47 protein-coding genes, 1 tRNA gene and 1 pseudogene are annotated in these 57,206 nt (G+C 72.0%); 28 read left to right on the top strand and 21 right to left on the bottom strand.

Going from position 1 to position 57,206, the window contains the following annotated elements:
- Positions 1-8: 8 nt before the first annotated feature.
- The 7 genes from AC5K6T_RS31085 to AC5K6T_RS31055 form a co-directional block, all read right to left on the bottom strand.
- Positions 9-752, bottom strand: coding sequence for a thioesterase II family protein (locus AC5K6T_RS31085; RefSeq protein WP_493214357.1), 744 nt, complete (start codon positions 750-752; stop codon positions 9-11).
- 129 nt (positions 753-881) lie between these two features.
- Positions 882-1,703, bottom strand: a complete 822-nt coding sequence (locus AC5K6T_RS31080) for an AfsR/SARP family transcriptional regulator (protein ID WP_493214356.1) — start codon at positions 1,701-1,703, stop codon at positions 882-884.
- Positions 1,704-2,291: 588 nt separating this feature from the next.
- On the bottom strand, positions 2,292-2,996 hold the full coding sequence (locus tag AC5K6T_RS31075) for a ScbR family autoregulator-binding transcription factor (RefSeq protein WP_493214355.1): 705 nt from the start codon (positions 2,994-2,996) through the stop codon (positions 2,292-2,294).
- A gap of 358 nt (positions 2,997-3,354) precedes the next feature.
- The gene (locus tag AC5K6T_RS31070; RefSeq protein WP_493214354.1) at positions 3,355-5,652 is read right to left on the bottom strand and encodes a (Fe-S)-binding protein; all 2,298 of its coding nucleotides are present in this window, start codon (positions 5,650-5,652) and stop codon (positions 3,355-3,357) included.
- Positions 5,653-5,799: 147 nt separating this feature from the next.
- Entirely contained in the window at positions 5,800-6,675 is an 876-nt protein-coding gene (locus AC5K6T_RS31065; protein WP_493214353.1) for an AfsR/SARP family transcriptional regulator, read from the bottom strand.
- 442 nt (positions 6,676-7,117) lie between these two features.
- A complete protein-coding gene (locus AC5K6T_RS31060) occupies positions 7,118-8,704 on the bottom strand; it encodes an acyl-CoA carboxylase subunit beta (RefSeq protein ID WP_493214396.1) in 1,587 nt (528 codons plus the stop codon).
- Between the two features lie 130 nt (positions 8,705-8,834).
- A complete protein-coding gene (locus tag AC5K6T_RS31055) occupies positions 8,835-9,032 on the bottom strand; it encodes an acyl-CoA carboxylase epsilon subunit (RefSeq protein ID WP_493214352.1) in 198 nt (65 codons plus the stop codon).
- 358 nt (positions 9,033-9,390) lie between these two features.
- Here AC5K6T_RS31055 and AC5K6T_RS31050 point away from each other — a divergent pair, with 358 nt between their 5' ends.
- Positions 9,391-10,380, top strand: a complete 990-nt coding sequence (locus AC5K6T_RS31050; RefSeq protein WP_493214351.1) for a ScbA/BarX family gamma-butyrolactone biosynthesis protein — start codon at positions 9,391-9,393, stop codon at positions 10,378-10,380.
- Between the two features lie 362 nt (positions 10,381-10,742).
- On the opposite strand, the gene AC5K6T_RS31045 is transcribed toward AC5K6T_RS31050, so the two are convergent.
- Both AC5K6T_RS31045 and AC5K6T_RS31040 read right to left on the bottom strand, forming a co-directional pair.
- The gene (locus AC5K6T_RS31045; RefSeq protein ID WP_493214350.1) at positions 10,743-11,411 is read right to left on the bottom strand and encodes a ScbR family autoregulator-binding transcription factor; all 669 of its coding nucleotides are present in this window, start codon (positions 11,409-11,411) and stop codon (positions 10,743-10,745) included.
- 312 nt (positions 11,412-11,723) lie between these two features.
- Positions 11,724-12,443 (bottom strand): HAD family hydrolase, encoded by a 720-nt coding sequence (locus AC5K6T_RS31040; protein ID WP_493214349.1) that lies wholly within the window; start codon positions 12,441-12,443, stop codon positions 11,724-11,726.
- A 184-nt stretch (positions 12,444-12,627) separates the two neighbouring features.
- Here AC5K6T_RS31040 and AC5K6T_RS31035 point away from each other — a divergent pair, with 184 nt between their 5' ends.
- A complete protein-coding gene (locus AC5K6T_RS31035; RefSeq protein ID WP_493214348.1) occupies positions 12,628-13,395 on the top strand; it encodes an SDR family oxidoreductase in 768 nt (255 codons plus the stop codon).
- Between the two features lie 43 nt (positions 13,396-13,438).
- Here the strand turns inward: AC5K6T_RS31035 and AC5K6T_RS31030 are convergent, their stop codons facing one another.
- Positions 13,439-13,840, bottom strand: a complete 402-nt coding sequence (locus AC5K6T_RS31030; RefSeq protein WP_493214347.1) for a DUF6009 family protein — start codon at positions 13,838-13,840, stop codon at positions 13,439-13,441.
- Positions 13,837-15,207, bottom strand: a complete 1,371-nt coding sequence (locus tag AC5K6T_RS31025) for a DNA primase family protein (RefSeq protein WP_493214395.1) — start codon at positions 15,205-15,207, stop codon at positions 13,837-13,839. Before AC5K6T_RS31025 ends, AC5K6T_RS31030 begins: the two co-directional genes overlap by 4 nt.
- Before the next feature lie 1,013 nt (positions 15,208-16,220).
- Between AC5K6T_RS31025 and AC5K6T_RS31020 the strand changes: the two genes are divergently transcribed.
- The 3 genes from AC5K6T_RS31020 (at position 16,221) to AC5K6T_RS31010 (ending at position 18,399) form a co-directional block, all read left to right on the top strand.
- Complete coding sequence (locus tag AC5K6T_RS31020) at positions 16,221-16,793, top strand: transcriptional regulator (protein WP_493214346.1); 573 nt, start codon at positions 16,221-16,223, stop codon at positions 16,791-16,793.
- An 845-nt stretch (positions 16,794-17,638) separates the two neighbouring features.
- Positions 17,639-18,091 (top strand): MarR family transcriptional regulator, encoded by a 453-nt coding sequence (locus AC5K6T_RS31015; protein ID WP_493214345.1) that lies wholly within the window; start codon positions 17,639-17,641, stop codon positions 18,089-18,091.
- Complete coding sequence (locus AC5K6T_RS31010) at positions 18,088-18,399, top strand: replication initiation protein, RepL2 (protein WP_493214344.1); 312 nt, start codon at positions 18,088-18,090, stop codon at positions 18,397-18,399. The genes AC5K6T_RS31015 and AC5K6T_RS31010 overlap by 4 nt, the downstream gene beginning before the upstream one ends.
- A gap of 273 nt (positions 18,400-18,672) precedes the next feature.
- Here AC5K6T_RS31010 and AC5K6T_RS31005 read toward each other — a convergent pair whose 3' ends face one another.
- Complete coding sequence (locus tag AC5K6T_RS31005) at positions 18,673-19,410, bottom strand: 2OG-Fe dioxygenase family protein (RefSeq protein WP_493214343.1); 738 nt, start codon at positions 19,408-19,410, stop codon at positions 18,673-18,675.
- 188 nt (positions 19,411-19,598) lie between these two features.
- On the opposite strand from AC5K6T_RS31005, the gene AC5K6T_RS31000 reads away from it, so the two are divergent.
- The 5 genes from AC5K6T_RS31000 to AC5K6T_RS30980 all read left to right on the top strand — a co-directional run bounded on the left by AC5K6T_RS31000 (position 19,599) and on the right by AC5K6T_RS30980 (position 27,446).
- Entirely contained in the window at positions 19,599-19,916 is a 318-nt protein-coding gene (locus tag AC5K6T_RS31000; protein ID WP_493214342.1) for an acyl carrier protein, read from the top strand.
- 368 nt (positions 19,917-20,284) lie between these two features.
- Positions 20,285-24,361: a type I polyketide synthase gene (locus AC5K6T_RS30995; protein ID WP_493214394.1), complete on the top strand. Its 4,077-nt coding sequence runs from the start codon at positions 20,285-20,287 to the stop codon at positions 24,359-24,361.
- A 181-nt stretch (positions 24,362-24,542) separates the two neighbouring features.
- On the top strand, positions 24,543-26,123 hold the full coding sequence (locus AC5K6T_RS30990) for a long-chain-fatty-acid--CoA ligase (protein WP_493214341.1): 1,581 nt from the start codon (positions 24,543-24,545) through the stop codon (positions 26,121-26,123).
- A 5-nt stretch (positions 26,124-26,128) separates the two neighbouring features.
- A complete protein-coding gene (locus AC5K6T_RS30985) occupies positions 26,129-26,959 on the top strand; it encodes a thioesterase II family protein (protein ID WP_493214340.1) in 831 nt (276 codons plus the stop codon).
- Between the two features lie 34 nt (positions 26,960-26,993).
- The gene (locus AC5K6T_RS30980; protein ID WP_493214339.1) at positions 26,994-27,446 is read left to right on the top strand and encodes a nuclear transport factor 2 family protein; all 453 of its coding nucleotides are present in this window, start codon (positions 26,994-26,996) and stop codon (positions 27,444-27,446) included.
- Between the two features lie 262 nt (positions 27,447-27,708).
- On the opposite strand, the gene AC5K6T_RS30975 is transcribed toward AC5K6T_RS30980, so the two are convergent.
- The gene (locus AC5K6T_RS30975; protein ID WP_493214338.1) at positions 27,709-28,314 is read right to left on the bottom strand and encodes a TetR/AcrR family transcriptional regulator; all 606 of its coding nucleotides are present in this window, start codon (positions 28,312-28,314) and stop codon (positions 27,709-27,711) included.
- A gap of 178 nt (positions 28,315-28,492) precedes the next feature.
- Between AC5K6T_RS30975 and AC5K6T_RS30970 the strand changes: the two genes are divergently transcribed.
- The 3 genes from AC5K6T_RS30970 (at position 28,493) to AC5K6T_RS30960 (ending at position 32,146) form a co-directional block, all read left to right on the top strand.
- Positions 28,493-29,920 (top strand): MFS transporter, encoded by a 1,428-nt coding sequence (locus tag AC5K6T_RS30970; RefSeq protein WP_493214337.1) that lies wholly within the window; start codon positions 28,493-28,495, stop codon positions 29,918-29,920.
- A gap of 351 nt (positions 29,921-30,271) precedes the next feature.
- Complete coding sequence (locus AC5K6T_RS30965; protein ID WP_493214336.1) at positions 30,272-31,087, top strand: AfsR/SARP family transcriptional regulator; 816 nt, start codon at positions 30,272-30,274, stop codon at positions 31,085-31,087.
- Positions 31,088-31,327: 240 nt separating this feature from the next.
- Entirely contained in the window at positions 31,328-32,146 is an 819-nt protein-coding gene (locus AC5K6T_RS30960; RefSeq protein ID WP_493214335.1) for a sirohydrochlorin chelatase, read from the top strand.
- Between the two features lie 159 nt (positions 32,147-32,305).
- Here AC5K6T_RS30960 and AC5K6T_RS30955 read toward each other — a convergent pair whose 3' ends face one another.
- The 3 genes from AC5K6T_RS30955 to AC5K6T_RS30945 all read right to left on the bottom strand — a co-directional run bounded on the left by AC5K6T_RS30955 (position 32,306) and on the right by AC5K6T_RS30945 (position 37,225).
- On the bottom strand, positions 32,306-34,000 hold the full coding sequence (locus tag AC5K6T_RS30955; protein ID WP_493214393.1) for a nitrite/sulfite reductase: 1,695 nt from the start codon (positions 33,998-34,000) through the stop codon (positions 32,306-32,308).
- Between the two features lie 211 nt (positions 34,001-34,211).
- Positions 34,212-35,480, bottom strand: coding sequence for a hypothetical protein (locus tag AC5K6T_RS30950; RefSeq protein ID WP_493214334.1), 1,269 nt, complete (start codon positions 35,478-35,480; stop codon positions 34,212-34,214).
- Positions 35,477-37,225 carry a hypothetical protein gene (locus AC5K6T_RS30945; RefSeq protein ID WP_493214333.1) on the bottom strand — a complete coding sequence of 583 codons (1,749 nt, stop codon included), beginning with the start codon at positions 37,223-37,225 and terminating at the stop codon, positions 35,477-35,479. Before AC5K6T_RS30945 ends, AC5K6T_RS30950 begins: the two co-directional genes overlap by 4 nt.
- A gap of 547 nt (positions 37,226-37,772) precedes the next feature.
- Between AC5K6T_RS30945 and AC5K6T_RS30940 the strand changes: the two genes are divergently transcribed.
- From AC5K6T_RS30940 to AC5K6T_RS30915, 6 genes are all read left to right on the top strand, one after another.
- On the top strand, positions 37,773-38,471 hold the full coding sequence (locus AC5K6T_RS30940; RefSeq protein ID WP_386980316.1) for a phosphoadenylyl-sulfate reductase: 699 nt from the start codon (positions 37,773-37,775) through the stop codon (positions 38,469-38,471).
- A gap of 100 nt (positions 38,472-38,571) precedes the next feature.
- Entirely contained in the window at positions 38,572-39,504 is a 933-nt protein-coding gene (cysD, locus tag AC5K6T_RS30935; protein ID WP_493214332.1) for a sulfate adenylyltransferase subunit CysD, read from the top strand.
- Positions 39,505-39,506: 2 nt separating this feature from the next.
- Positions 39,507-40,787, top strand: a complete 1,281-nt coding sequence (locus AC5K6T_RS30930; protein WP_493214331.1) for a sulfate adenylyltransferase subunit 1 — start codon at positions 39,507-39,509, stop codon at positions 40,785-40,787.
- 1 nt (position 40,788) lies between these two features.
- The gene (locus tag AC5K6T_RS30925; RefSeq protein WP_493214330.1) at positions 40,789-41,919 is read left to right on the top strand and encodes an ABC transporter substrate-binding protein; all 1,131 of its coding nucleotides are present in this window, start codon (positions 40,789-40,791) and stop codon (positions 41,917-41,919) included.
- A 7-nt stretch (positions 41,920-41,926) separates the two neighbouring features.
- Positions 41,927-42,712 carry an ABC transporter ATP-binding protein gene (locus tag AC5K6T_RS30920; protein WP_493214329.1) on the top strand — a complete coding sequence of 262 codons (786 nt, stop codon included), beginning with the start codon at positions 41,927-41,929 and terminating at the stop codon, positions 42,710-42,712.
- Complete coding sequence (locus AC5K6T_RS30915) at positions 42,699-43,595, top strand: ABC transporter permease (protein WP_493214328.1); 897 nt, start codon at positions 42,699-42,701, stop codon at positions 43,593-43,595. Before AC5K6T_RS30920 ends, AC5K6T_RS30915 begins: the two co-directional genes overlap by 14 nt.
- A gap of 163 nt (positions 43,596-43,758) precedes the next feature.
- On the opposite strand, the gene AC5K6T_RS30910 is transcribed toward AC5K6T_RS30915, so the two are convergent.
- A complete protein-coding gene (locus AC5K6T_RS30910; RefSeq protein ID WP_493214327.1) occupies positions 43,759-45,159 on the bottom strand; it encodes a pyridoxal phosphate-dependent decarboxylase family protein in 1,401 nt (466 codons plus the stop codon).
- Between the two features lie 141 nt (positions 45,160-45,300).
- Here AC5K6T_RS30910 and AC5K6T_RS30905 point away from each other — a divergent pair, with 141 nt between their 5' ends.
- On the top strand, positions 45,301-45,657 hold the full coding sequence (locus AC5K6T_RS30905) for a nuclear transport factor 2 family protein (protein ID WP_493214326.1): 357 nt from the start codon (positions 45,301-45,303) through the stop codon (positions 45,655-45,657).
- 118 nt (positions 45,658-45,775) lie between these two features.
- Here the strand turns inward: AC5K6T_RS30905 and AC5K6T_RS30900 are convergent, their stop codons facing one another.
- Positions 45,776-46,156, bottom strand: coding sequence for a cupin domain-containing protein (locus AC5K6T_RS30900; protein WP_493214325.1), 381 nt, complete (start codon positions 46,154-46,156; stop codon positions 45,776-45,778).
- Positions 46,157-46,891: 735 nt separating this feature from the next.
- Here AC5K6T_RS30900 and AC5K6T_RS30895 point away from each other — a divergent pair.
- Both AC5K6T_RS30895 and AC5K6T_RS30890 read left to right on the top strand, forming a co-directional pair.
- On the top strand, positions 46,892-47,974 hold the full coding sequence (locus AC5K6T_RS30895) for an iron-containing redox enzyme family protein (RefSeq protein ID WP_493214324.1): 1,083 nt from the start codon (positions 46,892-46,894) through the stop codon (positions 47,972-47,974).
- Between the two features lie 8 nt (positions 47,975-47,982).
- A complete protein-coding gene (locus tag AC5K6T_RS30890; RefSeq protein WP_493214323.1) occupies positions 47,983-48,603 on the top strand; it encodes a hypothetical protein in 621 nt (206 codons plus the stop codon).
- Between the two features lie 502 nt (positions 48,604-49,105).
- Here AC5K6T_RS30890 and AC5K6T_RS30885 read toward each other — a convergent pair.
- Positions 49,106-50,119, bottom strand: a complete 1,014-nt coding sequence (locus AC5K6T_RS30885) for a bifunctional lysylphosphatidylglycerol flippase/synthetase MprF (RefSeq protein WP_493214322.1) — start codon at positions 50,117-50,119, stop codon at positions 49,106-49,108.
- 274 nt (positions 50,120-50,393) lie between these two features.
- Here AC5K6T_RS30885 and AC5K6T_RS30880 point away from each other — a divergent pair, with 274 nt between their 5' ends.
- The 6 genes and pseudogenes from AC5K6T_RS30880 to AC5K6T_RS30855 all read left to right on the top strand — a co-directional run bounded on the left by AC5K6T_RS30880 (position 50,394) and on the right by AC5K6T_RS30855 (position 54,248).
- On the top strand, positions 50,394-51,539 hold the full coding sequence (locus AC5K6T_RS30880) for an acyl-CoA dehydrogenase family protein (protein WP_493214321.1): 1,146 nt from the start codon (positions 50,394-50,396) through the stop codon (positions 51,537-51,539).
- Positions 51,540-51,569: 30 nt separating this feature from the next.
- On the top strand, positions 51,570-52,088 hold the full coding sequence (locus tag AC5K6T_RS30875) for a hypothetical protein (RefSeq protein WP_493214320.1): 519 nt from the start codon (positions 51,570-51,572) through the stop codon (positions 52,086-52,088).
- Complete coding sequence (locus AC5K6T_RS30870) at positions 52,085-52,702, top strand: flavin reductase family protein (RefSeq protein WP_493214319.1); 618 nt, start codon at positions 52,085-52,087, stop codon at positions 52,700-52,702. Before AC5K6T_RS30875 ends, AC5K6T_RS30870 begins: the two co-directional genes overlap by 4 nt.
- Positions 52,699-53,709 carry a ferritin family protein gene (locus AC5K6T_RS30865; protein WP_493214318.1) on the top strand — a complete coding sequence of 337 codons (1,011 nt, stop codon included), beginning with the start codon at positions 52,699-52,701 and terminating at the stop codon, positions 53,707-53,709. Before AC5K6T_RS30870 ends, AC5K6T_RS30865 begins: the two co-directional genes overlap by 4 nt.
- Before the next feature lie 95 nt (positions 53,710-53,804).
- Positions 53,805-54,095: pseudogene (locus AC5K6T_RS30860) on the top strand (aminoacyl--tRNA ligase-related protein); the annotation flags it as partial.
- A 61-nt stretch (positions 54,096-54,156) separates the two neighbouring features.
- Positions 54,157-54,248: transfer RNA gene (locus AC5K6T_RS30855), tRNA-Cys, on the top strand.
- A gap of 75 nt (positions 54,249-54,323) precedes the next feature.
- On the opposite strand, the gene AC5K6T_RS30850 is transcribed toward AC5K6T_RS30855, so the two are convergent.
- Positions 54,324-55,694, bottom strand: coding sequence for a ParB/RepB/Spo0J family partition protein (locus AC5K6T_RS30850; RefSeq protein ID WP_493214317.1), 1,371 nt, complete (start codon positions 55,692-55,694; stop codon positions 54,324-54,326).
- Positions 55,691-56,956, bottom strand: a complete 1,266-nt coding sequence (locus tag AC5K6T_RS30845) for an AAA family ATPase (protein WP_493214316.1) — start codon at positions 56,954-56,956, stop codon at positions 55,691-55,693. The genes AC5K6T_RS30850 and AC5K6T_RS30845 overlap by 4 nt, the downstream gene beginning before the upstream one ends.
- Positions 56,957-57,206: the final 250 nt, after the last annotated feature.

The following is a 57,206-nucleotide window of genomic DNA, read 5'->3' as shown; positions in this document are numbered from 1 at the left end:
CGGGGCGGTCAGCCGACGGGGGCCAGGCGGCGGGCGAGCCGGCCGGTGACGCGGCAGGCCCGCCCCAGCAGCCGCGGCAGTTGCCGCTCCTGGGGCGGGAGGCCGCCGCCCGCGACGGTGCGCAGCCAGGTCGGTCCCGTGGTCCACCGGCTCCAGCCGCCCGCCGTCGCGGCCGACGGGTCGTCCTCGACGGCGACGGCGAGCAGCGGGGTGGTCAGCGGCCCGGCGGGCGAGGGCCGCACGGCCGCCTCGCGCAGCGCCTGTGCCAGTTCCAGATCGGCGCGGAGGCGGGGCAGCACGGCCCGCAGGAAGACCGCCTCGTCGGTGCCGCCCGGCACGGCGCCCTCGCCGCCGAGGACGTGCAGCAGTTCGGCGTCCGGCACCCCGCGGGCGTCCGGAGTTGCGGAGGGGGCCTGCGGGGGCGGGCCGCCGGCCACGGCGAGAAGTGCCGGGCCGGGCAGGCCCGCCTCGTGCAGGGCCCGTGTCACGGTGAACGCGATGAGCGCACCGAGGCCGTACCCGTACAGGACGTAGGGGCCGGGCTGCGGATCGGTGAAGCGGGGCAGGACGTCGGCGAGCAGCGCCTTACGGGTGGTGGGCCGGGGTACGGTCCGCCGTCGCGCGGAGCCCGGCAGCGGGACCGGGACCGGCTCGACGCCGGCGCCGACGCCCGCCGTCCAGCCGTCGAAGGCGGACACCCCCTCGGCGGAGTTCGCGAAGCAGTGCAGTCGCACTGGCTGTTCGTCCGGCATGGCATCCTCCTCGACCGCCGCCCCTGGCCCCACAGGGCGGAGTCCGAGGGTCTCCGGACCCTCTCGAATGTCACTCGAAACCGGGCCGAGCCTCCGGCACCGGGCCGCGTACCGCCGAGAGGAGGGCGGTCAGGCGGCGTAGCGGTCGAAGGTGGAGCCGCGGCGCGGGCCGGCCACCACGTCCAGTTCCGGGTCGACGGCGAGCATGGCCTGGTGCAGACGCTGGAGCTGGGGCGAGGGTTCCACGCCGAGCTCCGATATCAGTCCCTCCCTCAGTTTGCGGTACACGTCCAGCGCGGAGGCCTGCCGCCCGGACCGGTACAGCGCCACCATGGCCTGCGCGTGGAGGCCCTCGTGCTGCGGATGACGGGCGATCAGGTCGGTCAGCTCGGCTATCAGCTCCGCGTGCCGGCCGAGCCGCAGATCGGCGTCGATCCGCCGCTCCACGGTCACCAGCCGCGACTCCTCCAGCCGCATGACCTCGATCTCCAGCACCGGCCCGAGCCGCACGTCGACCAGTGCGGGCCCCTGCCACAGGGCCAGCGCCTCCCGGAAGGAGCGGGCCGCCTTCTCGTCGTCACCTCCCTCGAAGGCCTCCTGGCCCTCGGCGACCAGTCGTTCGTAGGTGTGCACGTCCACCGATTCCGGTGGTATCTGGAGCAGATAGCCACCGTGCCGGGTGGCCAGCACGTTCTTCGCCGCACCTGGGGCGTCGGGCCCCATCGCAGTGCCCAGGCATCGGCGGAGCTGCATGATGTAGGTCTGCAGCGTGGTCATGGCGCTCTGCGGGAGATCCGTTCCCCAGATCTCCTCCATCAGCGTCGAAACGGGCATGACACGGCTCGGGTACAACGCGAGCAGCGCAAGAATCTGCCTGGGCTTCCCAGCAGTCGGAACGATCGATCCCCCGTTCACGGCGGCGCACAGCGGACCCAATACCTGAATCTCCATGGTTCCCTCCGTTCGTCGTCGAGCATCCCCGATGGCGGAAAGTCGTCGGGCGAACCTGCACGCTAGCCGTAGCAGCGGCGGAGGAATCGGTTCCTTCAGCAGTGCTTGAGTAATTCTCAAAGAAAGGCCGGAACGAGCAAAGCGGGACCATAGAAGGAAGAAAGCAATATCAAAGATCTGTTGAAGGTGAAACTGCCCCGGGAAAACCGGTTGTGAACCCGGATGTGAGCCGGGGCCGGTCCGGACCCGGAGAAGCCTCCACGGCCGCCCGCCCGTCCCCGGGCCCTCATCCCGGGACCCGGGCGGGGGCGGGTGGGAGCGGCAGCAGGGCGGCCGGAGGCGCAGCGGGCCCCCGCCCAGGCCGGCGCGCGCCGCGGATCCCGCGCGTCCCGCCCGCGCACGCCGCGGGGCGGCGCGGGCGGGACGTCGACGCCCGCGGCTCGCCCCCGGCCCTCCCGCACGGCACCTCCCACGGCTGCCCTTCCTCTCCTTGAGCCTTTCCCGCCGGATCCCCGAGCGGGATGGTGCAGCGGTTGAAGTAAAAGAAACCGCACGGTTCGTATTTTTTAGCTTTTTTAGCCAGCCACCCTATTGCTCCGTCACCGGACGCGGGAAGACCTTGGGCGGCCTCCCCTGCGCGAGGGCGCGCGCCGGCACCGGCACCGGCGCCTCGGCCCGCCACGGGGAGCCCCCCGGCTCCAGGGAGTCCAGGTCCCGGCGGTCGGCGAGCCGCGGCAGCAGCAGGCCCCACAGGCCGGTCAGGCGCTGGCGGGAGAGCCAGGAGGCGTCGTCCCCGCCCAGCACCTCCAGGCCCGCCGTGACGGCGACGACGACATGGGACGCGTCCGTCCAGGACACGCCCTCGGCCAGCGAGCCGCCGCGCTCGGCGCGGCGGAGGCTGTCCTCGACCCAGCGCTGCCACTCCGCTCGCAGCGGGGACTTCGTGCGCCGCGCGACACCGCAGGCGAGCTCGAAGCCGCCCCGGACCACCACGTCCTGGCCCAGACTCCGGATCAGCTCGTGCGTCGCGTCCACGAGGGCCTGGAGGGAGTCGCCGTGCCGGGCCCGCGCGGCGCCGGTGAGCCGGCGGACGGTGGCCGCGGCCTCCTCCTCGACCGCGTCGGCGAGCGCGTTCTTGTTGGCGAAGTGGAAGTGCAGCGCCCCGTTGCTGACACCGGCCCGTTTGCTGATGGCCCCCAGCGAGGCGGGCACGAAGCCCTCCTCGGCGAACACCTCAGCCGCAGCCTGGATCAGCGAACGCCGCGTACGAGCGGCCCGCTCCTGTTTGACCATGTGCTGTCTCCTGGGGCGAACGGGACGTCAGAGGGGACTTGCCGCAGTCCCGAGACGGCATGGTGAGTTCCGTACCGCATGCCCAGAGTAACAAACCGCTTGCGCGGTTTCCATACCGGCCTCCTTGCGAGACCAGTGATCAGCACCCTCCCACCGCGTCGCTCAAGACCCGCTCGAGCCGCTGCCTCCCGGAACTGTCCCCTGACCGGAGAACGACCGAGGGGCCGCAACGTGGCGGCCCCTCGGTCGTCGTTCGGTCGTCGTCGGATCGATCCCCGTTCCGCGGGGCCCCGGTGGCTCCCGGGGGCCTCGGGGAGAGGCCTCGGGCGGCTTCCGGGGGCTCAGCGGCTCTGTCCGGTCACTGCACGGGTTGGGGGGTGGGGTGGTCGGGGTGGGGGGTGTCGGTGGGGTTGGTGGGGTCGGTGGGGTTGGTGGGGGTTGTGACGGAGGTGAGGAGGAGTTGGGCGACGTCGAGGACTTGGAGGGTGTCCTTGGCGGTGCCGTCGTTCTTCTTGCCGTTGACGGAGTCGGTGAGCATGACGAGGCAGAAGGGGCAGGCGGTGGAGACGATGTCGGGGTTGAGGGAGAGGGCTTCGTCGACGCGTTCGTTGTTGATGCGTTTGCCGATGCGTTCTTCCATCCACATGCGGGCGCCGCCGGCGCCGCAGCAGAAGCCGCGTTCCTTGTGGCGGTGCATCTCTTCGTTGCGCAGGCCGGGGACGTTGGCGATGATCTCGCGTGGGGGTGTGTAGATCTTGTTGTGGCGGCCGAGGTAGCAGGGGTCGTGGTAGGTGATGATGCCTTCGACCGGGGTGAGGGGGACCAGGCGGCCTTCGTCGACGAGGTGTTGCAGCAGCTGGGTGTGGTGGATGACGTCGTAGTCGCCGCCGAGCTGGGGGTATTCGTTGGCGAGGGTGTTGAGGCAGTGGGGGCAGGTGGCGACGATCTTCTTGGCCGACTTCGGTTTCCTCGACTCGGGTGTGATGTTGCCGTCGTCGTCGGTCTCCTCGCCGAAGGCGGTGTTGAGGGCGGTGACGTTCTGCGTGCCGAGTTCCTGGAAGAGGGGTTCGTTGCCCAGGCGGCGGGCGGAGTCGCCGGTGCATTTCTCGTCGCCGCCCATGATGGCGAACGTCACGCCGGCGATGTGGAGGAGTTCGGCGAACGCCTTGGTGGTCTTCTTGGCGCGGTCTTCGAGGGCGCCGGCGCAGCCGACCCAGTAGAGGTACTCGACGTCGGTGAGGTCCTCGATGTCCTTGCCCACGACGGGGACGTCGAAGTCGAGTTCCTTGAGCCATTCCAGGCGTTGTTTCTTTGCCAGGCCCCAGGGGTTGCCCTTCTTCTCCAGGTTCTTGAGCATGGTGCCGGCTTCGGAGGGGAACGCTGATTCGATCATGACCTGGTAGCGGCGCATGTCGACGATGTGGTCGATGTGCTCGATGTCGACGGGGCACTGTTCGACGCAGGCGCCGCAGGTGGTGCAGGACCACAGGACGTCGGGGTCGATGACGCCGTTGTCCTGGGCGGTGCCGACCAGGGGGCGTTCGGCTTCGGTGAGGGCTGCGGCGGGGACGTTCTGCAGCTGCTGTGGGGTGGCTTTCTCCTCGCCTTCGGTGGTTCTGCCGCCGCCGGCGAGGAGGTAGGGGGCCTTGGCGTGGGCGTTGTCCCGCAGGGACATGATCAGCAGTTTGGGGGAGAGCGGCTTGCCGGTGTTCCAGGCGGGGCACTGCGACTGGCAGCGGCCGCACTCGGTGCAGGTGGAGAAGTCCAGCAGGCCCTTCCAGGAGAACTGCTCGACCTGGGAGACGCCGAACACGTCGTCCTCACCGGGATCGGCGAAGTCGATCGCCCTGCCGCCACTGGTCATCGGCAGCAGCGCACCCAACGCCGTACCACCCGCCGCATCCCGCTTGAACCAGATGTTCGGGAACGCCAGGAAACGGTGCCACGCCACACTCATGTCGGCCTTCAGCGAGACCACGATCATCCAGATGAACGAGACGCTGACCTTGATGCCGGCGAAGAGGTGGACCAGCGTCTCCAGGGTGGGAGTGCTCAGCCCCCCGAAGGCCTTGACCAGCGGGTAGGAGAGGAAGAACGCGGCCTCGTAGCCCTCCACGTGGTGCATCGCGCCCTCCAGGCCGCGCAGCACGTAGATCACGGTACCGATGGTCAGGATGACGTACTCGACGAAGTACGCGTGCCAGGCCGTGGAGCCGGCGAAGCGGGACTTGCGGCCGGCCCGCGACGGCAGGCTCAGCAGCCGGACCGGGATCAGCACGGCGATGCCCACGGTCGTCATCACGGTGATGAACTCGACGTACATCTCCCATGGCAGCCAACCGCCGATCACCGGCAGCCGGAAGTCCGCCGCGAACAGCTGGCCGATCGCCTGCACCAGGATCGGGATCAGGGTCAGGAAGCCGATCGCCACGAACCAGTGGGCGAAGCCGATGACGCCCCAGCGGTTCATCCGCGTGTGGCCGAGGAACTCCCTCACCAGCGTCACACTGCGCTGGTAGGGGTTGTCGGTCCGGGCGCCGGCCGGCAGCGGCTGACCGAGCCGGAAGAACCGGAAGAACTGGGCGATGACACGTGCGAACAGCGCCATGCCCACCACGGTCAGGACCAGCGACACGACGATCGCGGCGAGTTGCATGAGTGGGGCTCCTCAGGACTGCCGGGCTCGGGTGAACCGCCCAGTCAACTTACCGAGCGGTAACTTATGCGGTTCGTCTGAGGGTACCCACTTGTGGCGCCGTGACGCAGTCGGTTGACGGGTGATCTGCGCCGCTCACCCGCCGCTTCAGGTGAGCAACGAGCGCCCCCGCCCGGCGCGTTCGGCGGGCAGCGGCGCCGTCGGCAGCTGCTGCTCGGGCACGAGCGGCGTCTCGGGCGCGGCCACCAGGATGGACTGCTGGAGCCGGCGCAGCCGCGCCGAGGGCTCCAGGCCCAGGTCCCGTACGAGGGTGTTGCGCAGCCGGTGGTAGACGTCGAGGGCCTCGCCGCGCCGGCCCGAGCGGTGCAGCGCCAGCATGAACTGGGCGTGCAGGTTCTCATGGGTGCGATAGCGCCGGGTCAGCACGATCAGCTCCGCGAGCAGTTCGCGGTGCCGGCCGAGCCGGAGGTCGGCCTCGATCCGCTGGTCGAGGGCGCACAGCCGGCTCTCCTCGAGCCGCTGCGCCTCCATCTCCAGCTGCGCGCCGGTGTGCACGTCGGCGAAGGCCGAGCCGGTCCACAGCCCGAGCGCGTCACGCAGCAGGCGGGCGGCCTCCTTGAAGTCGCCCGCGTCGATGGCCCGGTAGCCCATGCCGGCGAGCCGGTCGAACTCCCGGACGTCACTGGCCTCGCCGCCGGAGACGAGCATGTAGCCGCCGGGCGAGGTGACCAGGACGTCCTTGGCGGTGATCCGCGGGGCGTCCTCGCCCTCCCCGGCGGGCTCCTGCTTCACGAGCGCGGCCGTGATGAGGTCGCGCAGTTGCAGCACGTAGGTCTGCAGTGTGGTGCGGGCGCTGCGCGGGGGCTGCCCCGCCCAGAGCTCGTCGATGAGCGCGGAGACCGGCACCACCTGATCGGCGTGCAGCGCCAGCAGGGCGAGCACCTGCCGGGGCTTCGGCGCGGTAGGTGTGATGGACACCCCGTTCTCCCTGACGTCCAATACGCCCAGTACCTCGATGCGCACGCCATGCCCCCTAGTTGAGTGTGCTGGTGTCCTGCACCGCTCCAGTACAAAACAGGCCGCACGGTTTGTCAATACCAAACCAGTTACGCGGTTTTATTAGGAGGAGCGTCAGATTCGCTCAACCGTTCGCCCACACCGTCACTCAACGCCACTGATCTGCATAAATGCAACCGGCATCGGAGATCGAGCACGGCCTGGCGTACCCCCTCCTCGCCTCCTCGCCCCTTGTGACACCTTGGACAAACAGGCGGTTTGTCATGTGAACTCACGCCCTCAGGCAACATAACAGACTCTTTGCGCTGTTTGACGTCGGCGCGCCGACGGACGACGGAACGTGTGATGACGGGCCGTACGGACCTCGCGGGCGGCGCCGGGGGGGGCCGGACGGCGCGGTGATGCGCTCGTCCGGCCCGGAGCCCCCGGGGCGGGTCGGTCCGCCGGGTTACTGCGGGGGGTTGCCGTGTTTGCGGGAGGGCAGGTCGGCGTGTTTGGTGCGGAGCATGGCCAGGGAGCGGATGAGGGTCTCGCGGGTTTCGGCGGGGTCGATGACGTCGTCGACGAGGCCGCGTTCGGCCGCGTAGTAGGGGTGCATGAGTTCGGCCTTGTACTCCTTGACCATGCGGGCGCGCATGGCGTCGGGGTCCTCGGCGTCGGCGATCTGGCGGCGGAAGATGACGTTGGCGGCGCCTTCGGCGCCCATCACGGCGATCTCGTTGGTGGGCCAGGCGTAGGTGAGGTCGGCGCCGATGGACTGGCTGTCCATGACGATGTAGGCGCCGCCGTAGGCCTTGCGCAGGATGAGGGAGATCCGCGGGACGGTGGCGTTGCAGTAGGCGTAGAGGAGTTTGGCGCCGTGGCGGATGATGCCGCCGTGTTCCTGGTCGACGCCGGGCAGGAAGCCGGGCACGTCGAGCAGGGTGAGGATCGGGATGTTGAAGGCGTCGCACATCTGCACGAAGCGGGCGGCCTTCTCGGAGGCCTCGATGTCGAGCACGCCGGCCAGGCTCTGCGGCTGGTTGGCGACGATGCCGACGACCTGGCCGTCCAGGCGGGCCAGCGCGCAGACGATGTTGCGGGCCCAGCGCTCGTGGACCTCCAGGTACTCGCCGTCGTCGACGATCTCCTCGATCACCTTCGTCATGTCGTACGGCCGGTTCCCGTCCGCCGGCACCAGGTCGGCCAGCGCCTCGGAGCGCCGGTCGGCGGGATCGTCGACGGGTGTCCTGGGGGCCGGCTCGCGGTTGTTCTGGGGGAGGAGGGAGAGGAGGTAGCGGACCTCGGCGATGCAGGTCTCCTCGTCGTCGTAGGCGAAGTGGCACACCCCGCTGGTCTCGGCGTGCACGTCCGCACCGCCGAGCCCGTTCTGCGTGATCTCCTCGCCCGTGACCGCCTTGACCACGTCCGGACCGGTGATGAACATCTGCGAGGTCTCCCGCACCATGAACACGAAGTCCGTCAGCGCCGGACTGTAGGCGGCCCCGCCCGCACACGGACCCAGCATCACCGAGATCTGCGGGATCACCCCCGACGCCCTGGTGTTGCGCTGGAAGATGCCCCCGTAGCCGGCCAGGGCACTGACACCCTCCTGGATACGGGCACCGGCACCGTCGTTCAGCGACACCAGCGGCGCACCCGCCGCGATCGCCATGTCCATGATCTTATGGATCTTCGCCGCATGCGCCTCACCCAGCGCACCCCCGAAGATCCGGAAGTCGTGCGCGTACACGAAGACCGTCCGGCCCTCCACCGACCCCCAGCCGGTGACCACACCGTCCGTGTACGGCCTCTTCGTCTCCAGCCCGAACCCCTGCGCCCGGTGCCGGCGCAACTGCTCGACCTCCTGGAAGGACCCCGGATCCAGCAGCAGCCCGATCCGCTCCCGGGCGGTCAGCTTGCCCTTGGCGTGCTGCGCGGCCGTCGCCTTCCCACCCGGACCCGCCACCGCCTGCGCACGAATCCCGTGCAACTCGGCGACATGACCGCGGATGTCGGTGGGCCCCGGTTCGGTCGGCGTGGGGGCAGTCGTCATCGCCATCTCTCGTCCCTTTCTGGGACAAGACGGAGGACAGCATCCCGCCCCGGTTCCATGGAGAACATGATCAAACCGCCTATTCGGTTTTGTTGAGTTGCGGTGGAAGTGGTTTCGGACAGCGCTCGACTCACCGCCAACTGAGGGGCGGTGAGTAGTCTTCCGGCCGTCTCCACCAGTTCCAGCCAAGTGCCGGCGGCGGCTCGGGCTTGGCCGGCCACTGCGTGCGCGCGGCGAGCAGCACGACCGCGAGGGCCGCCAGCTCCTCTGCTCCAGCGGTCCCGCGCTCCACCCGCAGCGCGGCTCCTGAGCTCTCCATCCAGCTCATCTCCCCCTTCTCCTCACAGACTTGAGCCAGGGTCGACCGGCACACTCGAAAAGTGCTGAGGGATCACTGGAGGCCCCCCGCGAGCCCTGTGGCCGCAACCGGCGTGACGTGCTATTTCCAGACGCGAGCAGAGTCGGTTTCGCTGTAGCGTCATCCGGAGGTACGCAAGGACACGAGCTGGGACACCTGCGCGCCAACGGGGCCGTACCGGGCCTCCATCTGGAGTCGAGGGTTCCGAAACTCGTCGTAGCGGAGTGCTTCCTACCGCTGGAAACTAAACCGGGTGGTATGTATCTTCACAGGCCTGAGAGACCTGAAGCACAGCACACACGCCGACGCCGCTCAGGGGGGAACAGACATGTCTGCGAGCACGTTCACCATCGAACAGGCGGCAGCCGACACCTGGCGCATGGGGCAGGAGAGTGCAACGCCGCAGCGGGCCTCGGGGCTCCGCTATCCCACGCTCACCACCACCGTCCCGAAGGAGTTCGTGCACCGGGCCAGCGTCGCCGAGGTGATGCTGACCGACTGGGCACGCCTGGGCGAGCACCACTTCGCGGTGACCGCTCAGTGGCCGCGTCTGCACTGCTTCTTCGCCACGCTCGCCGGTTACCACGATCCGCTGCTGGTCGCCGAGTCGATCCGCCAGGCCGGACTCCTTCTCGCGCACGCCGAGTTCGACGTCCCGCTCGACCACAAGTTCCTGATGTGGGATCTGTCGGTCGACATCGAGGCCGAGGAGCTGCTCATCGGCGCCGCGCCGGCGTCCGTGGTCATCGAGGTCGTCTGTTCGGACATCAAGTGGCGGGGCCGGAACATCTCGGGTCTCCACTTCGACGCCGTGATCCACCGCGACGGGCAGCAGGTCGCCACCGCGGGAGCCACCTTCACCTGTCTCGCCCCGGCCGTCTACCGGCGGCTGCGGGCGTCCCGGATCGGTGACGGGGTGGCGCCGATCCCGCTGACGAGCCCCATCGCCCCGCAGGACGTCGCCCGTCTCTCACCGACCGACGTCGTGCTGTCCCCGCTGCCCGTGCCCGACAGCTGGCAGCTGCGGGTGGACACCCGGCACCCGGTGCTCTTCGACCACCCGGTCGACCATGTGCCGGGCATGGTCCTGATGGAGGCCGCCCGCCAGGCCGCGATCGCCTTCCTGGGCCGTGACTGCCTGCCGGTGGGCGTCACCAGCGAGTACACCCGCTACGCGGAGCTCGACACGCCCTGCCTGGTCGAGGCGTGCGCGCTGCCGTGCGACGGGCAGGGCAGGGAGCGCGTGCTGGTGACCGGCCGCCAGGAGGGCGAGGTCGTGTTCACCGCGGCCCTGACGGTGTCACCCGCCGCGGTGTGAGGGGGCGGGGCGGTCGCACGCAGCGGGGTCCGGCCCGGCATGCGGCCCCCGGCGCACCGTCCGGCACCTGAGGTCCGCCGTACCCGCCGGAGGGCTCCGCACCGACGCGCCTCCCACAGCAGCACGCGCCAGGGGGCTTCCGACGGAGATCCGTCGGAAGCCCCCTGGCGTTGCGACCGGGAACCGGCGGCCCCGGCAGGCGGCGGCGCACGGCGGCGCCGCCTGCCGGATGCCCGGAGGCGGCGCCGCAGGGGCGGCCTCGCGGTCACGGCCGGCCCGGCCCGGGCAGGACGGCGCCGGGCCGGTCCGGGTACGGCAGTGCCGGGGGCGGCGGCGCCGACCCCGTCGCCCCCGGCGGCACCTCAGGCCGGAGCGGGTTCCGGCTCCGGCTGCACCTCCGCCTGCTCGACCGCCGCACGCACCACGCGGGCGCCCCGGTCCGGGGCCACGTCCAGCCGCATCAGCACCGGAGGAGAGGCGATGGAGGGCAGCAGATGCTTGAGCAGTACCGAGGCCCGGTACTCGACGTCGTCGAGGCCGGTCTCCAGCTGGGCGTAGAGCTGTACGCCGTTGAACGCGCTGACCACGAGCTCGGCGACCTCGCGCGGCACCACGTGGGACAGCGTCTCGCCCCGCTGGCGCGCCTCGGTGAGGATCTCCGTGAGGAGGTCGACCCACAGCGGCCAGGCGCTCCCGTAGTACTTGATGCCCGCCGGGTCCGCCGAGAGCCGGGCGCCGGCCCGCAGCAGGGGCTCGTGCCGCAGCCGGTGGGCCACCGTCATCGCGACGTCCACGACCTCCTGGAGCTTGATCTCCTGCTCGGGCAGCGCCTGCGCCGTCTGGAGCTCCAGCACTCCCTTGGCGAGCGCTTCCTTGGAGTCGAAGTGGAAGTACAGGGCGCCCTTGGTCACCCCGGCAGTCTTGAGGATGTCGGCGACCGTCGCCGCGGTGTAGCCGTGTTCCGCGAAGACGACCGCGGCGGCCTCCAGAACTGCGCGACGGGTCCTGACCGCCCGTTCCTGCTGGGCCATGGGACCTCCCTTTCCCTCAACCGCACCCCCGTCACACGAGCCGGAGCCGTAGACCGGAGCACCAAGAACAAACCGTCCAAGAGGTACCTTATTCTCTTGGTCCATGGAATGACAGCACCGAAGTTCGCCCGGGATTCGTCCCCCGGTCCGGCGCACTCCTGTGGCCACAGTGCGCGACTCACGGCGCTCCGAGGCTGGAATGGGCTGGTCAGGGCTACTGTACGAGGTCTTCCGGGGGCTCCGGGGGGCCGGGGTACAGAAACCATCCGCCCTGTAGGTTTTGCGGCTGGTTTCCGATCTTTCCCTGCCCGGTCAGACGTTCGCAGGAACCTTTCTCTCGCTGATCGCGGCCGCCCCGGACCACAGCCGGCCCCCGGCCGCCTCGGCGTCCAGGGTCCGCACCAGCCGGTCGTCGACCGAGTCGAGCGACCCGACCAGGTGACGCACCCCGGCCCGCCGCATCAGCACCCGCTGGAAGCTGTGCTCGTAGGAGGTCGGGTGCCCGATGAACGCGGCCCCCAGCTGCCGGGCGACCTCGGCCACGCGGGCCACGTCGTCGATGAACAGCGCCTCGTCGCAGCGCAGCCCGAAGACGTCCTCGGCGATCTCCCGGATGCCGGGCCGGAAGGCGTCGGTGCAGACGTAGCGCGGTCCGTCGAAGTGGCCCGCGTAGGAGCCGAGGTGCCGGTCGAAGTGGTCGCGCTCCAGGCCGCCGTAGCACACCAGCCGGGCGCCGGTGGCCCGCAGCCGCTCCAGCAGCGCGCCGGCCCCGTCCATGACGCGGACCGGATGCCGCTCGACGTAGGCCCGCCGCTCGCGGAAGTACTCCTGCACCACTTCCTCGGGGGTTCCCGGCACGCCCATCGCGGCGGCGGCCCGCAGCTGCGGCTGCGACAGCACCGCGCGCTCCAGGTCGGCGGTGTAGACACCGCCCCGACGCACCACGAACTGGTGGATGACAGGACTGAAGGTGTCGTTCAGCAACACTCCGTCGATGTTCACCGCGATCAGACGCAGATGCCTCAGGGCCATCACACAACCGCCTAACGTCGGGCCGTACGACGAGGGCGTACGGCGGCCTGACGGGGACCTCGCGCCGGTTTCGCACGGCGCGGGGCTCTCATGGAAAGAACAATAAACCGGACGCGCGGTTTCTTCAACAGATATCCTGGGTTCCGGTTCCGGAGCTCCGGCCGGCTCACCACGTGGGGGGACGATGAGCAGCACCCTGAAGGACAGAACGGCCCTGGTCACCGGCGGGGGCAGAGGGATCGGGCGGGCCATCGCCCGCCGTCTCGCGGCGGACGGCGCGCTGGTCGCCGTGCACTACGGCAGCGACGCGGCGTCGGCCCGCGAGACCTGCGGCCTGATCACCGCCGACGGCGGCCGTGCCTTCCCGCTGCACGGCCCCCTCGGCGTGCCCGACGACGTCCGCACGGTCTACGAGCGCTTCGACGCCGGTCTGCACGACCTGGGCGAGCCGGCCGAGCTGGACATCCTGGTCAACAACGCCGGCTTCAACGTCCGGGGCGGCGTCCTCGACGTCACACCGCAGGACTTCGACCGGCTGATGGCCGTCCACGCCAGAGCCCCCCTGTTCCTCGTGCAGGAGGGCCTGCGGCGGCTGCGCGACGGCGGACGCATCATCGGCATCAGCTCCGCGGCCACCCGGGTCGCCCTGCCGACCTCCCTCGCCTACTCCATGGCCAAGGGCGCTCTGGAGGCCCTCACCCGCACTCTCGCCAAGGAACTCGGCCCCCGGCGGATCACGGTCAACTGCGTGGCGCCCGGCTTCGTCCGGACGGACCTGAACCGGCAGCGCTGGGCCACCCCCGAGGCCGAGGCCGCACACGCCGCCCTCTCCGTCTTCGACCGGATGGGCCGCCCGGCCGACGTCGCGGACGTGGTGGCCTTCCTGGCCTCGCCGGACGCCCGCTGGGTGACCGGCCAGTGCGTCGACGCCTCCGGCGGCACCGGCCTGTGACCCCCGGCCCGGTGTGTCTGGGGCCCGCCGGGCGGAACGGCGCTCACCCGGGCAGCGAGAGGCCCGGCTCCGGGGCGGCCGGAGCCTCGGGCACACCGCCCGAGCGGGGTGTCTTGCGGCCCTTGTTGCCCGGGGTGAGGGTGCAGGGGTCCACGGCCTCGGCCGGGGCCCCGGTCGCGTAGAGGCCCTCGGGGTCGGTGTCCCGGTCGTGCGGGAGGAGCCAGAACACTCTGCGGCGGAACGTGCCCGAGGACCGGGACGGCCTGGCCCGCGGGCCGAGCAGCGCGTACCCGACCATCCGGCCGTCGCGGTGGTAGGCCGGTCTGCCCCGGCGGGTCGGCAGCCGGTCCAGGCTCTGCCGCACGTAGTCGAGTCCGGACACGTCCTCCAGCCAGACGAAGCCGATCTCGTGGGCTATCTCGTCCTCTGCGATGAGAGCGCTCATGCAGTCTCCTCGTCGGCGAGCAGTCCGATGCCCGGGTAGTACTTGCGCTGGTTGGACAGGACCATCTCTTTCGGTGACGCCAGCCCCACCAGCTCCCGGACCCGCGCCGCGAAGGCCCGGGACGAGACCGCCGGCGCGCCCTCATTCTGACACCACGTCCGATAGGCGGCGTACACCTGCGTCTGTTCCGCCCTGAGTCCGCTGTCCAGCACGCAGGCCTCGGCCAGGAAGCGCCCCGTGTGGTCCTCGGTCTCCGCGTACGCCGTGGTGGCGATACGCACCCTCTCCGGCCCGCTGAGGCCCTTCTCGCCGCCCAGGTAGCGCCGGGCGCCCTCGATGAGCCAGTTGAGGATTCCCGGGCCCTCCTCGGTCACCAGGACGTCCGCCAGGTTGTCGATCTTCCGCTGGTCCGGCACCACCCGCTCGAACGGCAGCAGCCGCATCCGGCGCCAGAACGCGAAGCCGCCCGTGCCCACCTCGGGGCGGTGGTTGCCCAGCAGCCACAGTTTGTGCGTCGGCGAGAAGCTGAAGAAGTCCTGCCGCATCCGCCGCGCCTTGATCCGGTCGCCGCCGGTCAGCAGCTTCACCCTGGCCTCGTCGAACCGGTCCCCCGGCTTGACCTCGCTGCACACGATGATGCGCCGCCCGTGCAGCTCCGCCAGGTCGGTCGGATGCCCCTCGTACGGACGCGCCATCAGGAAGCCCGGCGGCGCCACGTCGGCGTAGTCGCCGATCAGCTTCATCACCACGTCCAGCAGCACCGACTTGCCGTTCTTGCCCGAGCCGAACAGGAACGGCATCACCTGCCCGCCCACGTCGCCGGTGATCGAGTAGCCCAGCAGCAGGTGCAGGAAGTCGATCATCTCGGTGCCGTCCGGTCCGCTTCCGAAGGTGTCGGTGAGGAACCGGTCCCAGCGCGGAGTCGGCACCGGCTCGGGCGCGGCCGTGGTGCGACGCGAGTGGAAGTCCCGGTGCGGCTCGGGCGTCCGGATCAGCCCGGTACGCAGGTCGACGACCCCGGCCGGGGTGCACAGGGAGTACGGGTCCGCGTCCAGCAGCGCGGCGTTCAGCACCATGCCCGGCGCCGAACGGGCCTGCACCAGCATGGCGTTCATCCCGCTGGTGCTGAGCGCCCGGCGACGGTGCTGCCGGAGCGCGGCCGGGCTGTACACCCCGCGCGGGTCCGACGTGGCGATCGACTCGGCCAGGTCTCCGGCCGCCCACATCATCGTGTCGTCCTCGTCGGCCTGCCAGCGCGTACGGTCCCACCGGAACCAGCCCAGGCCGGGGACGTGCCGGTAGTCGTTGGCGTAGCGCTGCACGAACAGCTTGGCGTTGCCCCGGTCGCTGAGGGTGTCGGGCAGCAGCCCGCACGAGGTGCCGGCCTCCGCGGCCGCCGCGACGGCGGCCGGAGCCGCTGTGGCAGGAGGCGGCGCAGCCGCCCCGGTGGCCGGAGGCGGTTCCCGTCCGGCTCCGGCGAGCGCCTCCCCGGGGGCTTTCGCCGGGGCTTCCGCGCCGGCCTCCGTCGCCGCCCCGGTGCCGTCGCCCTCCCCGGGCCGCGGAGTGTCGCCGGGGCGTGTGCCCGCCGGCCGGGGCAGCGGGACGGACCGGTCCAGGAGCCGCGCGGTGGCCCGGGCCAGGTCGAAGTCGAACAGGGCGTCGTCGTGTCCGGAGGTCACCGGCGACCTCGGGCGAGCTCCGACCGCGTCCCTGACCCGCACAGCCCCGAGCCGGCGTGCGATGTCCCCAGCTCAGCAGTCATCTTGCACCCCCCGTGAGCGACCGAAGCGACTGAACGACTCACGCAGGGTAGCGAAGCGACGGTTTCCCGAGTGCTTCATCCACAGGCCGGATCAAGCCGAGTTGGCGACCGACAGGACCCCGTCGGCACCGCCGCACCTCAGCGTCAGCGACCCAGCGACCCACCGGAAGCGACCGAGAGGACTCGGTCGCTCGATGAGACGCTGTGAAGATTCCCAGGTCAGATGGGCTGCAGTGACCAAAATAGCGACTGAAGCGACTGAACTTCTCTATCTATGACGCCAACGCGCGCACGCACGCACACGCACACGCGCACGTGCGAATGTCTTCATATACCCGGACCTTCAGTCGCTTCGGTCGCTGATCAGCCAAGACACCTCATCTGACCTGCTACTTCTCTCGGCGGATCGGAGCGACTCAGCGTTCTGCCGGTAGCTCTCCTTCGGTCGCTGGCCCCGTGCGAGCGCTCCACCCGTCCTCCACCGGATCTCCGGCGATCGTTGCCGAAACCTTTCCTCAGTCCCGGAGCACCGTCGCTTCGGTCGCTGGAACCGATCCCCCACCCCGTCCGCGATACTGACCTCGCGGTATGTCCGCACGGTGACGAGAGGGAGGCCCCGTGCCAGAGCGCACTCACGACTTCGGCAAGTACGGTGCCCGGGGGATCAAGGGCCACGAGGCCGTCGCCCGCCGTCTCGACGCGCTTGCCGGCTACATCGCCACACCCGTCACCACGCGCCGCGGTCTTCTGGCCCGGCTGCACTACCTCACCCGCACCGACCACGCCCGGGCCGCCGCCCGCGCCGCGGGTCTCACGGTCACCGACCGCACCCTCAAGGCCTGGCTGGACGGCAGGCGCACGCCCACCAGGAAGAACCTCCAGCGGATCGAGACGGCCTACCGGACCGTCCGCCGCCACAACGTCGCCCGCTACCTGCTGGCCCGCCTCAACCGCGAGGGCCGCGGCACCCGCGTCGAGATCCACCCCCTGAACCAGTCCCAGGTCCCGCGGCCGCGCCAGCGCTTCGTGGAGTTCAGGACGCTCAACATCCGCCGGTGGGACCGCATCGTCGAGGCCTGGGCCGCCGACGACGCCCAGGCACTCGACGACGCCTGGGTGGACCGGATCGTCGATCTCGGCTCCCAGTGGGGGCAGTACGAGTACGTCACCAACATCGGTTTCGCCGCCTGACAGCTCCGGCGGTCCCGCACGTCCACGAGGGGCACCGCGCAGCCCCGCCCGCAGCCCCGCCTGCGGCCGGGTGCGCCTTGACGGACCGTGGCGAAGCCACCCGCCGCCGGCGGGCGGTACCGAGAGCACAGGCATCCGCCTGCCGGTCGAGGGCCCGGACGTCTGGGCGCCGGGGCGTGCGACGCGGTGTGCCGTCCGCCCTGCGGTGCGTCCTACGGCTTGTCGGCCGACGCGGAAAAGGTGGCTCTGCGCGCCGGACCCACGCCCCTGGTGCCGGCCACCCGGCGAGCGTCGGCGGCATGCACGCCGTCGCGCCTCCGGGTTTCCTCGAAAGCGTGGTCACTGCCGCAGGACGGTTGCTGGAGACACACGCGCGCCTGACCGGTCACCCGTCCCGCCGTCGTGGCTGACTTTCGCCGGTTGAGGTCGATGGGTGGCGGCATTGAGTCCCCCCTCACCCGGTCCCCCACGAACGGTCACTTTGACGATGTAAGAGAGCGCGTTTCGCAAACGGCCTCTGACCTGCGAAAACAGCAGTTGAGACCCAGATCCTAGGAACTGCCAGGCAGTTCCTAGGATCTGGGTACCCAGATCCTAGGAACGCCCTAGATTGCTGTGACGGCAATGAGCTGAGGGGCTGCCGGGCGAGAGGGAAGCGCCTGTCCACAGCGTCGTTTCGGCCTGTCCGGCGCCGCCGTCCACCGCCCTCCACCGCCCGTCGGGACCACCACGACACGGCGGGGAGGACTGAGTTGATTGACTTCCTGCTCATGTACGTTAGGTTCATCAGGTCGGTCTCACGGCCGTGCTTCTGACGTCCATCAACCCCGTGTACGGAGGCCCTTTTGGGAGCAGTACGCAGACTGGTGAACGCCGACACGGGCGAGCCGGTCCCCTATGCGCCGTACGCCTTCGCCGGACGGCACACACAGGTGGACAAGGCCCGCGTGGAGGCGATCAGCGAGTCGAAGGCGTTCACGCCGAGTCAGAAGTTCCTGGTTCTGTGGTGGATCGGAGTCTCTCCCGAGGGCATGGAGCCCCTGCGGGCGACCGGCGCGGACATCGCCAAGCGTGTGGGAATGTCCACCGACGCCGTGGGGAGAATCAACCGGAAGCTCGCCAAGCACCGCATCCTGGTGGTGCGAGGACGCATCGGGAACTACAACCTGTACCGCATCAGCCCGTACATTGCCTTCCATGGAACAGGGCTGGAGCAACGGGAAGCGGTGAGGACGTGCAACCCGCCGAACATCCCTGGATTCGACGAGAAGACCCCTGCACGGTGGGAGGCCCAGTGACCAGCGACGACAAGCAGAAGAACCTGGAACTGCTCAAGGCCACGGCCGGCATGACCGCCAATCAGCGCCTGGTCGTCATGCTCTACGCCCTGCATCCGACCGACCGGGCAGGAGCGGTCGTCGAGACCGGCGCGAACCTCGCCGCCCTCGTCGGCATGTCCGCCCCCGTCTTCTCCCGCACCCGCAAGCAGGTCATCGAGGCGGGCTGGCTGGAGGAGTCGGACAAGCTCGCGCACATCCGCTACTACCGGCTCAGTCCCAAGGCTCTCGGCGAGCACGTGGTCGTCCCCCTCCGCCGGGCGACCTGACGCCGCCTGGCTCTCCGACGTCAACGAAGGCGTCCTGCGGACCGTCCCTCATTGACGTGGTGCTAATGAAGGACGGTTTACAGGACGCCTTCGTTGCGTCCACGTCATTCCGCCCCTCCGCCTCGCCGCACGGGCGAGGGTCCGGGTGCCGCGGCCGGTGAGGTGTCCGGTGCGGTCGCCCTCGCCGTGCCGGTCGACGGCTGTGCCGGGCCGGCCGGTCATGAGGTCCTCGGCCTGCCGGGCCCGCACCCGGACGCAACACCCCTGGGCACGTCAGACCCGCTCGATACGCTGGAGATCCGGAGTGTGCCGGTAGCCCATGATGAGGACGTCCCGCACGGCGGGCCGGCTCTCGTCCACGGCGCGGACGGGCCGGACCGCGTGCAGGATCTGCCGGTCGGCCCAGAACATGGTGTCCATCTGCTCGGTCAGGCAGAACTCGGCGACGAGGGCCCCGTCCTCCCCGTAGACCTGGGACTCGCCGCCCGCGGCATTGCTCCGGCCCATGAGGTGGATCGCGCCGTAGTCGACCTCGTCCCGGTGCGGGCCCTCCGGCGTCGGCTCACCCGTCTCCGCCGGGGTGCTGATGATCCTGAACTGGTGGCACTGCACGTCCCAGGGCTCGTCGAGGCGGCCGTCCGCCACCGGGAAGCGGGTGAAGTTCTCCCGGAGCAGCCGGGTCAGCAGCGGGTTGTCCAGGGTGGAGCGGCTCAGCGGGGCCACGTCGCGCTGGAGTCCGCCGGCGTAGTCGTTGACCCCGGCGGACTGGAAGTACGGCCGGTGCGGGCGCAGCCGGATCTCACCCGTGCGCGGCACGAAGAAGAAGCGGTCGTAGGCCCTCTCACGGAAGCGCGAGCCGCCCTTCAGGTAGCGGTCGGTCTCCAGGTGCTCCCACTCGTGCGCCAGTTCCTTCACCAGGGGATGCATTTCCGGGTCGAGCGGAAAGAGATCGGCCGGCAGAAGTGAGTAGCCGTTCGTCCGCAACTCTTCCCGGGTTTCGCTGTGCTGCATGTCTGGCTCCTTCAAGAAGGATCTTGGGCACACTCCCGCGTACGAGGTTCGCACAATCGGCCTGACATTGAACTGACAAGGCCTTCGGGCAGTTCGGGGAGCTGGTCCTTCTCCCGGTCAGGAGCTGGTCAGCAGGTCGTCAAGACTCCTGTGCTTTACTCGCTCCGAATGGCAGAAAGGTGATTCCCGTGACGCCGATCGCCGCAGAACTCGAGTCCCTGCCCCGGGCGGAACGCCGGGCCGCCCTGGAATCCGTGGTGACCGCGGAATTCAGGTCCGCACTTCTTATGTCCGAGGACGAGGAATTCCCGATGGAGGACACGTTCTTCGAGCTGGGGATGACCTCCTTGATGCTCACCAGCGTCAAACAGCGGCTGGAGACGCTGCTCGGACGGGGCATCAGCAGTACCGCACTGTTCAACCGGCCCACGGTGGAGCAGCTGCTGGACCATCTGGCCGCCGAGGTGCTGACCGGTCTCTTCGACGGGGGCGCAGCGGGCCGGTGAACCGGCCCGCGGCGCGGTACGAGCCGCTCCGCTGGAAAGTGCCGCGGTACGAGTCGGTCGACCGCAGCGCCGTCGTCGTGGCCGGTCGCCCGGTTCCCCGCGCCCCTTCGGGGCGCCGCCGGACCGCGGTGAACTTCGCCCGGCCCGCTTAGCTCATCGATCAGGAAGGTGCCGACATGCCGGACGCGGGCCATCAGGACCACGAGAGCCGCAAGGACCACGAGAGCGGCAAGGGCCGGGAGAGCCACGAGGGCCACGAGGACCGCGGCGAGGGCCACGAGGACGGTCAGGGGCACGCAGACCGTCAGGACCGCCTGATCCGCCGCCGGTTCGACGCCGCGCAGGAGACGCTGCGGCAGCAGCACAGAATGCTGAACCAGTTCCTGCTGGAACGGTACGAGCCGATCGCGGTCGTCGGGGTCGGAATGCGGTTGCCCGGCGGGAACAACTCGCTGCCCGAACTGGATGCCTTTCTGCGCGAGGGACGCTCCGGAATAGGCCCGCTGCCGCGCGACCGGTGGAACACCGAGGTGGCCGAGGACCGCATCACCGCGCGGGCCGGGGGATTCCTGGACCGTGTCGACGAATTCGACGCCCAGTTCTTCAATGTCCCGCCCCGGCAGGCCCCCTTCATCGACCCCGCGCAGCGGCTGCTGCTGGAGACGTCCTGGGAGGCGCTGGAGAACGCCGGAGCCGACCCGGCCGCCCTGCGCCACGGAGACGGCGGCGTCTATGTGGGGGCCTCACCGCTGGACTTCGTCCTGGACCTGGAGACGCTCGCCGACGAGGACCTCGACGGCAGCCTCACCACCGGCCTCGGCGGCTACTCGATGTCCGGCCGGCTCTCCTACTTCCTCGGCTGGCGCGGCCCCAGCCTGACCACCGACACCGCCTGCGCGTCCTCGCTCACCGCCCTGCACCTGGCGGTCGAGGGGCTGCGCCGCCACGAGTGCTCGATCGCCCTGTGCGCGGCCGCCAACGTGCTGCACAACCCCCGGTCCTTCCTCATCCTCTCCCACGGCCAGATGCTCGCCGCGGACGGGCACTGCAAGACCTTCGACGAGAGCGCCGACGGGTACGCGCGCGCCGAGGGCTGCGGAGCCCTGGTGCTGAAGCGGCTGTCCGACGCGCTCATGGACGGCGACAGCGTGCTGGCCCTGGTGCGCGGCACCGCGATCGGGCAGGACGGCGAGAGCGCGGGCCTCAGCGCGCCCAACGGCACCGCGCAGGAGGGCGTGATGCGCGCGGCCCTGGCCAACGCCCGGCTGGAGCCGCAGGACATCCAGTACGTCGAGGCCCACGGCACCGGCACCCCGCTCGGGGACCCCGTCGAGCTCGGCTCCGTCAGCGGCGTCTTCGGCGACTCGCACAGCGTGGACGACCCGGTGACCATCGGCTCCCTGAAGGCGAACATCGGCCACATGGAGCCCGCGGCCGGGCTGGGCGCCGTACTGAAGGTCATCGCCCAGATGCGCGCCGGCGCGTTCTACCCCCACGTGTGGCGGACGCCGTCCGGGCGGATCCCCTGGGACAGCATCCCGGTCACGGTTGCGGACGCCGTACGGCCGTGGCGGGCGCCGGTACGCCGGGCGATGGTCAACGGCTTCGGGGTCGCGGGTGCCATCGCGGTCGCCGTGCTGGAGGAGCCGCCGCCACCGCAGACCGGTGCCGAGGCCCTGGAGGACCGCGTCGCCGCCCGCGAGAACCCGCGGGCGGCCGGTGCGGCGGGTACCGCCGCCGCATCCGGTACGGCCGGTACGGCGGCCGCAGGCGCAGGCGCGGGCGCGGCCGCGGCCGCGGCCGGTGCGGCCGCCGGCCGCACCGCGGAGGCCGGCGCCGCCGGGCACGTCTTCACGCTGTCCGCCAAGTCCCGCCCCGCGCTGCGCCTCCAGGCGCGGCGGTACCTGGGCTTCCTCGAAGAGCATCCCGGCACCGGGCTCGCCGACCTGTGCCACACCCGTGCCGTCGCCCGTTCCCACTTCCGGCACCGGCACGCGGCCGCGGTCACCGACCTCGGGCAGCTCACCGACCGGCTGGAACGGTGGAGCGCCCCGACGGCGGGAGACGACAAACCCGACGGATTCCGCAAGGTGGCCTTCCTGTTCACCGGCTCCGGCGCCCAGTACGTCGGCATGGGCCGGTCGCTGTATCGCACGTCGGCGGTGTTCCGGCGGTACGCCGACGAGTGCGACGCGCTGTTCACCCCCCTGCTGGGCCGGTCCGTCCTCGGGGTCATGTTCGGTGACGCGGCGGACGCCGGCGAGCTGCTCGCGCAGACCCGCTACACCCACGCCGCCCTGTTCACCCTGGAGTACGCGCTGGCCAGGCTGTGGCTCGCGTGGGGGCTCAGGCCGAGCGTGCTCATCGGGCACAGCGTCGGTGAGATCGTCGCCGCCACGGTCGCCGGCCTGTTCTCCACCGCCGACGGCGTCACCTTCCTCGCCGCCCGCGCCGCGCTGATCGAGTCGGTGTCCCGGCCCGGCGGCATGGCCGCGGTCCCGGCGCCCGCCGCGGACGTCGCCCCGCTGCTCGCCGCCTGGCCGGACCTGGCCGTCGCCGCCGACAACGCCCCGCAGCAGTGCGTGATCTCGGGCGGCTCCGGCTCGCTCGCCGAGGCCGTCGCCGCGCTGCGCACCCGCGGCTGGAACGCCACACCGCTGCGGGTCGCCGCTCCCTTCCACTCACCGCTCCTGGCCGAGGTCTCCGAACAGCTCGGGAAGGTCCTCGACGGCATCGCCTTCCACGAGCCCAGGCTGCCGCTGGTGTCGAACGTGACCGGCCGGATCGCCACCCCCGCCGAGCTCGCGGACCCCGGGTACTGGATCCGGCACGTCAACCAGACCGTGGAGTTCGCCGCCGGTGTGCGAGCCGTCGACGAGCGAGGCCGCCATGTGTTCCTGGAGGTCGGGCCGTCCGCCGCGCTGACCGCACTGGCCCGGCGGTGTGTGGACGCCTCCCGGCACCGCTGGCTGAGCTCGATGAGCCCCGAGGACCCCGACGGCACCCAGCTGCACACGGCACTGGCCGGCGCCTACACCGCCGGCCTGCCGCTCGCCTGGCACGAGATCTGTGCGAGCCTGCCCGGCCGCCGCGTCGAGCTGCCGCCGTACGCCTTCGACCGGCGCCCCTACCGGCTGCCCGCCCGGCCCGCCGCCCGCCCCGGCGCCGACGGCACCCACCCGTTGCTCGGACGCGAGCGGCCTCCGGCCGCCCCCGCACCCGGCGCCCCCCGGGAGCCCGCCGCACCGAGCGGCGGACGGCGGCACTCCTTCGAGGCCCGGATCAGCGCCGCCCACCCCGCCTATCTGGCCGACCACACCCTCGGCGGCCGTGTGTTCCTCCCCGCGGCCGGCTACCTGGAGCTGCTGCTGGCCCTCCAGGACGAACTGCTCGGCGAAGTCCGCCGCCCGGTGCAGGACGTACGGTTCCACGAGGCGCTGTTCCTGACCGACCGGCCCACCCTGCTGCTGACCCGCACCCAGCCGCGACCGGACGGCGGCATCGGCGTGGAGATCGCGAGCAGACCCGCCGCCGACGGCGCGGTCCCCGAGCGGCTGCACGTCACCGCCGTCATCGCCCCCGCCCCCCACGACGGCACGCCGACGGACACCGGCCGGGTCCTGCTGGACCGGCTCGCCGCCGCCGACGCCTCCGCCGTGCCCGAGTCCACCCTGACCGGTGACCAGGTGCGTGCGGCCTACGCCGCGGCGGGCCTGGACTACGGGCCGCAGTTCAGCCGGGCCGGCCAGGTCGCCCGCTACGGGGCCGACTTCGCGGTGACCACCCTGTCCGGCTCGGACGTCTCACGCGCCGAGCACCTCCCGCCGCCCGTCCTGGACGCCGCCACCCACGGCCTGGCCGCGCTGGCCGACGACGGGGAGCAGTACCTCGCCACCGGGGTCGGACACCTGCGGTCCTACCGCAAGCCCCGCGGCGAGCGGCTGCGCTCCGCCCTGCGTGTCCGCTGGGCCGAGGAGGACGGCGCCCGCGAGGCGTTCCGCCTCGACGTGCTCCTGCTCGACGAGACCGGCGGCACGCCCGTGATGGAGCTCGCCGGCATGGAGTTCACCCGGCTCGCCCGGCGTCCCGGGGCCGCCCCCCGGCCGGCCGGCACGCCCGTGCCGCCGCCCGCGGCCGTCGACCACCGGGCGCTGCGCGCGGCCGGGACCCGGCAGCGCCGGGAGGCGCTGACGGAACTGGTCCGCACGGTGACCGCGGCACTGCTGTCCATCGACGACCCGCGCGACGTCGACGTCCGCGCCGGCTTCCTCGAACTCGGTGTGGACTCGCTGACGGCCGTGGTCATGAAGAACCGGCTGGAGGAACTGCTGGATCTCCCGCTGGACTCCGCCATGGTCTTCGACCACCCGACGGTGGAGGACCTCGCCGCCCACCTGTCCGGCCGCCTCGGCACCCAAGCCGCCCCGGTGGCCCACGCCTCCTGACCCGGCCCCGCGGTGAGGCCGGGCCCGCACCGTCCGGCCGTACACCCCCGCACCTCCGCAGCCCCGTACCCGTACCCCGTACGCCCGCATCGCCGTACTGCCGTACCACTCACCACCGAAGCCCCCCACCGAAGCCCCCCACCGAAGCCCCCCACCGAAGCCCACACCGACGAGGGACCTCATGGACCACGGCACCACGCTGACGCTCGCCGCGCGTGCGGCGCTGCACGCCCGTACCCGACCCGACCAGCCCGCCGTCATCTGCGAGGAGCGTGCGCTGACGTTCGCGCAACTGCACCGGGAGAGCAACCGGACCGCCCACGCGCTGCTCGCCGCGGGAACGACGGCCGGCTCCCGGGTGGGCTACCTGGGCCACGAGTCGGAGTACTACTACGACCTCGCCCTGGGCTGCGCGAAGAGCGGCGCCGTCCTGGTGCCGGTCAACTGGCGCCTCACCCCCGCCGAGATCGAGCACATCCTGCGTGACTCCCAGGCGGAGCTGCTCTTCGTGGAGCGGGAGTTCCGGCCCGCGGTGGACCGGCTGCGGGCGTCCCTGCCGAGGCTGCGGCTGCTGGTGGAGACGGACGCCGGGGCACCGGGCGCCGTCGCCGACGGCTTCCTGGCCTGGAAGGACGGCAGCCCGGACACCGAGCCGCCGGAGGCGACGGGGTTCGACGACCCGGTCGCCCAGCTCTACACCAGCGGAACCACCGGCCTGCCCAAAGGGGTCGTCCTCGCCCAGCGCACCTTCTTCACCTTCCTCGCCGACTCCCGCGCCGCCGGCGTGGACTGGATCGACTGGACCGCCGAGGACCGGGGACTGAGCTGCTTCCCCGGGCTGCACACCGCCGGCTTCGGCTGGTTCCTGCACTCCTTCAACAGCGGCGCCACCACCGTCGTCATGCGCAGGTTCATCGCCGACGAGGCCACCCGGCTCATCGAGCGGCACGCGATCACCCTGCTGTGGGCGGCCCCCGCCATGCTGCGGATGATGCTGGCCGAGGCGGGCACCACCCGGGAGACGTTCCGCTCACTGCGCAAGGTCGTCTACAGCGGTTCGCCGATCGACCGTGAGCTGCTGCTGACCTGCATCGGCACGCTGGGCTGCGCCCTGGCGCAGGGGTACTCGTCCGCCGAGGCGGGCAGCTTCGTCACCTGCCTGGCCCCCGAGGACCACACCGCCGACAGCACGGTGCTCGGCTCCGCGGGCCGTGTCCTGCCCGGCAGCGAACTCCGTATCCTCGACGACGCAGGGCGCCCGCTGCCCCCGGGCCGCACCGGACGCGTCGTGGTGAGCACTCCGGCCCGCTTCCTCGGCTACTGGCAGCTGCCCGAGGCCACCGCGGACGCCGTCCGGGACGACTGGCTGTACATGGGAGACATGGGCTACCTCGACGAGAACGGCTACCTCTACCTCGTCGACCGGGTCGACGACACCATCATCGTGGCCGGCCAGAACATCTACCCCACCGAGGTGGAGAACGCCCTGCGCGCCCACCCGGCGGTGGCGGACGTCGCCGTGTACGGCGTCCCCGACGACGACTGGGGCGAGGCGGTGCGGGCCGCGGTGGTGCTGCGCCCGGACACGACGGCACGGCCGCGGGACTTCCTGAGGTTCCTGAACGGCCGGATCGCCGGCTTCAAGATCCCCACCGGGTACGAGATCGTCACCGAGCTGCCCCGCAACCCCACGGGCAAGCTGCTGCGCCGGGTGCTGCGCGAACGCCATGCCGCGACGGTGCGGCCCCAGCCGGTGGGATAGCCGCGGTGGCAACCGACCCGCGGTCCGCCCCGGCCGGACGGTGGCTGCACCCGGAGGACGCCGAACCGGAGGCGTCCGCCCGGCTGTTCCTGCTGCATCACAGCGGCGGCGCGGCCACCGCCTACCGCGACTGGCCGGCCCTGCTGCCCGGCGACATCGCCTGCCGGGCCGTCCAGCTGCCGGGACGTCAGGAACGCCGCCACGAGCCGCCGTACACCCGGCTCGCGCCGCTGCTGCGCGATCTGGCCGAGACGGTGGCCGCCGACCTGGACGAGCGGCCGTACGCCCTGTTCGGCCACTCGATGGGAGGGCTGCTCGGGTACCGGCTGGCCGTGGAGATGCGGCGCCGGGGGCTGCCGTCCCCGGCGCTGCTGGCGGTCTCCGGCTGGGCCCCGGACGGCCTCGGCACCGGCGCCGGGGGCGGCACCCGCGGCCACCCCGCTCCCGGCGCCGGGAGCGGGCCGTCGGCCACCGGCCCCGGAGGGTCCGGCCGACAGGACCCACGGGCGTTCATGGCACGACTGGGCTCGCTGCCCGCCGAGGTCGCCGCCGACCGGCGGCTGCTCGACGACACCGTGCGGGCCATGACCGCCGACGGCTCCGTCTGCGCCGACGACCCCGGCGACCGGGCAGCCGTGGACTGCCCGCTGGTCGCCTACGCCGGCCGTCACGACCCCCTGGTCACCCCCGGCGCGATGGGCGCCTGGGCCGAGCGCACGCCACGCTACCTGGGCTGCCGTGTGTTCCCCGGCGGCCACTTCTTCCTGCACGCACACACCGCTGCCATCACCGCCGACCTGGTGCAGCTGCTGCGCCGGTACGCGGAACCGACCTGAGCGGCCCGCGCCGCCCGCCTCCGGGAGAGTTGCCATGCTGCGCAAGCCCAACGAACTGCTCGCCGAGTACGTCGCCCTGTGGAACGAGAAGGACCCGCAGCTGCGCCGTGCCGGGGTGGAGCGGCTCTACGCGCCCGACGCGGTCTACCTGTTCTACCGGCGCGACCCGGTCCGGGGCCATGCGGCGATCGTCGAGCAGATGGCCTACACACACCGCCTCTACGATCCGCTCGGCTATGTCTTCCGCTCCTCCCACAACGCCGACGGGCACCACGACGTGATCCGCTTCAACTGGGTGATGGTGACCGAGGCCGGCGGCGAGATGGAGATGAGCGGGCAGGACGTCCTGGTGCTCGGCGAGGACGGGCGCATCCGCCGCGACTACCAGTTCCACGACCGGCTGCCCACGTCCTTCGTCTACGACGACGGGTACGAGGAGCACGGCGTGGCCGTCCGCCCGGCGAGCCCGCGCCGGGTCGGCGGCTGACGGGCAGTCACCGACGGCCGTCTCCACGGCCGTCTCCACGGCCGGGTCGCGGCACGGGAGACCGGTCACACCGACGGAGGCCGGTCACCGACGTCCGGATCGTCCACGGCGCGGCCGGCAACGGCATCCTGTGCGCGGCCGACGGCTGCAGCGGACCTCCGGCAGCGGCGGCCGTCGCACGGCCGACTGGCCGGCTGGCCGGCAAACCGGCGGACAGCCGGTGCCCCGCGGCGCCCACACGCCGCGGGCCACCGGCGCACGGTCACGCCGCGGCGGCCGCCACCTCGCTCGGGCAGTACTGGCGGACGAGCAGTTCGGCGGTCTTCAGGGCCATCCTCGCCGGGCCCTCGGCGCCCAGGACGGCGCCGTTGGAGAGCAGGCCGGCGATGACGAGCATCAGCGCGTCGGCCATGTCCTCGGCGTCGGGCCCGCTCGCTCCGGCGAGCGTGCCGAGGTCCCGGAGCCAGTCGCGCAGCCTGCGCAGATGCGCCTCCGACTCCTGGCGGCCCGGGTGGCCGGGGTCCCGGAACTCGGAGGAGGTGTTGTAGTAGATGCACCCGTGGAAGTCGGGTGACCGGACGCTCTCGTGGAAGAACTCCATCAGAGCCATGATCTGACGGCCGGGGTCGCCCTGGTGGGCTTCGGTGACCTCGCGGGCCACCCGCCACCACTCCGCGTCGCTCTCGCGGATCCAGGCTGCGACCAACTCGTCCTTCCCGGCGAACTCGCGGTACAGCAGGCTCTTGCCGACTCCGCTCTCGTCGATCAGCTGCTGCATGCCCACAGCCCGGACACCTTGTTCGCCGAAGAGCCTGGACGCGGTGTCCAGGATCACGCGTCGGGTGCCTGGCCTGGGTGTTCGCGCCATCTTGGTTCTCCTTCCCGCTGCCCCCGCACTCCGCGTCCACCAGCATACGTTTGACAGGGGCTTTCTTGGGCGCTAGAAATGGACCGATCAGTCCAGGACCGATCGGTCCATAATGCGTGACCAGTGCCCGAGACGCTCCAGACACTCCAGACGCTGAGTTCGATCGGAGTTTTTGATCATGACCGAGGCCTCTTCCACCTCTCCGCCCGCCGAGCGGTTAGCACCGGCAGCCACGGCCCCGCCCGTGGTCAAGAGCCTTCCGCTGCTGCTGCTCGTGGTGTGCGCGGTCCAGTTCCTGGACGCGATGGACATCGCGAGCATGGGTCCGGCGCTGCCCCTGGTCCAGGAGGACCTGGGGATGTCCGCCTCCTCGCTCCAGTGGGTCGTGTCCGCCTACGCGCTCGGCTTCGGCGGCTTCCTGCTGCTCGGCGGACGCCTGGCCGACCTGTTCAACCGCAAGAAGCTGCTGATCGGCTGGCTCCTGGTGTTCGTGGTCGCCAGCTGCCTCGGCGGCTTCGCCGACAGCGGTGTCGTGCTGGTCGTCGCCCGTCTGCTCAAGGGCGTCAGTGCGGGCATCACCGCGCCGGCCGCGATGGCCATCCTGCTGAACGCCTTCCGGGACGAGCAGGCGCGCAACCGTGCGCTCGGCACCTTCCTCGCCGTCGCCTCCGCCGGCTACTCCCTCGGTCTGCTGCTCGGCGGCCTGATGGCCGGGGTGTCCTGGCGGCTGATCCTGTTCCTGCCCGCCGTGGTCGGCGTGCTGGTCGTGCTCCTCGCCGCCTCCGTGGTGCCCTCGCGGCAGGAGGCCTCCGCCCGGGGCAGTCTCGACGTGCTGGGCGCCGTCACGGTGACCGGTGGCGCGGTGTCCCTCGTCTACGGACTCAGCCGGGCCGCGACCCACGGCTGGAGCGACTCCGTCACGCTCGGCTCGCTCGTCGCCGCGGCCACGCTGTTCGCCGTGTTCACCCTGGTGGAGCGCCGGCACCCGGCCCCGCTGGTGCCGCTGGCCATCTTCACCCGGCCGCAGCTGACCCGCGCCAACCTCTGCATGCTCTTCTTCGGCGCCTACGTCTCCTTCCAGTTCGTGCTCACCCTCTACTACCAGGACGAGCTCGGCTGGTCGCCGCTCCAGGCCGGCCTCGCCTTCCTGATCGGCGGCGTGCTGACCGCCGGCACCGCCCGCTTCGGCGCGGCGCTGGTCACCAAGCACGGCGCCTGGCCGGTGGCCACGGTCGGCCTGCTCATGCTGAGCGTCGGCTACCTCGGCTGGGTGCTGGGGATCGGACACGTGGACCCGCTGGTCACCCTGTTCGCCCAGCAGCTGCTCGGCGGCCTCGGGTTCGCCGCGGTCTACCCGGCGCTGAACATCGCCGCGGTCGGCAACGCCGCAGCCGACGAACAGGGCCTCGCCTCGGGTCTGTTCAACGCCGGTGCGCAGATCGGCAACGGCATCGTCATCGCGATCACCGCGACCGTGTTCTCGCTGGTGTCCGGCGGCGGCCTGGTTCCCTACCGGGCCGGGCTGTGGACCGTCACCGTGATCACCCTCGCCGTGACCCTGATCGCGGTGGGCGGCACGGTCCGCCACCGCCGGCGGACGGTGTAATTCCGAGCCGCCGTCCCGGGCGGCGGCTCCCCGGTACGGCCGTGTAGCGCAGAAGGCTGGATTACAGGTTCCCCCGCACCCGCCACTGCGTTACACGGCCTTTCGCACGGGAAAAACATCGCAGCCGGTTTCCGGTCCGGAAGCGGTGACTCGTTTTTTCGTATCGCCCGGATTTTTTCCGAAGAACTGTCAAGCCCCGTATGTGTTCGAGTCGTTGACAAGAGAAAATCGAACTCATAAGATGCGGACCGATTGGTCCACTAAAGTGGATGACTCGATCTGATCGTTGAAACTCAGAAAACCAGCACGGCGGCAAGTCACTTATCAACCCAACGGGGAGACGGGGTTCCGGTGTTGCTGTTCTCGGTACTGGGCTGCATCGAAATCAGAAAGAACCGCTCTGCGGTACGACTGGGCGGCGCCATGCAGCAGACGCTGCTGGCCACTCTACTGGTGTCCGGGGGCGACCTCGTGACGGTCGACTCGCTCATCGCGGAGCTGTGGGGCACCACGCCACCGGCGAAGGTGGAGAACGCGCTCCAGGCGCAGATCAGCAGAGTCCGGCGGACCCTGGCCGCACTCGAGCCGGACCGGGGCACCTCACGCGTGGTGACCGGCACCTCCGGCTACATGTTCACCTGCGGCCGGTGGGAGCTCGACGCGAGCCTCTTCCTCGACACCATCGACACCCTCCACGCCCGCGTGCACCGCGGCACCCCGCAGGAGCTGGAGAAGGCCGTCCCGGAACTGCGGGCCGCCCTCTCCCGCTGGCGGGGCCCCGTCTTCGGCGGCCTGACCGGCGGCGCCATCTGCCAGACCGCCGCCGCCCGCTACCTGGAGGCCCGCAGCTCAGGGCTCACGCTCCTGTACGACCTCGAACTGCGCGTCGGCGGCCACGAGCGCATCCTCCCCGAGCTCGCCGAGCTGTACTCGCGCAACCCCTGCCACGAGCAGTTCTGCATGCTGCTGATGCGCGCGCTGTACCGCTCCGGCCGCCAGCTCGACGCCCTCGGCGTCTACCGGCAGTGCCGCCGCAACCTGATCGAGTACCAGGGCGTGGAGCCCTCCCCCGCCCTGAGCCAGTACGAACAGGCCATCCTCACGCACGACCCGCGCCTCCTGCACGACGAGCCGTACTGGCCGGCGCCCACACTGGTCGCGAGCTAGAGCTGTGACCGGGCAGGCCGGGTGCGCCCGGGCGGGGCGCACGGCACGCTCCCCCACCGCCTCGCGGGCGTGGGCGGTGCCCCCGTGCGCCGCCCCGCCCGAGAAACCGAGTACGTCCGGTGCGAAGCCTTCCGGCAGTACGAGGGCTTCCGGCCGGAACTCTCCCGGCCCGGGGCGACCCTGGGAGCGCGCACCGGACGACGCCCCGTGACGGGCCCACCGTTCCCGCCGCGGCGTCCGGTGCCACGGCGGCCCGCGCTGCTGCTCGTCGCGCACGGCAGCCGGGACGCGCGGCACGCGGCGAGCGTGGACGCGCTGGCCCGGGAGATCCGGCGGGGGCGCCCCGCGCTGCGGGTGGCGACCGGATACCTCGACCTCACCCCGCCCGCCGTCCCGGCCGCCGTGGAGGAGCTCGCCCGCCGCGGCCACCGGGACGTCGTGGCCGTACCGCTGCTGCTGGTGCCCGCCTTCCACGCCCGGACCGACCTGCCCGCGCTGCTGCGCGGGGCGCCCGCCGGGGTGACGGTCCGCCAGGCGGCCGTGCTGGGTGCCTCGCCGCTCCTCGCGGACGCCCTGGAGCGGCGGCTGTACGAGAGCGGGCTCACCGCCCGCCAGCGCGGCTCCACCGGGGTCGTGCTGGCCGTGGCGGGCTCCGCCAGCCCCCGGGCGGCCGAGACCTACGACGCGCTCGCCCGCACACTCGAACGCCGGGGCTGGCGCACCGTCCGCCCGGCGTTCGCCTCCGCCGCCGCACCGGGAGCGGCCGCCGGCACCCTCGTCCCCGCTCCTGCCCGCCCCGCCCTTCCCGCCTCCTCCCCCACGGCCCAGGTGCACGCCCTGCGCGCGGCCGGCGTTCGGCGGGTGGCCGTCGCCCAGTGCGTCATCGCCCCCGGCCGGCTCGCCGACCGGGTCCGGCGGGACGCCCTCACCGCGGAGGCCGACCACCTCACCGAGGTCCTCGGCCCCGCCCCGGAACTGGCCCGGCTCGTGCTGCGCCGCTTTCGGGGGACGGCCGGTGTGCGGCCCGCCCCCGCACCGGCCGCCCTGCCCGCCCGCTGAAACCCCCGGCCGGCCGCGGGCCGTTGCCCAGGCCGCCCCCGCCAAGGCCTCTGCCCCGCCCCCACGGCAGCGGGGCGGGGCAGAGGGGACAGGGGCGAGCCGGGCGAAGCCGCGAGGGAGGCCGGTGCGGAGAGGGGAGCGCCCGTACGGAAGGGCCTCTCAGGGCCGGGGAGCCGGCGTCAGCTGCTCCTCGGGCGCGCGGGCCACCCACTGGGCGAACGTCTCCGTGGCGTCGGTGCGGCCCGCCAGGTAGGTGCGGGTGACCCGCTCGACGTAGTCGGGCAGATCCGCCGCGGTGGTCCTCAGCCCCCTCACCTTCCGCCCGAACCCGCCCTCCTGGTCCTCGGCGAGGGCGAGACCGCCGCCCAGGTGGATCTGGAAGCCCTCCACCTGCCGGCCCTCCGCGTCCGTGACCAGCTGGCCCTTCAGCCCGATGTCGGCGACCTGGGTGCGCGCACAGGAGTTGGGGCAGCCGTTGACGTTGACGCTCAGGCCGGGGCTCTCGCCCGCGAGGCGCTTCTCCAGTTCGGCGACCAGCGCGGCGGCCCGCTCCTTGGTCTCGACGACGGCGAGTTTGCAGAACTCGATCCCGGTGCACGCCATGGTGTTGCGCCGCCAGTCGGAGGGCCGCACCTGCAGGCCGGCCTCCCCCAGACCGGCGGCCAGGGTCTCGGGCTCGGCGACGTCGAGGACGAGGAGCTTCTGGTACGGGGTGAGCCGGATCCGCCCCGAGCCGTGCGCCTCGGCGATGTCGGCGAGCCGGGCCAGCCGCGACCCCGAGAGCCGGCCAGCCACCGGCGCGGCACCGACGTAGTACAGGCCGTCGCGCTGGCGGTGGATGCCGATGTGGTCGATGGGAGCGGGCGGCAGCTCGGGGGCGGGACCGTCCGACAGCGGCCGGTGCAGGTACTCCTCCTCCAGCACCCGGCGGAACCGCTCCACCCCCCAGTCGGCCACCAGGAACTTCAGCCGGGCCCGGCTGCGCAGCCGCCGGTAGCCGTAGTCGCGGAACAGACGGGCCACCGCGTGCCACACCTCGGGGACGTCGCCGAGCGGCACCCACACCCCGACGTGCCGGGCGAGCATCGGCTGGGTGGACAGCCCGCCCCCGACCCACATCCCGAAGCCGGGCCCGTGCTCGGCGTGGACGGCGCCGAGGAACGCCAGGTCGTTGATCTCGTACGGCACGTCCGGCAGCCAGGACACGGCCGACTTGTACTTGCGGGGCAGGTTGGACAGCTCGGGGTCGCCGACATACCGGGCGGCGATCTCGCGGACGGCCGGAGTGGCGTCCAGGACCTCACCGGCGCCGACCCCGGCGACGGGGCTGCCGACGATGACGCGCGGGCAGTCGCCGCAGGCCTCGGTGGTGGACAGCCCCGCCTCCTCCAGGCGGCGCCAGATCGCCGGCATGTCCTCGATGCGGATCCAGTGGAACTGGACGTTCTGCCGGTCGGTGATGTCGGCGGTGTTGCGGGCGAACCGCATCGAGAGGTCGGCGACCACCCGCAGCTGCGCCACGGTCAGGCGGCCGCCGTCGACGCGGACCCGCAGCATGAAGTGCTCGTCCTCCAGTTCCTCGGGGGCGAGGGAGGCGGTGCGGCCGCCGTCGATGCCGGGCTTGCGCTGCGTGTACAGGCCCCACCAGCGGAAGCGGCCGCGCAGGTCGTCCTCGGGGATGCCGGCGAAGCCCGTACGGGAGTAGACGCGCTCGATGCGCTCCCGCACCCGCAGCGGGTCCTCCGCCTCCTTGAACCTCTCGTTGGCGTTGAGCGGCGCGGTGTGCCCCAGCGCCCACTGCCCCTCGGGGCGCTGCCGGGAGCGGGCGGCGCCGGTGGTGGTGGTCTCCGTCATCTTGGGTGCTCCTCGGACGGCGCACGACGGCGCTGCGGAAACGGCGGCAGAGCGGCGGTCGGCGAGCAAGGCGTGCAAGGTGGGCGAGGCGGCCAGGGCGAGCAGGCCGTCCAGGGCGAGCAGGCCGGCCAGGGCGTGCGAGGCGGCCAGGGCGTGCGAGGCGAGCAGGACGGCCGGGTCGGGAGGCACCCCAGGGAGGGCGCGGCCCCGGTCACGTCGCCTTCAACGGCCCGCTGACCGGCGAGATCATGCCGCTGGGCAGCCAGACCGGACTCCCGGAACCGTGGTGCCGGTGTCCGGCCATGGAGCCCATGCCGGGGATGTACACCACGGCCGTCGCGTACAGCCGTACCGGGGAGGCCGGGCCCCGCCCGCGCTCCTCGCACCAGGCCTCGTAGCCCGCGGCGGTCGGCGCCTCACCGGGCAGGCGGGTGCCCAGCGCGTCGAGGTACTGCTCGGTCTCGGCGGTCCTGGGTGAGTAGCGCAGCGGGAGGATCTGGCCCGCGGCGGGCTGGAGCAGGGGCGAACTGAACAGCCAGGGCGCCAGATAGGTGCCCCGGGCGGGAGTGCGTCCGGCGCCCACGGAGCGCAGCACGGAGTCGGCGCCCGCCCAGCCGGAGACCACCACGAGCGGCAGGCTCCGGGTGCCGGGCCCGGTGACGGTCAGCTGTGCGCGGGCGGCCGCGGCCCGCACCTCCGCGGCCGCGGCACGACCACGCGGGGAACGGTCCGCGGTCAGCGCGACGGCGCGGGCGCCGCCGGCCGCCAGATGGGCCACCATGGCGCGCAGGGCGGCGGCGTCGCGCTCGGTGAGCCGGTCGGCGGGACAGCCGGACAGCTCTCCGGTGGCTCCGGCGAGGACGGCACCCGCCGCGGCACTGGCGCACTCGGGCCCGTCCGGGCCGTCGAACGCCCCGTTCCGGTCGCCGGGGTCCCCGCCGGTGCCGGCGGAGCCCCTGCCCGGGCCGGCGGCGTCCCGGTGGGCAGCGCCGTCGCGGTTGTCGTCGCGGTCGCCGTCGCCGGCGTCCACGGAGACGGCGCCGACGGCGCCGCCCGCCGAGACCCACACCGTGCTGCGCCCTGCGGGCAGATCGACGCTCACCCACGTCAGGGTCGACCCGGGCCGCCTGCCGCCGCGGGCGAGCCGGGCCGGGTCCACCCCGGCGGCGGCGCTCTCGGCGCCCACGGCGACCAGGTTGCGGCCGGGGCGGCCGGGCACCACCAGCACCGGCACCCGTCGGCTGCCGACGGCCAACGCGTCCAGCACGGGTGTGCCGGCCGCCCGACCCGGCCCCGGCAGGCCGGGCACCGAGGGCAGGGCCGCCACCGAGGTGCCGGCGAGCACGGCCGCGGCCGCCGCGGCGGCGAAGTACGCCGCCACGGTGGGGCCGCCGCGCAGCCGCCGCCGCAGGAGCAGCAGCACACCGAGCGAGAGGCCGGCGGTCAGCACGGCCGCCGCCGCGATCAGCGCGGAGGTCACCGCAGGACCCGGTCGCTGACGACGAACAGCACGCCGTGCGGCCGGGCGTCGCCGAAGTCGCCGTGCGGCCAGGAGGGCCGGTCGAAGCTGACGCAGGGCCGCCCGGTGTGCTCGTCCCGGAAGGAGCGGTCGAGGGCGACCCGGCCCCGGGCGCTCAGGCCGACCATGCACACCCGGTGGTCGCCGCCGCCGCCGAAGGACCCGGCGACGAAGTAGTCGGCGACGGCCATCCGCCGGACGCGCCTGGTCTCCCGGTACGTGCCGTCCGGCAGGCGGCGGAAGTTGTCCATGGCGCCCCAGTGCGGTCCGCCGTCGGTGACGTCCCGGATCGGCAGGGTGCCGACCAGCTCCGGGCAGTCGTGCTCACGGCCGCCGCGGTAGGCCTCACCCAGTTCGTCGACCGAGCACCGGGTGTGCCGGCCGGAGGCGAGCAGCCTGCGGATGTCGAGGACGTACACCATGCCGGTGGTGGCCTCGTCGAGCGGTTCACCGAACGGCGTGGACTGGCCCATCACGGTGTGGAAGAGGTAGCGGTCGTCGGGGCTGACGGCCAGCCAGCTGGAGTTGTCGCCGCCGCCGGTCACCTTGCTGCCGGGGTTGAGCGCCTGGTAGGCGGCCGTGTCGTCGAAGACCTCGCGCCACTTCGGCTCCGCCGCCGTGATGTCGGGGGTGTAGAAGACGGCGCCGCCCGCCATGGACGACACGAACGCGCCCCTGTGGCCGGGGCGGTTGGTGGTGGCGACCTCCATGACCACCCGGGACTCGCGGAAGAAGGCACGCGGCTCCCGGGCACCGCGCGGTCCGTCGGCGACCTTGCTCACCGACATCAGCCGCGCCTTGCTCCGGTCGCTGATGTCGAACACCCGGACCGTCTGGCGGGCCAGGTTCTCCTGGAGCGGCGAGTCGGGCGTCATGAAGTTGCGGGCCTCGGCGAAGTCACTGGCCACCATGATGCCCAGGTCCTCGCGCAGGGCGATGCCGTGCGGGTTGGCGCAGCTGGGCGCGGGCAGCTCGGGCACGTTGCCGCACTGCTCGGCGTCCTCGCCCGCCGCGGTGGCAGCCGGTATCTCGGCGAGGGTCTGGCCCTCCCGGCCGATGTGCACGATCTCGCCGGGCGAGCCGGCCGCCCCGTTGCCGACGCGCACCTCGCCGTTGGTGTAGGTGCAGGGCCCGCTGACGTTGGGGCCGCCCATGTAGCTGGCGTAGGCGGTGCCGTCGCTGAGTGTCTGGTAGGCGTCGGGCAGCGTGCCGCAGGGGGTGTCGGCGCCGGTGTTGACGCCGACGACGCGCAGCTCCGGCAGCGCGGAGGTGTCGAAGACGAACGTGGTGTCGGTGAGGATGCCGCCGGCGTACAGCCGGTCGCCCTTGTGCCACACGTACTGCATGTGGTGCGGCTCGTTGCCCCTGGCGGGGGCCAAGGTGACGGTGTTGGCGACCTCGCCGTACGTCCGTGACCCGGGGGTGGCGTCGATGACCGTGAGGAAGTCCGGCGCGGGCTGCCGGGCCGGGCCCGCCCAGGCCAGCAGCCACTCGCGGCCCCTGCCCTCGGCAGCGCCCACCAGGTGGTTGGTCGCGGTGTAGGTGACGCCGTCGCTCGCCACGACGGACGAGGTCGTCTCCACCGCGGCACCGGCGGCCGCGGGCGGGGCCCCCGTCAGCAGGCCCGTGGTCAGGCCGCCCACGGCCAGCAGGCACAGCGTCGAGCGCCGTGGCGGCACACGGCGGCGCAGTCTTGGCAGGATCATCTGGCTGTCGTCCCTCTCCGGGATCTTCGACCTGGCGAAAGGCCTCAGGGCGGGTGGTCGGGAAAGGCGATGAAGGCCCGGCGGGGCGGCGGGCGGAATGTCCTCGCCGCACTATCCCAGTGAGGTGCTGACCCTTTGCTGACCGCTGCCCTGCCGCGCTCCGACACCTGCGCCCCGCACTCCACGGCTGCCGGAATGCACTGGTGGACGTGGTCGGGCCGGCCGTGCGCAGCCGTCAGCGGGCGGTCAGCGGCGCATCCGCGCGCATTCAGTACGCTGATCGCCACCACCGGCGGGGCGCCGGCACATCATCCGTTGCCACGGCCGGGAGAATTCTTCACCCGGTCACCCGACGTATTCCGCTGTCGAGTTCGTGCGACCCCACGTTCGCGCGTCCTCATGTTCCGGCAGCCGCACGTTTCCGCGTCCCCGCGTTCCCGGGTCCGCGTTCTTGTGTGCTTGTGCGCTTGTGTTCCTGCGGGCTCGCGCTCTCGCGTTCCTGCATGCCTTTTCCGTTCTCCGCGGATTCGACGAAGGGGCCAGGGTTGTGACCACTGACGGGCCACCGGCGCTGCGGGCGCTGGCCGAGCGGGCGGGCCGGGAGCTGGAGGACGCCTCCGCGCCGGAGATCCTGCGGTGGGCGGCGGACACCTTCGGGGAGCGGTTCTGTGTGACGTCCTCGATGGAGGACGCGGTGGTGGCGCATCTGGCGTCGCGGGTGATGCCCGGGGTGGACGTGGTGTTCCTCGACACCGGCTACCACTTCGAGGAGACCATCGGCACCCGGGACGCGGTCGGGGCCGTGATGGACGTGCGGGTGCTCACGCTCACGCCGCGGCAGTCGGTGGCCGAGCAGGACGCGCAGTACGGTCCGCGGCTGCACGAGCGTGACCCGGACCTGTGCTGCCTGCTGCGCAAGGTGCGGCCGCTGGAGGAGGGCCTGGCCGGCTACCTGGCGTGGGCCACGGGTCTGCGCCGCGAGGAGTCGCCCACCCGGGCCGGCACCCCGGTCGTCGGCTGGGACGGCCGGCGGCAGAAGGTGAAGGTCTCGCCGATCGCCCGCTGGACGCAGGACGACGTCGACGCCTACGTCGCCGAGCACGGGGTGCTGACCAACCCGCTGCTGGCGGACGGCTACCCCTCCATCGGCTGCGCCCCCTGCACCCGCCGGGTCGGGGCGGGCGAGGACGCCCGCGCCGGCCGCTGGGCGGGCCGCGCCAAGACCGAGTGCGGACTGCACGGATGACCACCGCCGAGGGGAACCGCGAGATGACCGGAGCCACCGTCCGGACCGTCCAGGAGTCCGTGGCGGCGCCCCACGCGCCGCTGGAGAAGAGGTGTGAGCCATGACCACGTTGACCACCGCGCAGCCCACCGGAAAGCCGCACGCGCTGTCCCATCTGGACGTCCTGGAAGCCGAGGCGGTGCACATCCTGCGCGAGGTGGCCGGCCAGTTCGAGCGGCCCGTGATCCTGTTCTCCGGCGGCAAGGACTCCGTCGTCATGCTCGACCTGGCGCTGAAGGCGTTCGCCCCGGCGGCGGTGCCGTTCGCGCTGCTGCACGTCGACACCGGGCACAACTTCCCCGAGGTGCTCGCCTTCCGCGACCGCACCGTCGCCCGCCACGGGCTGCGGCTGCACGTCGCGTCCGTACAGGACTACATCGACGCGGGCACCCTGCGCGAACGCCCCGACGGCACCCGCAACCCGCTGCAGACCGTGCCGCTCACCGACGCGATACGCCGGCACCGCTTCGACGCGGTCTTCGGCGGCGGCCGCCGCGACGAGGAGAAGGCCCGCGCCAAGGAGCGTGTGTTCTCCCTGCGCGACGAGTTCTCCCAGTGGGACCCGCGCCGCCAGCGCCCCGAACTCTGGCAGCTCTACAACGGCCGGCACGCGCCCGGCGAGCACCTGCGGGTGTTCCCGCTGTCCAACTGGACCGAGCTGGACGTGTGGCAGTACATCGCCCGCGAGGACATCGAACTGCCGCGGATCTACTACGCCCACCGGCGGGAGGTGTTCCTGCGGGACGGCATGTGGCTGACCCCCGGCGCCTGGGGCGGCCCGGCGGACGGCGAGCGCGTCGGCAGACGGCTCGTCCGCTACCGCACCGTCGGCGACATGTCCTGCACCGGCGCCGTCGACTCCACGGCCGACACCGTCGAGAAGGTGATCGCCGAGATCGCCGCCTCCCGGCTGACCGAGCGCGGCGCGACCCGCGCCGACGACAAGCTCTCCGAAGCCGCCATGGAGGACCGCAAGCGGGAGGGGTACTTCTAACCATGACCGATGCGACACTGCTGCGCTTCGCCACCGCCGGCTCCGTCGACGACGGCAAGTCCACCCTGGTGGGACGGCTGCTGCACGACTCCCACTCGGTCCTGACCGACCAGCTCCAGGCCGTCGAGGCCGCCTCCGGCAGCCGTGGGCAGGACGCCCCCGACCTGGCGCTGCTCACCGACGGGCTGCGTGCCGAGCGGGAGCAGGGCATCACCATCGACGTGGCCTACCGCTACTTCGCCACCGCCCGCCGCCGGTTCATCCTGGCCGACACCCCCGGCCATGTGCAGTACACCCGCAACATGGTCACCGGCGCCTCCACCGCCGACCTCGCGCTCGTCCTGGTCGACGCCCGCAACGGAGTCGTGGAGCAGACCCGCCGGCACACCGCCGTCGCCGCCCTGCTGCGCGTCCCGCACCTCGTCCTCGCCGTCAACAAGATGGACCTCGTCCACTACGACGAGGCCGTCTTCGCCGAGATCGCCCACCAGTTCACCTACTACGCCACCGAACTGGGCGCCCCGGACGTCACCGCCGTACCGATCTGCGCGCTCGACGGCGACAACGTGGTGGAGTGCTCCGCCCGCATGGCCTGGTACAGCGGTCCCACCGTACTGGAGCACCTGGAGACCGTCCCGCTCGGCCACGACCCCGAGAGCGAGGACGCGCGCTTCCCCGTGCAGTACGTCATCCGCCCGCGCACCGCCGGACACCCCGACTACCGCGGCTACGCCGGCCAGATCACCTCCGGCACCTTCCGGGTCGGTGACCGCGTCGGCGTCCTGCCGTCCGGGCGGACCTCCACCATCACCGGCATCGACCTGCTCGGCCGGTCCGTCGACACCGCCCGGAGCCCGCAGTCGGTGACCCTTCGCCTCGCCGACGACCTCGACGTGGCGCGCGGCGACATCATCGCCCCCGAGGCACACCGGCCCTCCGTCACCCGGGACGTCATGGCCACCGTCTGCCATCTGGCCGACCGGCCCCTGACCCTCGGACAGCACGTCCTGCTGCGGCACACCACCCGCACCGTCAAGGCCGTCGTCACCGCGATCCCGTCCGTGCTGGCGCTGGACGACCTGTCGCAGAGCCCGGCTCCGGAACGGCTCACCGCCAACGACATCGGCCGCGTCCGCATCCGCACCGCCGGCCCGCTCGCCCTCGACGACTACGCCGACTCGCGCAGCACCGGCTCGTTCCTGCTCATCGACCCCGCCGACGGGACCACGCTCTGCGCGGGCATGGCGGGCGAGGCGTTCACCGACCACGAATGGACGTCCTGACATGCCCGGCCGGCCCGGGCCGCGGCCGACCGCCCTCACCCTCCTGCTCGGCGTACTGCTCACGGCACTGCTCAGCCCGCTGCTCACCGCCTGCGGCTACGGCTCGCAGGCCCCGCACGCCCGCACCGCGCCGCTCGCCGCCGGCGGTCCCGCCCTGTCGGCCGGCACCGTCACCCTCGGCTACCTCCCCACCCTCACCCACAGCACCGCCCTGATCGGTGTCCGCGAAGGATTCCTCCAGCGGGAACTGGGCGGCACCCGGCTGAAGACGGCGACCTTCCGCGCCGGACCCGCCGCGGTGGAGGCCCTCGCCGGCGGGTCCGTCGACATCGCCTTCCTCGGCCCCTCCCCCGCCGTCAACAGCTACAGCCGCTCGCACGGCCGCAGCCTGCGCATCATCGGCGGCGCCGCGTCCGGCGGGGTCCGGCTCGTCGCCGACCCGGCCCGGGTCGCCGGCCCCGACGACCTCGAAGGCCGCCGCGTCGCCACCCCGCAACGGGGCAACACCCAGGACGTCGCGCTGCTGCGGTGGACCGCTGCACACGGCCTGCACGTCGACCCGGTCAGCGGCCGCGGCCAGGTGTCGGTGCTGCGCATCGACAGCAAGACCCTCCCCCACGCGTACCGCTCCGGCGCCGTCGACGCGGCCTGGGTGCCCGAGCCGACCGCGTCCGAACTGGTCGCCCAGGGCGCCCGGGTGCTGCTCGACGAGCGCGACCTGTGGCCGGGGCGCAGATTCGCCGTCGCGAACATCGTCGTGTCCCAGGGGTTCCTGCGCCGCCACCCGGACGTGGTCGAGGCCGTGCTGCGCGGCACCGTCACCACCAACGCCTGGATCCGCGCCCGCCCGGACCGGGCCAGAACCGCCGCCGGCGCGGCACTCGGCGACCTCCTCGGCCGGCCGCTGCCCGCCTCCGTTCTGGCGCCCGCCTGGCGCTCCGTCGAGTTCCTCGACGACCCCCTCGCCGCCACCCTGCGCACCCAGTCCGAGCACGCCGCCGCGACCGGCCTGCTCCAGCGGCCGTACCTGGCCGGCATCTACGACCTCACCCCGCTCAACCACGTCCTCGCCTCGCTGGGCAGGCCCCGGGTCTCCGGCGCCGGTCTCGACGCTCACGATCAAGGGAGATGACCCACTCATGGCGATCGCTCTCGCCCCGGCCCAAGGCGGCCCCGGCCTCGCCGCGGCCGCCCGCATCGAACGCGTCTGCAAAGCCTTCCCCGGCCCCGCCGGGGACCAGCCCGTCCTCCAGGACATCACCCTCGACGTGGCTCCCGGCGAGTTCGTCACCCTGCTCGGAGCCTCCGGCTGCGGCAAGTCCACCCTGCTGAACCTCCTCGCGGGCCTGGACCGGCCCAGCTCGGGCACCGTCGTCACCGTCGGACGGCCCGCCCTGATGTTCCAGGAACACGCCCTGTTCCCGTGGCTGACCACCGGCAAGAACATCGAACTCGCCCTGCGCCTGCGCGGCGTACCACGCCCCGAACGGCGATCACGCGCCGAGGAACTGCTCGACCTGGTGCGGCTGCGCGGCGCCTACCGCAAACGCGTGCACGAACTGTCCGGCGGGATGCGGCAGCGGGTGGCGCTCGCCCGCTCCCTGGCCCAAAACAGCCCGCTGCTGCTCATGGACGAGCCGTTCGCGGCCCTGGACGCCATCACGCGGGACCATCTGCACGACGAACTGACCCGGGTGTGGCAGACCACGGGCCTGTCCGTGCTGTTCGTCACCCACAACGTACGCGAGGCGGTACGGCTCGCCCAGCGCGTGGTGCTGCTGTCCTCCCGGCCCGGCCGGATCGCCCGGGAGTGGACCGTGGACATCCCCCAGCCCCGCCGCATCGAGGACCGGGCGGTGGCCGAGCTGTCCCTGGAGATCACCGAGGCCCTGCGAGGAGAGATCAGGCGCCATGGCCGGAACTGACCTGCGCGACGGCGCCGCACCCGCGGACCGGGACGGGCTGGAGGCCGGCCTCGACGCCCTCGGCGCCGCGCCCGACCCGGCACCCCCGGCACGCCGGGCCGTACTGCGCCGGCTCGCGCCGCCGCTGCTCGCGGCCGCGCTGGTGCTGGTGGCCTGGCAGCTTCTGGTGTGGGCGCGCGTCACCGACGCCTACCGGCTGCCGCCGCCGTCGGCGGTGTGGGCGAGCCTGCGCCAGATGTGGCTCCAGGGCACCCTGTTCTCCGTCGTGTGGACCAGCGTCTGGCGCGGAACGTCGGGCTTCGCCCTCGCCGTCGTCCTCGGCACCCCGCTCGGACTGCTGGTGGCCCGCGTCCGCGCGGTGCGCGCCGCGGTACGCCCCGTGCTCTCCGCACTCCAGTCGCTGCCGTCGGTGGCCTGGGTGCCGCCGGCCGTGCTGTGGCTGGGCCTGGACAATTCGATGATGTACGCGGTCATCCTGCTCGGCGCGGTCCCCTCCGTCGCCAACGGGCTGGTGTCCGGCATCGACCAGGTGCCGCCGCTGTTCCTGCGGGCGGGCCGCACCATGGGCGCCACCGGCCTCAAGGGAGCCCGGCACGTGGTGATGCCGGCCGCGCTGCCCGGCTACCTGGCCGGCCTGAAGCAGGGCTGGGCGTTCTCCTGGCGCTCCCTGATGGCCGCCGAACTGATCGCCTCCTCACCGGAACTGGGCCTGGGGCTGGGCCAGTTGCTGGAGAGCGGCCGGGAGACCTCCGACATGGCCCGCGTCTTCCTGGCCATCGCCCTGATCCTCGCCGTGGGCATCCTGATCGACCTCCTGGTCTTCACCCCCCTGGAACGCCACACCCTGACCACCCGAGGCCTGACCCCCCACCGCGGCCCCTGACCCGCCTCGCGGCACCGGGAGCCGCCCCGGGAAGGCACCCGCCCTTGGGGGGCGTTCGTCCGGGGGCGCGGAGCACCGCGCGGCGACAAGCGGCCCGACGCCCCGGGAGTCACCCCGAGCCACCGGGCCGCACACAGCACACCCCACGTGACCGACAGCACCCTCACCCCCGCCGAACCACCGAGGCCAGCGCGGCCCGAAGCGCCTCGACGCTGCGATCCACATCCTCCTCACGGGTACGCCAGTTCACCACCGACACCCGCATCGCGGCCCGCCCCTCCCACACCGTCCCCCCGAACCAGCACACCCCGCTGCCCTGGACCCGCCCGATCACCTCGCGGGTCACGGCGTCGTCGTCCCCGAACCGCACCATCACCTGGTTCAGGACGACGTCGTTGAGCACCTCCACCCCGTCCAGCCCGGCCAGCTGTCCGGCGAACCGCCGGGTCAGCGCGCAGCACCGCTCCACCAGCTCGGCCACCCCCGAGCGCCCCAGCGTCCGCAGCGCCGCCCACACCGGAAGACTCCGCGCCCGCCGCGAGAAGTCCGGCACCCACTCGATGGCATCCCGCTCCCCCGGCGTCGCCGGCGGCAGATACCCGGCCCGCTCGTCGAGCATGGCGGCCCGATGCGCCTCGGGGTGCGCGACGACCACGATGCCGCAGTCGTAGGGCACGTTCAGCCACTTGTGGGCGTCCAGCGCCCAGGAGTCGGCCCGTTCCACGCCGTCGACCAGCGGCCGCAGCCGCGGGCTGGCCGCCGCCCACAGCCCGAACGCCCCGTCGATGTGCACCCAGGCGCCGTACCGGTGCCCGATGTCGCAGATCTCACCGACCGGGTCGACCGCACCGGAGTTGACGTCGCCGACCTGCGCGCAGACGACGACCGGCCCGTCGAGCTGCTCCAGCGCCCGCTCCAGCTCGGCCGGGACCATGCGCCCCTTGTCGTCGACGGGCACGTTGCGGATCCGGCCGGTGCCGAGGCCGAGGTAGCGGGCGGCCAGGTCGATGGTCATGTGGTGCTGGGCCCCGGCCACGATGTGCACCTCGGGCGCACCGGTCAGCCCGTCCCGCTCGACGTCCCAGCCGGCCGCGGCGAGCAGCTTGTGCCGGGCCGCGGCCAGCGACGTCAGGTGCGCCATGGTGCACCCGGTGGGGAACCCCACCGAGGCGTGTCCCGGCAGCCCGAGCAGCTCCAGCACCCACTGCGCGGCCACGTGCTCGGCGACGGCGATGGCGGGCGAGAGGTCGTAGAGGCTGGCGGTCGGGTCCCAGGCGGAGACCAGCCAGTCCGCGGCGATCGCCACGGGCAGCGTGCCCCCGGTGACATAGCCGAAGTAGCGGGGTCCGTTCGCCGCGGGAATGCCCCCCTCCGCGGCGGCCCGGCCGAGCAGTGCGACGGTGTCCGTCGCGGAACCCGGGCCGGCGGGCAGCGGCCCGCCGAGCATTTTCAACAGGTGTTCCGCGTCCGCGGTCGCGCCCACCGGGCGTTCGGCGAGACCCGTCAGATATTCGACGGCCTGTTCGTAGGCCAATCCGAGTGGCGCGTTCTCCGCGATGGTCATACGTCGACCGTAGGTCGCATCCACTGACTTCCGGCTGACGCGGCGTCCGAACCCTTTGGACTGAACCGCCGCCGACCCGATATGACTTTCCACGGCGGCCCGTGCACACGGGACCGGAACGCGGAAACGAGGGTGATTCACATGTCCGAGGAGCAGACCCGCAAAGCGGTCGAGCAGTTCAACCAGGCTTTCCAGAAGCACGACCCCGGCCTGCTGAAGGACGTCATCGCGCCGGACTGCCGGCTGGAGAACTCCGGGCCCGCCCCGGACGGCTCCAAGCACTCCGGGTACGACGAGTGCCTGGCGTTCTGGACGGCGATCGCCGGCAACGAGGGCGCCGACTTCACCGTCGAGGAGATGTGGGTGGCCGGCGAGCGCTCCGTCGTGCGCTGGACGCTGCGCTGGGGCAGCGGACCGGCGGACTTCGTGCGCGGCGTCAACGTTCACCGGCTCTCCGGCGGCCGGATCGTGGAGAGCTTCGGCTACGTCAAGGGCTGACCGTACGGCCGGCCGCAAGGGCTGACCGTACGGCCGGCACGGCAGCACACGAGGGCGCGGACCGGTGCCGGTCCGCGCCCTCGAAGGCATCGGCGTTCCACGCGGCTCGCGGTGTCGCTCAGTCCAGCTGAGAGACGATCATGACGCAGTCCTCCAGGGCCCTGGTGGCGTGCCCCTTGCCCTCGGTGTCCTCCACCAGCTGGGTGTTGCCGGGAGAGAACCTCCGCCAGGTGCCGTCGCTGACCCCGCACTCCAGCGCGCCGCTGATCAGGGTCATGATCTGACGGCGCGGCGCGGGATGGAAGTCGCCCTCGTAGCCGGCCGGCAGGAACAGGTACACGGCCTGCCTGGCCGGGGCTCCCTCGGACACGAAGATCGGCGGGGCGGGCGGCGCGAAGTTCATGGCCGTCACCTCCAGCGTCTCGTCGATGAAATGCGACTCCCCGCGCTCGTCGTGGTAGAGCCGCGACACGGGAATTTTGCGGGTTTCGGCGCTCACGGGAATTCTCCTTGTCCGAACCTGGAAGAACGGTTGCCACTCCTGCACATCGGCAGGAGCGTGCCGTGGGCCACTCTTCCAACCATCCCCTGACGGGCCCCTGACGAAGTCCGTAATCAGGACTGAATCAGGATGGTGTCAGCGTGACCGTGCCAAGCTGGTTTCGCTGAAACACTGGGAGAAGTACCCGGAGAGGCCGAAAGGGCCCGACGTCCGCGAATGCCGGACGGACCCTGCCACACGGCCGGCTGCAAGGGCGGGACACAAGGCCGGAGGCGGGTGGGAAGCAGTCCGGGTCCAGGCCTCATGCAGACCGGATCCAGGTCCGGTGCAGGTCCGGATCCCCCGCCCCCACCGCCGGGGATGCGGCCGGAGCACCCGCACCGGACCGCCTCCGTCCCGCACCGACCCCGACCCCGGCCACCGTTCGCCCCTGAGCCCCGGGTACGCCCGATCGCGCCGGAGCCCGGCCCCTCGCGCTCGGGCCCCGCCAGAGCCGCGCTCCGGGCGCGCACGGCGGACACACCACCCCACCGCGAGGGCGAGTCCCCGGAGCGGTTGCCGAGACCGGTGCCAGGCCCGGTCCAGGCCCGGTCCAGGACCGAGCCGGGCCGGGGCGAAGACCGATCCGAACCCTGAACCGAAGACCGATCCGAAGACCGATCCCGAGTCCGACCACTGAGTCCGACCACTGAGAGCGATCCCGAGAGCGATCCCGAGAGACCTGGAGACCAAGTGCTCAGCAACGACAGTCCCGTCACGGCCACGCTCCCGGCCGAACCGATGGCCATCGTGGAGGAGGTCTCGTCCTGGCTGACGGTACCGGCCGACGAGGTCGACCGCTCCCTCGCCGGCGAGCGCGAGCGCATCATCACCGGGATCACCGCGCTCAACTCGGCCGCGGCGGACCGTCCCGGCCCCGGCACCGACCGGGCGCACTACGCCCAGCAGCTGCTGCTGTCGCGCATCTACCAGACGGTGATGCAGATCCCGGACCACCCCACGGCCGAGGGCTCGGCCCTGCTGCACGAGATCACCCGCCTGCTGGAGAACGCCACCGTCGAGCGGGAGGACGCCCACCTCGAACCCGGCCTGCTCGACGAGGCCCCCCGGGACCCGAAGGCGTTCCTGTCCTGGCTCAAGGGCATCGTGCGCGGCCACCGGGCCTACAAGCACCCGTACTACACCGAGTTCATCAACCTCAAGGCCGAACGCGAGGACCTGCGCACCTATGTGATCCAGGAGTCCCTCATCGACGGCCGCTTCGACGACTTCCTCGCGATGATGCAGGTCGGCACGTCGGGACCCAGCAAGATGGAGATCGCGAACAACTACTGGGACGAGATGGGCAACGGCGACCCCGAGGCCGTGCACACCCATCTGTTCAACAAGATCTACGAGGTGTTCGACGTCCGCCCCGAGGACCTCGAAGCCGCGATGACCACCACCGACCTGCACTCCGGCAACCTTGCCGTGCTGCTCTGCCGCTACCGCCACCTCTACCCCGAGGCCGTCGGCTTCCTCGGCATGACCGAGTGGCTCGCCCCGGACCGGTTCCGCAACGTGGTACGCGCCTGGGAGCGCCTCGGCCTGCCCGAAGTCGGCATCACCTACCACCGGCTGCACATCACCATCGACTCCCAGCACGCCGCCGGCTGGTTCCACAACGTGGTCATCCCCAGCGCGGGCTCCGACTTCATGCGGCGCGGCATCGCCCGGGGCGCGCTGTGGCGCGTCAACGCCTCCGCCCGCCACCTCGACGAGCGCCTCGACCTGGCGCTGTCCGGCAGCCGGCCCGCCCCCGTGGCCGCGGGCTGAGCCGAGCCGTGAACTCCCCGCAGCGCGGCTACGCGCCCGTGGTCCTGCCTCCGGTGGCCGAGCAGGTGCTCGCGCCGTTCCGGGAGCTGTCACCGGCCGGCGTCGCCGCCCCGGTGAGCGGGCGCCTGCGCACGCTGCGGCTGCGGATGTCCTGGACGGCCGACGACGACTGGCTCTTCCGCCCCCTGCCGCCGGACGTCACCCCGACGGGCCGGCGGCAGGGGGCGGACCTGTCAGGGCTGCTGCGCTGGGCGCTCAGCAGCCCGTGGCTGGGCATCGACGACGACTGGCTGATCGACCTCCACCGGGTGCGCACCGTCGCGCCGGCACACACGGCCGTACGCATCCGGGTGCCGGGCCCGCGCCCCTCGCCCTGCACGTTCAAGCTGGTGGCCGTCGTGGACAGCCGGGGCGGCGGAGTGACCCGCTCACAGCTGTTCGGCCCGAGCCGCCCCGGCCCGCTCGCCGACCTCACCCTCAGCCGGGGGCAGGGCATCCTGATCGACCGCCGCACCGTCACCGACGACGCGCACGCCCTCCAGGCGACCCCCGAAGCCCCGGCCCTGGTGGACCTTCTGTGCGCGACGGTCTCCCGCACCCCCGCCCTCGCACCCCCCACCCCGGCCTGACCCGCGACGCGAACACCCCCTCCTCGGGGGGCGCGGGGAACCGCGCGGACACCCACGACCGGCCGCAACCCGAAGCGGCCCACCCGGGACCCGGGTGGGCCACAACCCCTCGCCAGGGGACGCGGACTGCGCGACGAACCGCGACGGTGCCGGACTCCCGGTCCACGGAGCGCTCCAGGAGGGGGGCGCGGGGAACCGCGCGACGAACCACGACGGCGCCCCGGCCGACCAACCGCACCACGGCCCGCCACGCGCCCTCAGGCGGACCCCGCACCCTCCAGCAACGCATCCAGCCGCCTCAGCGCCGCATCCGCCTCCGCAGCCACACCCACATCATCCGGCGCAGCCGCACACGCCGTGAACAGCTCCACGACCCGCAGCCCCTGCACCTCGACCTCCCGGCCACCCCCACGCTCGGCCGCACCCGCACCCGCACCCGCACCGACGCCGGTGCTCGTCCCCAGGCCCATCCCGACTCCCCTCTCCACAGCCCCTCCCACACTCACACCGCGTTGCAGGCCCGGAACACATGCACCAGCCCCGGCAGGCTCGCCCCGCCCTGGAAGGCGATGTACTCGGGCAGCACCACGTCCGGCGCCCACTTCTGCTTGTAGTCCAGCTGCGTACGAGCCGGATAGATGTGCGCCCCGTGCTCCCACAGGTGGTTCATGAACCAGTGGAAGCCGCGGCTGTACCCGGGGAACTGAGGTGCCGTCAGCGACGTGAACGGCGTGAACCCGAAGTGCAGCCACCCCACCCCCTCCCCCCGGAACACATCGATCGCGTGCTTGTTCACGGCCTCCATCACACCGGGCGGCGCATCCGGCATCCGCCGGCTCAGATCGTGCATCCACCCGGAACGCGACCCGTAGACCGGCGCGTACGACACGTACCCGACCAGCTCCTCCTCCCGCCGGGCCACGAACACTCGCCGCAGGGACTGGTACGGCCCGCCCGTCTCCCCCACCAGGAACTCGAGGGCCTTCGCACCCTCGCCCTTGGTCGTCAGCCACTCGGCGTCCAGCGCGGAGATCCGCTCCGCCCAGGCCTCGTAGGAGACCTCCTCGACCAGCAGCCCGCTGCGCAGCGCCCGGGAGATCTTGTTGCGCAACTGCATGAACCGGGTCCCGGCCAGCGTGAAGGTGTCCAGGCCGACCGCGTAGGAGGCACCCATCTGGTTCACGGTGAACCCCTGGTCCACGTACAGCTGCCCGTCCCCCCACTGCAGCTGCACCGACACGACCTGGCGCCCGTGCTCAGCGGCGTAGGCGGTGAACGCACGCAACAGCCGCTCCCGGGCCCCGGCCGGCCCCGCCGGCTCGAACGGCGCGAACGGACCACCGAACTGCACCAGATACCGGCCCACGGTCCGGTACACGATGACCCCGGGCACGTCGGGCAGCCGGAAGTAGCTGTTCCCGGCGCTGAACGCGAAATACGCGCTCGGATTACCGGCGTCCGAATACCGGCGGATCGCATCGAGCGCGATATCCGTCTCCGAGATCACTCCGGTCATGGTGCCGTCCATTTCTCCAGCCGACAGTGCCGTCACTTATCGCACGCGGTCCGCGCCCACCGCAAGAGCGGTCGTACGCAGGTCAGTCCACGGTCAGCGGCACGTCAGCGGCCAGTCCCCGCGCCCAAGCCCCCACCTGCAGCGAAAGGCGAGGTCAGAGGCGTGTCAGGGGAGAGTCAGACACCCACTGGCACACTTCTCAGCGAATATTCGCGCCACGTCATTCCTCGCCACCAGAGGAGAACTCCGAGGCACGTTCGAGGAGAACACGGCAATGCGTTCCCTGACGACAGCACGGGATGCCTGCGAGCGATTCCACAAGGGACTGCTCGACGCGCTGGAAACCCTTCCGATGATGGACCGAGAGGCCCCCGACAGCCCGGTCATGGAGATCTACCGCGCCCACCAGGGACCCGGACTGCTCGTCCCCGCGGCCTACGGCGGCCAGGCGGCCGGCGCCCTCGACGCGGTCCGGGTGCAGCGCGCCGTCGCAGCGGCCTCCCCCTCGCTCGGCGTCGCCACGGTGATGCACCACTTCACCGTCGCCATGCTGTTCCGGCTCGCCGAGAACGCCACCCGGCTCACCACGGCCCAGCTGAGGCTGCTCTCGAACGTCGCCCCCGACGGCCTGCTGCTCGCCTCCGCCTGGGCCGAAGGACGCACCGACCAGAACATCCTGGCCCCCGCCGTCACCGCCGAACGCACCCCGGCCGGCTACCGCGTCAACGGCTCCAAGAAGCCCTGCAGCCTCTCCGGCTCCATGGACGTGCTCACCGCCAGCGTCCGCCTGGCGGACGACACCCCCGACGGACGCCCCCACCTCGCCCTGATGCTGATCCCCGCCGACTCCCCCGGCATCAGCACCGAACCGTTCTGGACCACCCCCGTGCTCGCCGCCGCCCAGAGCCACGAGGTCCGCCTCACCGACGTCGACGTCCCCGACGACCTGGTCATCCACTCCACCCCCGAGGAACACGACCGGCTCGACGACCTGCAGACCGCCGGCTTCACCTGGTTCGAGCTGCTGGCCACCGCCACCTACCTCGGCGCCGCCTCCCACCTCGTCGCCCGGGTACTCGCCGGAGCCCGCGGCAGCGCCACCGACCGTGCCGCCCTCGCCGTCCGTCTCGACGCCGCCGTCGCCCTCGTCGAAGGCTCCGCCCGCGCGCTCCAGGACGGTGTCGAGGGCGACGAGGCCGTCGCCGGAGTCCTCACCGCCCGCTACGCCACCCAGGACCTGCTCGCCAGCACCGTCGACCAGGCCGTGGAGATGCTCGGCGGGCTGGCCTTCATCCGCTCCGCCGAGGTCGCCTACCTCGCCTCCGCGGTCCGCGCCCTGGCCTTCCACCCGCCGTCCCGCGCCAGCGTCGCGGACGAGCTGGCCGCCTACTTCGCCGGCAGCCCCCTGCGGCTGTCCTGACCCCGCTACGAGAAGGGCGGCCCCGCCACCATGGACATCAAGAACCCCGTCGAATCGCCCGTCACGTTCACCCTGCACCGGGCCGAGTACCTCGTCGCGTTCGCCGTGACCATCGTGCTCATTCTCGTGCACTTCACCGAGATCCGCTGGCCCGTCGCCATCGGCCTGTTCCTCTACATCGATCTCTTCGGCTACATCCCCGGCGCCATCGCCTACCGCCGCAGCAGCACCGGCCGCATCCCGAAGTTCTACTACGTCCTCTACAACACGATGCACAGCCTCATCAGCGTCGCCGCCGTCGGAGCGCTCTGGATGTGGATCTCCGGCCCCGAGTGGGCGCTGCTCGCCCTGCCGTTCCACGTCTTCGGCGACCGCGGCGTCTTCGGCAACTTCCTCAAGCCGTTCGGCCTGCCCTTCGAACCCGTCGCCACCCCCCAGATCGACCAGGTCACCGCACTGCTCAGGAGCCGTGCCGCCACCACCGGCCCGGTCCCGCTGCCGCCGGCCGAGGACCGCGGGAGCGGCAGCACCCTCGGAGCCACCCGGTGAACCGCTACCCGGCCTGGCTGACCGACCGGCCGCGCCGGGCCACCGCCGACGCGGACGACGACTCCGACGACACCACCCGGGACTACCGCCACCCCGCCGCCGCCCGCCAGGCCCTGCGCCGCCTCAGCTCCGGGGTCACCGTCCTCACCGTCAACGTCGACGGAGTCCGGCACGGCACCACCGCCAGCGCCGTCCTGGCCCTCTCCCGCGAGCCCCTGATCCTCGGCGTCTGCCTGCGGCCCACCTCCACCTTCGCCACCCTGGTCCGCCGCAGGGGCGACTTCTCCGTCAACGTGCTCGGAGCCGGCCAGGCCCGCGCCGCCCGCACCTTCGCCGACCCCGGACGCCCCCTCGGAGACGCCCAGTTCACCGGCCACGCCTGGACCCCTGACCCGCTCAGCGGCGCCCCGCTGCTCACCGGCAGCCTCTCCCACCTGTCCTGCCGGGTCCTGGGCTGGCACCAGGTCGGCGACAACGACCTGCTGCTCGCCTCCGTCACCGGCGGCGCCCACAACGCCGACGAACCCCTGCTGAGCCACGCAGGCCGGATGCACGACGTCACCCTCACCCCTCTCGCGGCACCGGCCGCCCCCACCCACAGCGAGGTGTCATGACCACCGACGTGCCCACGCAGGCCGCCGCCCCCTCCCCCGAAGTCCCCGTCGAAGCCGACTGGGACCGCGCCCCCGGCCTGCTCGACGGCGCCCAGGAGATGACCCTCACCGCCGACCAGTGCGACCTCGGCTACTGGTTCTCCGCCGTCGCCCAGGGCACCCTCCGCGGCCGCGCCGAAGCCGGCCACCACGCCCCCACCCCCGGCCACATGCGCACCCCCGGGCCGCTCCGCGAAGCCCTCGTGCTCGAACTCGGCAACCGCTCCCTCGCGGAGTCCCGAGCCGTCAAAGTGCTGTCCCACTACGTCATCGGCGCCACCGGCACGACCGAGCAGGAGTTCTTCGTCACCCAGGTCGTGGACGAGGCCCGGCACGCGATGATCTTCCGCAAGCACCTCGTCGACCTCGGCGTACCCGCCGACACCCTGCTCGACTTCATCGCCGACCAGGGCACCGACTACACCCGCCGGGTCCTCGACCCCATCGCCGAGTTCGCCACCTCCATCGTGCGCGACGAAGGGGACTTCATCGGCGCCGTCGCCGTGTTCACCATCGTCATCGAGGGCGTCCTCGCCCCCGCGGCCGAACTCAGTGAACGCAAGTGGACCCTCCTCGACCCCGCCGCCTCCGAGATCGCCCGCGGCGCCTCCATCGACGAGATCCGCCACCTCACCGTCGGCAGCTCCCTCGTCCGCGACCACCTGCGCGCCAACCCCTCCTACCGGCCACGCCTGATCGAACTGATCCGCCGCGGCCGCAAGCTCTGGGACGACCTGCCCTCCGAGGAGTTCGTCCTGGAACGCGAGGAACTCTTCCAGCAGGGCATGTTCGACCACGCCGAACTCCTCGACGGCTACCAACTCTTCCCCGGCTGCACACTGCTGGAGACCACGCCCCAGGAGCGCTACGACCTCGCCGAGCGCTGGACCGACGACATGGCCGAGGTCCGCCTGCCCTACATGGGCATCCCCGAGGCCGTCGACATCATCCGCACCCACCCGAGGTGAACCGGCGGCCCCCACCACCACCGGACGGACGTCACAGGGCCGGCCCCGCGCATCCCGCGCACCCGCCGGCCCTGTGCCGTTCCCGGACAGCCGGCTCCTACGACCTGGAGGTGTGGCTGCCCGGCCAGCAGACCTACCGGGAGATCTCCTCCTGCTCCGACTGCGGCGACTTCCAGGCCCGCCGCGCCGGCATCCGCATCCGCGGCAAGGCCGGACGCAAGGCCCACGCCCACACCCTCAACGGCTCCGCTCTCCCCATCGGCCGGACTCTGGCCGCCCTCCTGGAACAGCACCAGCAGCCCGACGGCTCCGTCACCCTCCCCTCAGCCCTCGTCCCCTACACCGGCTTCAAGGCCCTCACCGCCGACGGCACCCCGGCCCCCTGACATGTCAGCGGCCCGTCAGCCCTGATCCGCATACTGGTAACTGTGACCGAGACGGCCACAAGGAGAGGTGCCCGGAGCGGCTTATCGGGGACCAGGGCAGCAGCCCGGTGTCGGACCTCACGGTCCACGCAGGTTCGAATCCTGCCCTCTCCGCACCAGCGGAACGCCCCTCATGACGTCGTGTCATGAGGGGCGTTCCGCTGCCTGCCTGCACACACAGCCGGGTCCTCAGCCCTTGGCGCGAGCCCGAGCCTCGTCGACGAGACGCTCCGCCAGCTCCCCCAGCCGCGCCGAATCCCGCTCCAGCCCCCGCATCGCCAGGAACCGCAACAGATCGAAGAACAGCTCGTCGCTGCCCACCTTCGCGTTCAGCAGCATCGCCAGCGCCCCCGGCTGGTCGAACGGCACCCGCCGCGCCCGCAGCTCCTCCCCCACACCCCCACCGGAGTCCGAACGAGGCTCCGGCACAGCGTCCCCCGCGCCAGCCGAGGCCGCAGTGATTACGCCGTAATCACCCGACACCTCCTCGCCGGAGCCCCGAGGCTGGGAGCGGGAGCTGATTACGCCGTAATCACTGGAGGTGCCCTCCCCGGAGTCCTCGGAGTGCCCGGAGTCCCCGGCGCCCGCAGGCTGGGGGCGAGGGGTGATTACGCCGTAATCACCGGAGGCGTCATCCTTGGAGACCTTGGAGACCTTGGAGACCTCGGGCTGGGGGTCGGCGGTGATTACGGCGTAATCACTCGACGAGTCACCGCCGGAGCCCTTCGCCCCGGAGCGCGAGGTGATTACGCCGTAATCACCCGAGGACGCGCCGCCGGATCCCTCCGGCCCGGGACGGGAGGTGATTACGCCGTAATCACCCGAGCCGCCACGTGCGCCACGGCCACGCGCCTCACGCTCCTGGCGTTCCCGCTTCAGCTCCTCCAGAGCCGCCTCCTGCTCCTCAGCAGGCTTGTTGCCGACGGCTCGCAGCAGATCAATCGGCTCCTCGCCGATACGAGCCTGAAGCTCGGGCGTCAGACTCAGCAGCGCGAGCCGCTGCGACACCCAGCCCTGGGACCGGTGCAGCCGCTTGGCCAGCGCCCGCTGACTGCCGTGCAGGGCCAGCAGCCGCTGCAAGGCACGCGCCTCGTCGAGTTCCTCCAGGTCCTGCCGGTGGATGTTGGCGACCAGCGCCGACTCCAGCAGCTCCTCGGACGTGCTGCCCTGGTCATCACTCACCATCACCTTGATGGTGGTGAGCCCGGCGTCCCGCGCGGCGGCCAGTCGGCTGCTGCCGTCGACGACGACATGCGTGGTGTCGGGCTCCAGCGAGGACTCGTGCTCGGGATTGGCCTTCAGATAGGCATCACGGTTCATGACGGTGATGGCCTGCTTCTGCCCGTGCGTCCGCAGACTCCCGGCGAGATCCGTCAGATCTCCGAGACTGGACCGAGGGTTGTCGGGATTGGGACTGACCCGGTCGACGGCGAGCTCGGTCGGCGGAGCCACTCCCTCGGTCGGCACCCCGGTGGCGGCCGCAACCGCCTGCCGCCGCGCACTGACGGACCGTACTCCCCCGCCGAACCGCCCGGCACCCAGCTGATCGGCCTTGCTCACAGCACCTCCCGAGCCAGCGCACGCATCCCGATGGCCTGCTGGGACTTGGGCGCGTACGACAGCAGAGGCTGCTTCACGCGCACAGCTTCCTTCTGCTCCTTCAGATCGCCGATGACGCCGACCACCCGGGGATCCTTTATGTCCACCCAGCCCTGAAGCGAGGACGTGGCGATGTACCCGCGCCGCGAGTCGTACAGGTTGACGACGATCCCGAGATAGTCGATGTCGACCTGGAGGTCCCCGCGCAGATCGTCGATCTGCGAGGTGAGCAACTCATAGGCGTCCGCGGAACTGTCCTCGGCCTGGACGACGATGAGAGCCCCGGACTGCCCGGGAGTCTCCCCGTCCCGCCGGCGGCCGTAGTAGGCGGCGGCATCCATGCTCAGCCCCAGGCTGGGCGGACAGTCGACGATGATTACGTCGTAATCACTCTCCAGCGGTGCAAGAGCCCGTTCGAGCGCAGCCTCCCGAGCCCGCACGGCGGACAACCGCACGTCGAGCAGAAACGCGTCATGACAGGCCGGCAGCAGATGCAGCCGCTCCCCGAACACGTCCTCGTCGATCGACACGATGAGGTCCCTCAGATCCCCCTTGGGATCCCCGGCCATGTGATTGGTGAGGCTGTCCCCTGACATGGGCAGCGGTGTGGCTCCCAGCTGGTTGGTCAGGTGGCACTGCGGATCGAAGTCGACGAGCAGCACCCGAAGCCCCGGCCCGGGCAGGTTCTCGATATCGAGCGGGTCATCGAGCGCTGGGGCGTCGTCCGCCGAATCCTCACTGGCCCGCTGAGCCAGAGCGAGCGCCTTGGCGACGCGCACGGCATGAAGACGGTTGGGGTCCTCGGCGAGCGCTTCCCCGAGGCCCGCGGTGATGGCCGTCTTCCCGACGCCGCCCTTCTGGTTGCACACCACGAGCCGCCGGGTGACGGCCGGCCGCCGCACCTCGGGCGCCGGATTGGTGTCGAGCCACAACTGCACGGACTGGGCGAGCCCCTGAATCAGCGACACCCGCCGATCGGCGGCAATCCGCCGGAACTCCTCCCACTGCCCAGCCGGCAGGAAGGTGGCGAACGAGTCAGCCCCCGCGGTGTCGATCGGCGCGGTGGCAGAAGCCAGGGAGCACCACTCCCGAACGCCCTGCTCCACAGCCGCCTGGATCTCGACCCCGTACTGCGCGGCCCTGACCTTGAGACTCTGCCGGAGCCATCCCGGCAACTTAGAAACGACCTTCTCCCGGTCGCTAGAGGTGACTGGCGAACTCATGGAGACACCATACTAACGCCCAAGATCAATCCCTACCTCGACACGTTAGCAACCCCGACAATCCCTCGGTGATTACGCCGTAATCACCGAGCCACAGAGGCAGAGCGTGGGGGGAGAGCGTGGGGGGAGAGGCGGCTCGGCGTGGGTCGGTGCGGTGGGGAGAGGTGAGGTGTGGGGGGTGTGTCGGGAGGGGGTGTGTCGGGAGGGGATCGGGGGTGTTGGTGTGGGGCGGTGTCGGAGGAGTCCGGGT

It is taken from the genome of Streptomyces sp. B8-7 (genome assembly GCF_058833805.1).
Note: the sequence above shows the minus strand (reverse complement) of the source record. Positions and strands in the feature narration are given on the sequence as shown.

What these genes read in the sequence shown, in the direction of transcription:
- AC5K6T_RS31085 (WP_493214357.1), bottom strand. Translation starts at nt 752, where the DNA reads ATGCCGGACGAACAGCCAGTGCGACTGCACTGCTTCGCGAACTCCGCC.
- AC5K6T_RS31080 (WP_493214356.1), bottom strand. Translation starts at nt 1,703, where the DNA reads ATGGAGATTCAGGTATTGGGTCCGCTGTGCGCCGCCGTGAACGGGGGA.
- AC5K6T_RS31075 (WP_493214355.1), bottom strand. Translation starts at nt 2,996, where the DNA reads ATGGTCAAACAGGAGCGGGCCGCTCGTACGCGGCGTTCGCTGATCCAG.
- AC5K6T_RS31070 (WP_493214354.1), bottom strand. Translation starts at nt 5,652, where the DNA reads ATGCAACTCGCCGCGATCGTCGTGTCGCTGGTCCTGACCGTGGTGGGC.
- AC5K6T_RS31060 (WP_493214396.1), bottom strand. Translation starts at nt 8,704, where the DNA reads ATGACGACTGCCCCCACGCCGACCGAACCGGGGCCCACCGACATCCGC.
- AC5K6T_RS31055 (WP_493214352.1), bottom strand. Translation starts at nt 9,032, where the DNA reads ATGAGCTGGATGGAGAGCTCAGGAGCCGCGCTGCGGGTGGAGCGCGGG.
- AC5K6T_RS31050 (WP_493214351.1), top strand. Translation starts at nt 9,391, where the DNA reads ATGTCTGCGAGCACGTTCACCATCGAACAGGCGGCAGCCGACACCTGG.
- AC5K6T_RS31045 (WP_493214350.1), bottom strand. Translation starts at nt 11,411, where the DNA reads ATGGCCCAGCAGGAACGGGCGGTCAGGACCCGTCGCGCAGTTCTGGAG.
- AC5K6T_RS31040 (WP_493214349.1), bottom strand. Translation starts at nt 12,443, where the DNA reads ATGGCCCTGAGGCATCTGCGTCTGATCGCGGTGAACATCGACGGAGTG.
- AC5K6T_RS31035 (WP_493214348.1), top strand. Translation starts at nt 12,628, where the DNA reads ATGAGCAGCACCCTGAAGGACAGAACGGCCCTGGTCACCGGCGGGGGC.
- AC5K6T_RS31030 (WP_493214347.1), bottom strand. Translation starts at nt 13,840, where the DNA reads ATGAGCGCTCTCATCGCAGAGGACGAGATAGCCCACGAGATCGGCTTC.
- AC5K6T_RS31005 (WP_493214343.1), bottom strand. Translation starts at nt 19,410, where the DNA reads ATGCAGCACAGCGAAACCCGGGAAGAGTTGCGGACGAACGGCTACTCA.
- AC5K6T_RS30995 (WP_493214394.1), top strand. Translation starts at nt 20,285, where the DNA reads ATGCTGAACCAGTTCCTGCTGGAACGGTACGAGCCGATCGCGGTCGTC.
- AC5K6T_RS30990 (WP_493214341.1), top strand. Translation starts at nt 24,543, where the DNA reads ATGGACCACGGCACCACGCTGACGCTCGCCGCGCGTGCGGCGCTGCAC.
- AC5K6T_RS30980 (WP_493214339.1), top strand. Translation starts at nt 26,994, where the DNA reads ATGCTGCGCAAGCCCAACGAACTGCTCGCCGAGTACGTCGCCCTGTGG.
- AC5K6T_RS30975 (WP_493214338.1), bottom strand. Translation starts at nt 28,314, where the DNA reads ATGGCGCGAACACCCAGGCCAGGCACCCGACGCGTGATCCTGGACACC.
- AC5K6T_RS30970 (WP_493214337.1), top strand. Translation starts at nt 28,493, where the DNA reads ATGACCGAGGCCTCTTCCACCTCTCCGCCCGCCGAGCGGTTAGCACCG.
- AC5K6T_RS30955 (WP_493214393.1), bottom strand. Translation starts at nt 34,000, where the DNA reads ATGACGGAGACCACCACCACCGGCGCCGCCCGCTCCCGGCAGCGCCCC.
- AC5K6T_RS30945 (WP_493214333.1), bottom strand. Translation starts at nt 37,225, where the DNA reads ATGATCCTGCCAAGACTGCGCCGCCGTGTGCCGCCACGGCGCTCGACG.
- cysD (WP_493214332.1), top strand. Translation starts at nt 38,572, where the DNA reads ATGACCACGTTGACCACCGCGCAGCCCACCGGAAAGCCGCACGCGCTG.
- AC5K6T_RS30930 (WP_493214331.1), top strand. Translation starts at nt 39,507, where the DNA reads ATGACCGATGCGACACTGCTGCGCTTCGCCACCGCCGGCTCCGTCGAC.
- AC5K6T_RS30925 (WP_493214330.1), top strand. Translation starts at nt 40,789, where the DNA reads ATGCCCGGCCGGCCCGGGCCGCGGCCGACCGCCCTCACCCTCCTGCTC.
- AC5K6T_RS30920 (WP_493214329.1), top strand. Translation starts at nt 41,927, where the DNA reads ATGGCGATCGCTCTCGCCCCGGCCCAAGGCGGCCCCGGCCTCGCCGCG.
- AC5K6T_RS30915 (WP_493214328.1), top strand. Translation starts at nt 42,699, where the DNA reads ATGGCCGGAACTGACCTGCGCGACGGCGCCGCACCCGCGGACCGGGAC.
- AC5K6T_RS30910 (WP_493214327.1), bottom strand. Translation starts at nt 45,159, where the DNA reads ATGACCATCGCGGAGAACGCGCCACTCGGATTGGCCTACGAACAGGCC.
- AC5K6T_RS30905 (WP_493214326.1), top strand. Translation starts at nt 45,301, where the DNA reads ATGTCCGAGGAGCAGACCCGCAAAGCGGTCGAGCAGTTCAACCAGGCT.
- AC5K6T_RS30885 (WP_493214322.1), bottom strand. Translation starts at nt 50,119, where the DNA reads ATGACCGGAGTGATCTCGGAGACGGATATCGCGCTCGATGCGATCCGC.
- AC5K6T_RS30880 (WP_493214321.1), top strand. Translation starts at nt 50,394, where the DNA reads ATGCGTTCCCTGACGACAGCACGGGATGCCTGCGAGCGATTCCACAAG.
- AC5K6T_RS30875 (WP_493214320.1), top strand. Translation starts at nt 51,570, where the DNA reads ATGGACATCAAGAACCCCGTCGAATCGCCCGTCACGTTCACCCTGCAC.
- AC5K6T_RS30865 (WP_493214318.1), top strand. Translation starts at nt 52,699, where the DNA reads ATGACCACCGACGTGCCCACGCAGGCCGCCGCCCCCTCCCCCGAAGTC.
- AC5K6T_RS30845 (WP_493214316.1), bottom strand. Translation starts at nt 56,956, where the DNA reads ATGAGTTCGCCAGTCACCTCTAGCGACCGGGAGAAGGTCGTTTCTAAG.